We start from the raw sequence: 57,671 nt of genomic DNA on the forward strand, positions 1-57,671 counted from the left end.
CAAATCGTTGCCGCTGTCTCCGGCGAAAACCGTGCCGGCCGGATCGAAGCCCTGATGCTGCATCAAAAACTCGAGAGCATGCAATTTCGTCGCTCGTTCGGGCAACACGTCCAGAAGGCCCACCGAGGCGTTTTCGTCGGTGCTGAAGATCAAATCGGCCGCCACGCCGAGAGCGCGCAGGCGGAGCGTCATTTCGGCTTGAAGAGTCCGGACGGGCATCGGCAGCGGGACATAGTAACTCAGTTTAAAACGGTTTTGTTTGCTTTCTTCCTGCAGGCGCAGATTCGGCAAATCGGTAAACAAAGAGCGCAGTTCCCGACTGGTCAGGCCGCGCCAGGCGGGAGCGATTGCCTCCTCCCACCGGGGCCATGGCCGCCAGCCTTCGGCATCGACCCGGTAAATCGTCGTGCCGACGTCGCCGACCACCCAGTCGGGCATCGGCAGGCCATATTCCAGGATCGCATCCTCCACCAGGGCGCGGCTTCTGCCGCTGACATAAGCCAGGGTGATCTCGGGGCGCGAAATCAGACGGTTAAAATAATTTCGAGCCTTCGGCGATTCCGGCTGGCTGCCGTTGGGCAGCAGCGTGCGGTCGAGGTCGGTGCAGATCAGAATGCGTTTCGTCATCGGCTAGAGATTGAAAAAATCGTAATGTTCGATGGCTTCCAGGAGGCCCCAGGCGTGCGGCCGCTCGGCAAAGTAGATGGAGTTTGACGACTCGTCCAGCATCGACAGTTCTTCCCGGTGGCGGTTGGCGACGACGACGCCTAGGGTATTGCCTCGAACCATGTCTTCATCGGCGCCGGAGCCCCCGGCGACCAGGATCCGTTCCAGCGGAATGTTCCGTTGCCGGGCGAAATAGCGCAAGGCCTGACCTTTGGAGGCTCTGGCCGGAACAACGTCGAAAAATTGCCCGAACGACAGGGTCGGATTGACCGACAACTCCTGCTGCCTGAGCAAGGTCAGAATTTCGGCCAGGGGCGGGGCGGCGGCGCCGTCATACAGATAAGACAGTTTAAAACGGCTCTGCTCGCTTTTATGTTGCAGCCTCAGACCGGGAAGATCGCCGATCAGGCGCCTTAGCACGCGCGGCGTCCACAAATGATCGATGTGGTAGGTCCAGGCGATGTCGGCCAGCAATTGGGGCGTATAATAAATTTCGGTGCCGAGGCTGGTAATCAGGATATCCGGCAGCGGAATGCGGTGTTTTTTCAGTACCGCCAGCGTCGAATCGAGCCGCCGGCCGGTGGCGATGCCGAAGATCAGGCGTTTGCGATTGCCCCGGATGGTGCGGACGAACTCTTCCAGGCCGGCTTCGTCCCCGAGCAGGGTATGGTCGATATCGGTGAACAGCGCATGGTTCCGGTAGCGGCCGGTTTTCGCGATGAGCGGTGTTTTTGGAAGGCGCACCGTATGCAGCGTCAGCGGCTGGACTTTGTCCAGATAGGCCTCTGCGTGCGCGTCCCAGGAATAATGGCGGGCGACGTTGCGCAGGCCGTTTTCGGAAAATTCGCGCCAAAGCTCCGGGTTGTCCAGGATCGTCAACAGCGCTTCGGCAATCGCCGTTTTGTCCAGAGGATCGACCAGCAAACCGTTTCGGCAGTTACCGATGATGTCCACCGGACCGCCGTTCTCGGTGGCCACCAAAGGCAATCCGCTGGCGGCCGCTTCCAGCAGCGTCAAACCGAACGGCTCGGTCAGGGCCGGATTGACGAAAACGCCGTGCGACGCCGCCGCCAGACGGTAAATATCGGCCACTTCTTCCGGAGCATGGCGCTTGGGCAGAGCGATCCGGCCGTAGAGATCGTGATAATCGGCGACCAGCAATAACTCGGTCAGCACCGACTGGGGGCCTTCGCCCATTTCCCGGATGTCCTCGCGGTTGCCGGCGACGATCACCAGATTGGCCAGTTGCCGCAGGCGCGGCGATTCTCCGTAAGCTTCCAGAAGCGTCACGATGTTTTTCCGTTCGTCGGGCCGGCAGAGAGCCAGTATCATCGGTTTTTCCGGCGCGATCAGGAATTTTTCGAGGGTTTGGGCGAAGGCGGCTTCATTGCCGTCCGAGCCCGGAGGATGAAATTTTTCCAGGTCGGTTCCGGGCGGCACGACCGCCATCCGGTCCGACGAATGGCAATCGTAAAGCTCGTACTGGTCTTCGATTTCGTTGCGGGTGCTGGTGATGACCAGATCGGCATTGGTCAGGGTTTCTTCTTCGGCATCGATGCGCCGGGACATGTGGTAGCGCTGCTCGATGTCCGCCATCGTCAAGCCCAGAGCGAGCAGCCTTCGGCATTTGTCCCGGCCCAGGGAATGGCCGGTGTGAACGAGCGGCAAGCCGGTCCAATGCGCAAGGCGGACTCCGACGTAGCCTGCGTCGGCGTAATGGCTGTGCAGAAGATCCGGCCAGCGCGGCTGCCGGTGCAGCCAGCTCAGCAGATTGTCGGCAAAATAATCCAGGTGGTCCCAGAGTTCTTCCTTGCGGATATAGGCTTCGGGGCCGGCGTCGATGCGGACGATTTGCGCGTTTTCCGCCAAAGGCTCGACCGGTTCCGCATAGGAAAAGTCCACGCTGCCGTCGACGATCCGTCTCGTCACCAGATCGACCCGCTCGACCAGAGGCTGTTTAGCCAGCGCTTTGGCCAGTTCGACTACGTATTTGGTCTGACCGCCGGTGTCCGCGTCGCGCCCCAATTCCAGATCGCGGCCGCGAATCAGGCCGTGAATGCTGATCAATACGATATACAGCGAAGCGGTCTTGGTATTTTCAAGCATGACAATCATTCTCTCAAATAAAGATCCTTCCGAAAATGATTAGACCGAGGTTGGCGCAGGAGGTTTACAAAAAGTCGGGAAAGAATGGGACGGGAATGAAGAAAAAAGACCTGCCGGGTTTTTGAAACCTGGCAGATCTGGGGATCCTTGATGACGGGTCAAAGAGTTTTTAGCAATCGGTTATTCCGAGGCTTCGGAAGCCGGGGCTTTCTCTTCCGCTTCCGCTTTCGTTTCTTCGACCGGCTGGTTTTCGGACGGCGGGGCGTCCGCTTGCTTGGGTTCGTTCAGAGTTTCCATGAATTGGAGAAACCAGTCCTGGTCCTTGACGGAAACCAGATCGGGATCGTTGAGAATGTCGGAGGCGTCCGGCAGGCTGCCCTTGTTTTTGGCGTTTTCCAAGGCCTTGAGACAGGCTTCGGAGTTGCCCTGAAGCGCAGCGATACAGGCCAGGTTGTAGGAGGCCGCCCCGGCCTGGATGGCATTGGCTTTTTCAAATTCCTTCCGGGCCAGACTGTAGAGCTCGTCGTCGTAAGCTACCCCCTGAAGGCGAGCCAGATCCATGTAAGCGACGCCGCCGTCGATCGCCGCGGCCAGATAATTGGGTTCGATGGTCATGCAGAAAGAAAATTTGGCGACGGCGTCCCGGTACAGCCTGGCCGCTTCGTCTCCCGCTTTGGTTTTGGCCTGGTGCAGGAGGGCATGTCCCCAGAAATACAGGGCTTCGGCCCGCAAAGGGTCGCCGCTGACGATGTCGGCATAGCCCTGGTAGACCGTTTTGAACAAATGCTCCGCCTTGGCGCCTTCGCTTTTTCTGGCTTGCGCGGTCTGCTTGATGTACGAATTCAATCTGGATTTCTTGGTCAACGAATCCAATAACGACATTTTGAGGATCTCCTTTATTAAAGGTTCATGGAAAAGCCATAGCATATCAGCTCGTATTTCTTGCTACACGAAAAAAATAAAGCTGTGGTAAATTAATCGCTTAGGTTTTTTTGCGGCGAGGACCGCCGGTGCTTTGCCTGTTGTTTCGTCGGGGCGCTTTTTTGGCGTGGCGATAGTCCTTTTTGCCGTTGGGATTAACCGGCGCATTTTTTTTGGGAGCATCCATCACTTTCAAGGAAACCGGTTCGTAGCCGGTATCGGCGACTCGCGGGATTTCTCTTTTCAGCAGTTTTTCGACGGCCTCGAGCAGATAAGCTTCTTCGGGACAAACCAGCGATATCGCCTCGCCCGACATGCCGGCGCGGCCGGTGCGGCCGATGCGGTGAATGTAATCCTCGGCCACCTGCGGCAAGTCGAAATTCACGACATGCGGCAGCTCTTCGATATCGAGGCCGCGCGCTGCGATGTCGGTCGCCACCAGCACCGCGACGTTTCCGTTTTTAAAGGCCTCCAGCGCCCGGCTGCGGGCGCCCTGCGATTTGTCGCCGTGCAGCGCGGCGGTGCGGATGCCGTCCTTGATCAATTGTTTTTCCAGCCGGTCGGCGCCATGCTTGGTGCGTACGAACACCAGCACCTGCTGCCAGCGGCCGTTGCCGATCAGATAGGACAACAGTTCGCGCTTGGCTTCTTTTTTTATTGCGTAAACCCGCTCGCTGATATTGGCCGCGGTCGCGTTTTGCCGCGCTACTTCGACTTCGGCCGGATTTTGCAGCAACTGATTTGCCAGGGCCTTGATTTCGCTCGGAAAAGTGGCTGAAAACAGCAGATTCTGGCGCTTTTTGGGCAGAAACGACAGGATTTTGCGAATGTCCGGCATGAAACCCATGTCCAGCATGCGGTCGGCCTCGTCCAGCACCAGAATGTTCAGCCGCGACAAATCGATGTTTTTTTGGTGCACATGGTCGATCAGCCGGCCCGGCGTGGCGACGATAATGTCGCAGCCCCGGCGGAGGCTGCGGATCTGGCCGTTGATGCCGACGCCGCCGTAAACGGCTTCGGCATGCAGCGGCAGGTGTTTGCCGTAAGTTTTGACGCTCTCAAAAACCTGGATCGCCAGCTCCCGGGTCGGAGTTAAAATGAGCGCCTTCACTTCGCGCGGTTTTTGACGTAAATCCGGATTTTCCATCAGCCGTTGCAGCAGCGGCAGGGTGAAGCTGGCCGTTTTGCCGGTGCCGGTTTGCGCTCCGGCGAGAACGTCCAGGCCTTCGAGAATCAACGGGATGGCCTGCTGCTGGATCGGCGTCGGTTTTTCGTAGCCTTGTTCGGCTACGGCTTTTAAAAGCGGCTCGGATAAACCGAGAGAGTCGAATGACATTAATAACCTCTAATGTGTTGATTTTTTGAGCGCCTACTATAAGGTGCAAACGAGGATTTTTCTATGGAAAATTGGAAAACGGCGCACGTTTTGCTTTAGCTTCGGAAATCGGCAAATTCCGTAGCCGGGACCGATTCCCTGGGCTACACTTATCCGGGGGTGGTTCGAGTTTCGCCTTTAGCGTAACAATACAAGCTAACCTTCTAATAAATAATTGAATTAAGAACTCGCCAAATGGCATCGTTTATGAAACAATGATTCGTTTGATAACCACGGTGTCAGGGCTCTGATCGATCAAGCCGGCTTGATCGGTCGTTGACGAAAGGATAATGGATTCTATGTTTGAACAACTGCTGTCCCAGGTGATGGCCATCGCAATCGATGCGGGCAGGGCCATTATGGAGATTTATGAACAGCCCGCAGGCAATGTCGTATTGAAACCGGACCAATCGCCTTTGACGGAAGCGGATCTGGCGTCTCATCGCATCATTACCGAAGGCTTGTCGAAACTGGAGCCGAAATGGCCAATTCTTTCCGAGGAATCGACTCAGATTCCCCCGGAACGGCGCCAGAGCTGGCCGAGATTCTGGCTGGTCGACCCGCTGGACGGAACCAAGGAGTTCCTGAAGCATAATGGTGAGTTCACGGTCAACATCGCTCTGATCGACAACGGTTCTCCCGTGCTGGGCATTGTTCATGCGCCGGCTCTGAACGTCTGTTATGCCGGAGCGAAAGGACTGGGCGCCTACGTGCAGCGCGGCGATGCCGAAAAGCAGCGTATCGAAGTCGTACCGCACCGGGAAAACGAGCCGCTTCGCATAGTCGCCAGCCGTTCGCACAGCGACCCCAGGACCGCAGCCCTTCTCGAACGACTGGGAGACCATGAATGCGTCGGCATGGGCAGCTCCCTCAAGCTGTGCCTGGTGGCCGAAGGCGTGGCGCATCTTTATCCGCGTTTGGGTCCGACCATGGAATGGGACACCGCCGCGGCGCATGCCGTGGTCAATGAAGCGGGCGGCATGGTTTGCGACATTTCGGGACGCGAGCTCGCATACAATAAGGCCGATTTACATAATCCCGAATTTTTCGTACTGGGAAAAACCGAACAGGCAATGCTGGCAACCCTCAGGCACTGGATATGAACGATACCAACACAAACTTCACCTCAACCAATGTTGTCTGGCATCATGCGACCGTCACCCGCGAGCGTCGGGAACAATTAAACGGCCACCGGGGCGCGATACTCTGGTTTACCGGTTTATCGGGCGCCGGCAAATCGACTCTGGCGCACGCGGTCGAAGAAAAGCTGCATCAAATGGGCTGCCGAACCTTCGTTCTGGATGGGGACAACGTCCGCCACGGCTTGTGCGGCGATCTGGGTTTTACCACCGAAGCGCGCATCGAAAACATCCGCCGGGTCGGCGAAGTCGCCAAACTGTTCATGGAAGCGGGCGTTATTGTCCTGACCGCTTTCATATCGCCTTATCGGGCCGACCGCGACCGCGTGCGCAGCATGGTGGTTCCCGGCGATTTTCTGGAAATTTATTGCAACAGCCCGATTGAAATTTGCGAGACCCGCGACGTCAAGGGCCTCTACAAAAAAGCGCGCGCCGGGCAAATACAGGAATTCACGGGAATTTCCTCTCCCTACGAAGTTCCGCTTCATCCCGATCTGACGGTCGATACCGGCTCCGTGGATCTGGATGCGTGCGTTCAGCAAACTCTGAAGTTTTTGGCGGGCAATCAGGTCATCAGGCTCTAACAACGGTTCAGACTCTTATCGAATTTGTATTTTCTTCGGTTTAAATGACCGTATCAAAAAAATCAGCGTTCCTCACAACTTCAAATTTATCGGGAAATATTCTTCGTTTGCACAGATCTTTCAACTCGGGCCCATTCCGGTCGCAGGGGAACCGGCTCCGAATATTGGGTGCGGGAAAATGACCGGCGCCTGGGTAAAACTCGAAATAATCGTTGGTCGTTAACCTTCAATTCCCTATTATTTCAGCACGACAGTTATGAAATCTCTTCACTATCGACCGGACATCGATGGCTTGCGAGCGGTTGCCATTGGTTCCGTGGTACTCTATCACCTGGATTTTTCAACATTCAGCGGCGGATATACCGGCGTCGATGTCTTTTTTGTGATATCGGGTTTTCTGATTACTTCCATCCTTTATCGGGAAATCGGCAATCGGAGTTTTTCCTTTATTTCCTTTTACGAGCGGCGAATACGGCGAATTTTCCCGGCTCTGTTCGCAGTATTTCTCGGCACTTCGGCTTGCGCTTATTTTTTGCTGCTGCCTAAAGATCTCGAGTCGTTTTTTCAAAGCATTACCGCAGCGACCTTATTTTCATCAAACATTTTATTCTGGAAGACGGCCGGTTATTTCGACTGGCCTGCCGAGATGAAGCCTTTGCTGCATACCTGGTCTTTATCGATCGAAGAGCAGTTTTATATCGTTTATCCTTTGTTGCTGCTATGGATGGCGCGTTTAGCGCCCGGAAGGACTCCGCTGTGTTTGGCGGGCATCGGATTGGTTTCACTCTTTTCAAGTGAGTTTTTTCTTCATGGCCAATCGCCCTCCGTCTTTTATTTGCTGCATTTTCGTGCCTGGGAACTGCTGTTGGGCGCTCTGCTGGCCCTTGATATTACGTCTTCTCCAGTGCCGCAGTCTGTACGCGAGGCTCTTTCTCTTATCGGCTTGATATTGATTGCCGTCGGTGTCTTTATTTTCGATGATCAGACTCTTTTCCCGGGCGTCAAGGCATTATTTCCGTGTTTGGGGGCGGCTATGATCATTTATGCCGGCAAACAGGGGCACACGGTAATCGGCAAGCTGCTCAGTTTAAAACCTTTGGTGTGGATCGGCCTGATATCGTATTCTTTGTACCTGTGGCATTGGCCATTGATCGTCTTCGCCAAATATTATGTCGTTCATCCGCTAGAGAATCATGAAAAAGCGATTTTGCTGATTTTTTCATTTTTTCTGGCCGCCGTGTCATGGCGTTTCGTCGAGCGGCCTTTCCGCGGCAAAAGCGGTGTTCTTTCGAGAAAAACTCTGATCGGCTCTGCCGTGTTAGGAATGAGCGGCTTTGTTGCAGTCGGTTTACTCGGCCACTTCGCTAAGGGATTTCCGGGCAGACTGCCTGACTCGGTCGTCGCTTTGGCCGATGCTTCGTTTAAAACCCGGCAGTTGGACGGCAACTGCATCGATATTTCTCGTTCGAGGATCGATAACGGGGAAGCCTGCCTGCTGGGAGATAACTCCGGTACTCCTGCCAGTTTTGTCGTCTGGGGCGATTCCCATGCACTTGCGATGGGGGAAGCCATTCATCTTGCGGCGGATAAAATCGGAGTAACCGGATTGTTGTTTGCCCATTCGAGTTGCCCCCCTCTACTGGAAGTGGAGCGTTTCGATGCTTTTGAACGGGGATGCCGTGAATTCAACCAGGCCACCCGGTTGTGGCTGGAAAAAAACAAAAATATCCGAACCGTGTTTCTGGTGGCGCGTTGGGCCATATCCGCCGAAGGCACGCGCTACGGCAGTGAACCGGGGCGCCCCGTGGTGATTTCGTCCGAGGGAATCAAAGGCAATCCTCAGGCTTTAAAAGCCGGCCTGCAACGCACTCTGCATTTTCTGAACGAACGCGGCATCCGGGTGGTTCTGGTGGCTCAAATGCCGGAAATCGGCTGGAACGTGCCGTCGACACTGGCAAGAGCGCAATTATTCGGTCACCATGTTTCCATGGTCATGCCTACTTACGAGGCTTATCGGGAGCGGCAACACACTATGAGCCGAATAATCGACGAACTTTCGGCGCAGTATCCGTTCAAGGTTTTTGAGGTCGCCCGTGTTATGTGCCCGTCGGATGCTTGCCTCATCGAGAAGGGCGGGCGTTCCTTCTATAAAGACGATGATCATATCAGCATCTATGGCGCCGAGTTGCTGGCCGAACCCTTAACAGACATGTTTCAAACCCATCTAGCGGACTACCGGCATGAGAGATAATTCGGCATCAAGGCCTCTAGCGATTCATGGAGCCGCGCCTGCCTTCAAAGAACCGCTGCATGTGGGCCGGCCCAATATAGGCGATCGCGAAGAGTTTCTGAAATATGCCGAAGAAATATTCGACCGACGCTGGCTCAGCAATAACGGCCCGATGGTGCAGGAGCTCGAGCGGCAAATTGCCCGGTATCTCGATGTGAAGCATTGTGTCGCCATGTGTAACGGCACGGTGGCCCTGGAAATTGCGATCCGCGCGTTGGCGCTTGAAGGGGAAGTCATCATTCCTTCCTACACTTTTATTGCGACCGCTCATGCATTGCATTGGCAGGCCATTACGCCGGTATTCGCCGATATCGATCCGGCTACTCATACCCTCGATGCCGAAGCGGTCCGCCGTATGATAACGCCTCGTACGACCGGCATCATCGGTGTTCATCTCTGGGGGCGGGGTGCTGCAGTCGAAGAGCTGCAGTCGATTGCGGACGAGCACGGGCTCCGGTTGATGTTTGATGCGGCGCATGCTTTTGCTTGCTCTCATAAAGGCCGAATGATCGGCAATTTCGGCGCCTGCGAAGTGCTCAGCTTTCATGCGACCAAGTTTTTCAATACTTTCGAAGGCGGCGCCGTAGTCACCAATAATGATCAATTGGCCGAGACCATGCGGCTGATGCGCAACTTCGGCTTTGCCGGGCTGGATAATGTAATCTATCCCGGCACCAACGGCAAAATGATCGAAATCGCGGCCGCCATGGGATTGGTCAATCTGCATGCTCTTGACCGGGTCATCGACGCCAATCTCAGAAACTATCGGATTTATCAGAGGGACCTGGCGGACCTGCCGGGCATTACCCTGCTTTCGTTCGACGAGAGCGAACGCAACAACTATCAGTATGTGGTGATGGAAGTGGGAGCAGAGTGTCCGGTCAGTCGTGACCAAATTATTCAGGCTTTGCATGCGGAAAACATACTGGCCCGGAAATATTTTTGGCCGGGTTGCCATAAAATGCAGCCTTATCGCGAACTGTATCCGCATGCCGGGCTGTTATTGCCGAATACGGAGCAGGTGGCGGACAGGGTGGTGGTGCTGCCGACGGGGACCACAGTCAGCGAGGCCGACGCAGCGACAATTTGCGGCATTCTGCGTTCATTTATAAAAGGTTAGAGGATGGAATATATTAAATTTAATTCCGCTTTGTCATTTGATGAACTCGTCCATCTGTCCGGAATGATCCTGGGACCGAACCGGACTCCGGAAAAAAAAGTTGTCAGGGAGCCCTTGCCGCCGGTTATTGGGGTCTCCAACGGCCGAAATGCCGTTCCCGGCACGGTGTGCTTCATCGACAGGATGCCCGATCCGGACGCGCTGGCGCAGTTGAAAGACGCTTACATAATCACCGATCGGGAAATTGCAGCGCTGCTGGCCGACTGTGCTTTGATCGTGGTCGACGATCCGAGAGCCTTGTTCATCGATTTCATCAATCATATGCTTGCCCGTCGGGATTTTGCCGTGTTCACGTCGTTGATCGCGAGGCCTCCCGCCGTTCATCCGGATACGGATATCCACCCGCGCTCGGTTGTCGAGGAGGGCGTATCGATCGGTCAAGGGTGCCGGATAGCGGCCGGCTGCGTCATCAAGCAGGGCACCTGCATTGGCAATCATGTCATCGTTCGTGAAAATACGGTCATCGGCTCAGACGGCATCGCTTTGTATAAGGCAAAAGACGGGCGAGTGCTCCGTTTTCCCCATCTGGCGGGCGTTCTTATTGAGGACAACGTGGAAATCGGCGTATCCTGCGTCGTGTCGCGGGGGGTCATGAATTCGACCCGGATCGGCAGGGATACGGTCCTCGGCAATCTGTCCAATGTGGGTCACGGCAGCCAAATCGGGGCCAAGGTCTGGATGTCGGTGGGGTGCCTGATCGGCGGGAACTCAACGATCGGTGACAACAGCACCCTGGGTTTGGGGGTCAGTTTCCGCGACAATTTTCATATCGGCAAAAATTGCTCGATCGGAATGGGATCGGTCGTGGTGAACAATTTGCCGGATAACAGCTCGGTCTTCGGCAACCCGGCCAAACGATTGCCCAATGTCAACGCCGGGCCGGAGCGTTAAATTAGGAGTCGGAGGAATCATCGATGAAAGTCAGACAGGTCCGGTTTCAATTCAAGGGGGCTCGGCAGTATATCCAGGGCCCGGATCTTTTCAACAAAATGATCGATGTCGGCTATCCGATCGAGCGTTTGAGCAATATTCGTTTCCATGCACATCATTTTGTTTGTTCTCCTTTAGCACAGATGTATCTGACCTCTAACCGGGAAGATCTGAATGGGCTGGAGGATATCAGTGCGCGCTGCCAGTTTGATGTCGACCGCACTACCTGCTGGGTGGCGCTGAAACAGCTGGCCGCCGACGAGGCCGGAGAACGGTGCGATTTCGACGAGGATCGGATCATTTCCTTATGCCGGCTGCGGGGAGAGACGATTACGCTGACCGAACCGAGTCCTTTCTCTTTTATTGAAACCATCGTATCGATGAACAAGCATTTGCATCAGAATCTGTTTCCCGAGGCCGGCGGTAAATGGATTTTCACCCGGGTGGATCTGGACGCAGGCTGCGAGAAAAGGGAAAAGCTGGAACTGCACTTCAAGCATAATATGCAGTATCGCTTGACTAAGAGCGACATATGGGTGGAAGGTCAAAAAATTGGGGATCTCTTTTTTTCATTGGTAAAATCATGATTGGCATACAGTCGATAGGAACTTATATTCCCGAAGACCGGATCGATAACCGGCAAAGAACCGAGCAATTCGAAGTCGATGAGACTTTTTTATCGGAAAAAACCGGAGCGCTTCGCCTAGCCGTTAAAGCGGACGATGAGGAGACCTCCGATCTGTGCTGCAAAGCTTTTTACAACTTGCAAAGCAAGACCGGACTGCGGGCCGAGGAGGTCGAATGCGCGGTGGTATGCACCCAAAATCCCGACCATCATGGTTTGCCTCATACCTCCGCCATTGTTCATGCCAAGCTGGGGCTGCCCGAGAGTTGTCCTGTTTTCGATATTTCTCTCGGCTGCTCAGGCTTTGTGTACGGGCTGTCGATCATTCAGGGATTCATGCAAGCCAATGGATTCCGCAAGGGCGTATTATTTACTGCCGATCCTTATTCCAAAATAATCGATGAACAAGACAAAAATACCAGCCTGTTGTTCGGAGACGGGGCAACCGCAACGCTCATCGGCGATACGCCGGTATGGAGAAGCGGAAAATTTCTGTTTGGTTCTCAGGGCAAGGAAAGTTCCTCCATCCGGGTGGGAAAAGACAGCGGAAAACTGTCGATGAACGGCCGGGCCGTTTTTTCGTTTTCAGCCACTGTGGTGCCGAAAAACATTACCGCCATGTTGGCCGCCAATCAATTAACCGTGCAGGATGTCGATCTTTTTGCCCTGCATCAGGGCAGCCGGTATATTATCGATACTCTTAGGAAAAAACTGGATATCGAAGAACGGAAGGCGCCTTTTGTCGCATTCGATTACGGCAATACCGTTTCTTCTTCGATTCCGCTGATTTTAAGCGACCTCGACCCCGACGCCCGCAAAGTGATTGTCATCGCCGGGTTTGGCGTCGGCCTGTCCTGGGCAAGCACCGTATTATTTAAAGTTGATCAAGGAAAATAAAAGATGAAAGCGACTCTAGAAGATATTCTTTCAATCATGGAAAATGCGGGTGTTTCGGCCGACATTTCCGCATTAAAAGGGGATACCAAACTGGATAAGACTGCCGGCATCGATTCTCTGGAAATGATGAGCGTATTTCTGGGAATTGAAGAAAAATTCGGAATCCATATTCCCGATGATGATCTCGACAGTCTCGATACCATCGATGCGATCGTCGGTTATCTGCAGCGTTTGTGATGGATGGTTTTAAGCTTGTGCAGGACCCTCTGAATCTGTATTTACGGCATCATTTCCCTGCCTCATCCGCTGCCGTCCGGGACGGCAGGCCATGGATTTGTCCTATTTTGATCGTCGCAACCGAAGCGCCCGGATTATCCAAAGACATTCCTGACCTTCATGGGTTAGATCATGGATGCTTTTAAAGCAGCTTGACGAATCCGATTATTTTGATGGAACTCATTTGTCTTAAGCCTTCTTTCGCATTTGCCTTAAATTCGAGATGACCTCGTTTCAAAACAAAATAGTAAACAGCGTCATCTGGAGCGCCGTCGATGTCGTTTTGCGTCAAGGCATGCAATTTCTCATTCTGATCGTTTTGGCCAGGATTTTAGCGCCTGAAGATTTCGGGGTCATTGCCTTGCTGGCATTGTTTGTGGGAATAGCCGGCATTTTTGTCGACGGCGGATTCAGTTCGGCGCTCATCCAGAGGCAGAATGTTACCCGCATCGACGAGTCGACGGTCTTTTATTTTAATTTGGCGATGGGCGTCGCGGCTTCTTTGACGCTGTGTTTTGCGGCACCCTCTATTGCCGGTTTGTTCGAAAAGCCGGTAATTGAGCCTCTGATTTACGCGATGGCCCTCAATGTATTCATCAACGCTTTCGGCTCCATCCATACGACGCTTCTGACCAAGGAAATGAATTTCAAATTGATCGCCAAAGTCAGCGGAGCGGCTTCCTTTCTGTCCGGAATGCTGGCGATCGTGTTGGCGGTCAAGGGCTTTGGAGTATGGAGCCTGGCGCTGCAGACACTGGCGGCAAGCCTCGTATCGACGGTTTTGTTATGGAGTTGGCACGCGTGGCGGCCCGTTCTGTCTTTCAGTTGCCATTCGTTGCGGTCTTTTTTTCGGTTCGGCGGCTATTTGATGATCGTAGGAATCATCGACACGCTCCATACCAATCTGTATTCGGTTCTTATCGGCAAGTTCTACCCCATTCAGGAAGTCGGCTACTATGACCGTGCGCAAAAAACGCAGCTACTGCCGGTCAATCTGATTATGCTGGTAATCAACCGGGTGGCTTTTTCCGCTTTCTCTTCGGTCGCGGAAGAGCGGGAAAGATTGGCCCAGGCGTTTCGTAAAGCGCAGCGGCTGGTCATGTTTGTGAACATCCCCCTTTCGGTGATTATCATCGTGCTTGCGGAACCCGTTATTCTGACCTTATTTGGGGAAAAATGGCTGGCTAGCGTCCCCATCCTGCAAGTCCTGGGGATTGTGGGACTGATGTGGCCCATGCATATTCTTAATATCAACGTGCTCAAGGCTCAGGGACGCTCTGATTTGTTTTTCAATATCATGCTGATAAAGAAAATCGTGGCAATCGGTTTGACCGTGGCCGGCAGTTTTTACGGAATCATGGCGATTGCCTGGGCACAGGTGATCGCTTCGATTTTTTCAATCGGGGTGAATGCCTATTACAGCAAGGTTTTTTTAAATTACGGAGCAGCCCGGCAATTGATGGATCTGCTTCCCAGCCTGTTTATCGCGACTCTTATGGGAGCATTGATGTGGCTGGCGGCGTATGGCTGGGATTTCTCCTATTATGTCGAGCTGGCGCTGGCCTCATCGGCAGGGGGAGCATACTACCTAATGATGGCTTATTTATTGCGGATCAAGGCGCTTCCGGAAATTGGCCGATTATTGTTGAGCAGAAACAAACCCGTTTTGGCAAAGGATCAGATAGCGAGATGACCGGCTTTTTATACAGGCAGTTAAACAAACTATTTTTTTTTAAAAGACCCAAGATATTTTGTATCGGCGCCAACAAGACAGGCACCACCTCGGTGGAACTGGTGTTTCGTTCTCTCGGGCTGAAGGTCGGCAATCAGGCCAGGGCTGAGCGGTTGTTACACGACTGGGCGCGGCGGGATTTCCGGAAAATAATCGGTTACTGCCGCCGGGCCGAAGCTTTTCAGGATATTCCCTTTAGTTATCCCGATACCTTTCGTTACATGGATGAAGCCTTTCCCGGTTCCAAATTCATTTTGACGGTGCGCAATAACTCCGATGAATGGTTTGACTCGCTCGTGCGGTTCCATACCAAACTGGTGGGTAAAAACCGGATACCCACCGCCGAGGATTTGCGCCGGTTTCATTATCTTTATTCCGGGTTTCTCTGGGACACTCAGCGGTTTCGTTACGGCGCCGATGAGTCCACTTTGTATGACCGTCAGTTATACACTCGCTGCTATGAAGAGCATAATCGGGCGGTGCTGTCCTATTTCAAGAACAGGCCGGATGACCTGCTGGTTTTAAACGTCGCCGAGCCCGAGGCAATGAAGAAGCTGTTAACCTTTTTGGGTTATGCCTATTCCGGTCAAAAAATGCCGCATGTGAATGCATCCAAATGAAATCTGTAAGCCCTCCCGATCCGTTTTTAATCGAGAAGGCGTTTTCATTCTTCATTGCCTGCCGGAAAAATGAGAAAATGAACGATTGTGGATTAAAAGCCGCCCCTTTGCATTTGGGCCGCTATTTTAAAGGACCGTTTTGTGGATAAATTCAGTATTTCCAGTTTCAGACAAGCCCGGCTGCCTGGAGAAAACGAAATCATGTCGTCCTGGACCGGCTCCAAGCCCCTGGTTAGCGTGATTTGCACCGTGTTCAACCATGAACGATATATCGAAGACGCCATTCGTGGATTTTTATTGCAGAAAACCGGTTTTCCCTTCGAAATCATCATCCATGACGATGCCTCGACCGATAAGACAAGAAGCTTGATCAGCCGTTATGCGGAGGCCTATCCGACGATAATCCGACCGATACTTCAGGATGAAAATCAGTATTCCAAAGGCGTGATGATGCTTCTGCACGCGGCCGGTTATGCCAAAGGCGACTATATCGCCTTTTGCGAAGGCGACGATTACTGGAGTTCCGAGGATAAGCTCCGGATTCAATTGGAGGCTTTAAGAGCCCAGCCCGACTGTGAAATTTGTTTTCATCCGGCGGTTAAAACGATAAAAGAAGTTCCGGGCGATCTGCTTTTTTGTCGTCGAGCAAAAGGCGACGCGATTCTGGACGTCGGAGCGATTATCCGGTGCGGCGGTTCCTTCATGCCGACGGCCGCCATGCTCATACGGAGATCTTTTTTCGACCGTATTGCGCTGGATGACACCGGATTTTATAAGAGAAATCTGGATGCCTATTTTTTTCAGATATTTTGCTCTCTTGCGGGCGGCGCTTTGTATATCGATCGCCCGATGTCGGTCTATCGAAGTTTTGCCGAAGGTTCATGGACCGAAAGGATATTGCAGGACCAGTCGTTTTATATCGGCTGGCTGTCGAAGCATCTGCTCAGGCTACGGGAAGCCGATGCCATGACGAACCATCGCTATACCGAGGATTTCTCAGTTGCGATCAAGCGTTCTTATTTGAGCGCATTGAATAATATCAGTTTGGATATCGGATTCAGGCGGGATTTTTATAGTAAACACCGGCAGGAGCTCGGTTTTTTAGGCGCTGTATTATGGTATGGTGTTTTCCAGCTTCCCCAGGTTCATGTCCTCTTTCTGCGCTTGCGATCCGTGATTAACGAGAAGCTTAAACAAGGGCTAATTTGATTGAACTGATTATGATTGTCGCCATTACCGGAGGAACGGGTTTTATCGGAAGACATTTGGTTCGGAGGCATTTGGCCTTGGGCAACGAAGTGCGTTATCTAACCCGTCAAGAGCCTCGATCGGAGCTAAATGGAGCAGTGCCGTTTGCCGGTCATTTGAACTCCTCCGCCGCAAGTTTACGAGAATTTTTATCGGGAGCCGAGGTGGTATACCATTGCGCGGCGGAATTGCGGGAGGAGGGGCTTATGCATTCCACCAATGTTGAGGGTACGGCCAATTTGCTCGAGGCCGCCAGGGGGGAAGTCAAGCGCTGGGTCCAGTTGAGCAGTACCGGCGTGTACGGCAATCCTAGACACAAGGACATTCGTGAGGATTCGGCAATCGGTCCCGTCAATGCCTATGAAAAATCGAAAACCGCCGCAGATGAGCTGATATCGGCCGAAGCCGCAAAATCGAAAATGGAATTCGTCATTCTCAGACCTTCCAATGTTTACGGAACCGATATGCCTAATCAGTCCCTTTTTCAAATGATCCGTATGATCGATAAAGGCCTGTTTTTTTATATCGGCAAAATCGGCGCAATCGCCAATTATATCCATGTGGAAAATGTTGTGGATGCCCTGCTGCTGTGCGCCAGGGCTTCCTTGCCGGCCAACGGTCGGATTTATATTGTATCGGACCATTGCCGGCTGGAAGAGTTTGTCGCGACCGTGGCGGCGGCTTTGCATCAGCCGGCTGCTCGGGTTCGACTGCCGGAAGGCCTGATTCGCCGGTTGGCGGCGATTGGCTCCAGCCTGGGAAAAAATCCCTTGACGCAATCCAGAATTGACGCGTTAACCAATACCACCGTATATAGGAGCGACAGAATTCGCTCGGAACTGGGTTACAGCCATCGCATACCGATGCAGGACGGCATCGCGGAATTGGCTCGCTTTTGGAAAAACGGCGTTTATTCATCTGCTGAAAGCACGGAACGATGACGGCGAAACATAATAAATCGATGAAAAAAATTTGTTATGTAGCTACCGTACCTGCAGCAGTGAATTCTTTTATGAGGGGACATATCGATGCGGCTGCGGAAAAATGGACGGTTAAAATCAGCAGTCATCCGAAAGGGTCCGAGCTGTTAGACGGCTTGGCCGCTCCATTTCTACCCTTGCCGTTTGAACGCAAAATAGCCCTCCGGCGGGATTTATGCGCTTTATGGCAATTGGTGACATTGTTTCGCCGCGAACGGTTTGATCTGGTGCATTCGATCATGCCTAAAACCGGGCTGTTAAGCATGTTCGCGGCCTGGGCCTGCGGCGTTCCCCACCGGGTCCACACCTTTACCGGACAAGTATGGGCGACGAGGCGGGGCTGGAAACGCACGGCATTGAAACTGTTCGATCGGCTCATCGTCCTGTTCGCTACCGATATTCTGGTCGACAGTCCGTCGCAACGCGATTTTCTCATTGCCGAAGGGATTCTTTCCGAACACAAAGGCAGCGTCATCGGCAGGGGCTCGATCTGCGGCGTCGACGGGCAAAAATTCCGACCCGATGCTTCCGCCAGGCAGTCCATTCGTAAACAACTGGCGATCGGCGACGACCGGACAGTGATTCTTTTCCTGGGCAGATTGAACCGGGATAAAGGCATTTTCGATCTGGCCTCCGCTTTCGCCTTGCTCGCGGCGCATCGGCCCGATGTCGTGCTGGTGCTGGTGGGGGCCGAAGAAGATGCGCCGTTCGAGCGCGTTCGGGAAATTTGCCGGGCTTCGGTCGATCAACTGAGAAAAGTCGATTTTACGCCTGAACCGGAAAGCTACATGGCCATGGCCGATATTTTTTGCCTGCCCAGTTACCGGGAAGGCTTCGGTCAGGTTATCATAGAGGCGGCCGCCGCCGGCATTCCCACCGTGGCTTCTAGGATTTACGGAATTACGGATGCGGTCGAAGACGGCGAGACCGGGCTGTTGATTCCGGCCGGCGACGTTCCGGCATTGACGGCTGCCTTGTCGTTATTGGTTAACGATGAAGCCTGCCGGCGGCAAATGGGGAATGCAGCCAGGATCCGAGCTCTGGCGCTGTTTTCCAGTCGGCAAATTACTGCGGATTTAATGAAATTCTACGACAAGGTGTTCGCACAAGCTTAATCATCCGACATTTACATGAATGTTCCATTGAAACCTATTTCTTCCGGTGGAGCCGTCCTGATTACCGGCGCCAACGGATTCATCGGCCGCGAATTGTGCGGCCAACTCTCCGGTCAGGGATGGCGGGTCAGGGCGGCGGTTCGCTCAGGCCGGCCGATGCTTCGGGCTATCGATACGGTGACGGTCGATGCGATCGATGAAAGGACCGATTGGGGCTCGGCCCTGGACAGCATCGATGCGGTCATCCATCTGGCCGGACGCGCGCACGTGGTCAACGATAGCGCGTCGGATCCTTTGGCCGATTTCCGGCGCATCAATGTCGAGGGCACCCGGAATCTGGCCCGGCAGGCGGCCGATGCCGGCGTCCGGCGATTTGTGTTTATCAGTTCGATCAAGGTGAACGGCGAAAACACGTCGGCGGATTGTCCTTATACCGCGGCGGATCGGCCCGCGCCGGCCGATCCCTACGGCATTTCCAAGCACGAAGCGGAAGAAGCCTTGCGCGGTCTGGCCTCGGAGTCGGGCATGGAAATGGTCATCATCCGTCCGCCTCTGGTTTACGGGCCGGGCGTACAGGGTAATTTTCTGACGATGATGCGCTGGCTCGATAAAGGGATCCCGTTGCCGTTGGGTTGGATAGCCAATAAACGGACGCTGGTGGCGTTGAATAATCTGGTCGATTTGATCATCACCTGTATCCATCATCCGGCAGCCGCCAACCAGACCTTTCTTGCCGGAGACGGCGAGGATTTGTCCACGACGGAGCTCTTGAAAAGATTGGGGGATGCCCTGGGAAAAAAAGCCCGGCTTTTGCCGGTGCCGGTAGCGCTTTTGTCCCTGTTTCTGGGATTGTTGGGCAAACGGGCGGAAACGCAGAAGCTGTGCGGATCGCTTCGGGTCGACATCGGCAAGACGCGGAATTTGCTGGGCTGGACGCCGCCGATGAGCGTCGATGAAGCGTTGCGGCAGACGGCCGAGGATTATTTAAGGACAGCCCGATGACGGAATTGTTGCGGGTGCTGCTGCCGGCTCTGATTGCCGCAGCGGTACTGACCGAAGTTTTTCGCCGCTATGCGCTGGCGGCGAATCTAATGGATGCCCCCAATCGGCGCAGTTCTCATGTGCTGCCGACTCCCCGCGGCGGCGGCCTGGCCATCGTCAGCGTCTTTTTGCCGGGTCTTGCGGTCCTGAACCGCATGGGCTTTTTGCCCGATAACGCGTTATGGGCATTATGCGGTGCCGGCGGCGTGGTGGCATTGATCGGATTTTGGGACGATCATCGGCATGTTCCGGCGCGCTGGCGGCTGTTGGCGCATTTTCTCGGAGCCGGTTGGGGATTGTATTGGCTGGGAGGCATGCCGCCCTTGAGTTTCCTGGGGCATACGCTGGACCTCGGCTGGCTCGGCCATTTTCTGGGATTGATCTATCTGGTGTGGCTGCTCAATCTCTACAACTTCATGGACGGCATCGACGGCTTGGCCGGCATGGAGACGGTCACCGCGTGCCTGGGCGGCATACTGTTATTATCTATAACAGCTCAAGACCATTCCCTGGCTTTGCCTCCGGCGCTGTTGGCGTCTGCGGCCGGCGGTTTTTTAGTATGGAATTTTCCACCGGCCAAAATTTTCATGGGCGACGTGGGCAGCGGTTTTCTGGGTATGGTTCTGGGTTTGTTTTCGCTCCAGGCCGCCGCCGTTTCGCCGCAGTTCTTCTGGAGCTGGGTTATTTTACTCGGCCTGTTTATCGTGGATGCCACGTGGACGTTATGCCGCCGGTTTTTTCGCGGCGAGCCCGTGCACGAAGCGCATCGCAGCCACGCCTATCAGAAGGCCTCCCGCCGGTTCGGCGCGCATCAGCCGGTCACGCTCGCGGCCGCGGCGATCAATCTGGGCTGGCTGATGCCGCTGGCGTTGGCGGTAGGTTTGGGCAAGCTGGACGGTGTTCTTGGCGTGGCGCTGGCTTATTTGCCTCTGGTGTTTCTGGCGATCCGGTTCAAAGCGGGCGAGCGGGAGGCCGATCGATGATGTCAAGCCTGGCCAGATGGTTTATCGGCCGCTCCCGTCCGGTCAAAGCAGCGATCTTGATCAGTGCCGACGTCTGCTTTGCCGTATTGGCTTTGTGGCTGGCTTTTTCCTTGCGTCTGGGCGTGCTCTACAAGCCCGGCGCCGTGGATTGGTATCTTTTTATCATTGCGCCGATGCTCGCGGTGCCGATTTTTATCCGGTTGGGTCTGTACCGGGCCATCATTCGCTATATCGAAGTCAGGGCGTTGTGGACGATCATTCAGGCAATCACGATTTATGCGTTTGTTTTCGCGGGCATTTATTTTTTGCCGTTCATCATTTATGAAAGTGGCATTCGTAATCTGCCGCGGACCGTACCTCCATTGAATTGGCTCATCATGCTGCTTCTGGTAGGGAGCAGCCGATTCTTCGCGCGCTGGTGGCTCGGCGATATTTATCTGCAGCGGGCCGGAGAACGGCATCTTCCTCATAAGCGAAGACGGAACGTGATCATTTACGGGGCCGGCAATGCCGGCGTGCAGTTAGCTTCTGCTCTGGAGCACGGGCGCGAGTTCAGGCCGGTCGCGTTCATAGACGACGATGCCTTGCTGCATAAACGGAAAATCAACGGCCTGCGGATTTATCCGTTCAGTTCGCTCAGCTATTTGATCGATCGGCATCAGGTATCGGACGTGCTGCTGGCGATGCCGTCCGAGAAACGGGCGCGCAAAAGCGAGCTTATCCGGTTGCTGGAACCTTTCGCCGTCCACGTCATGTCGATGCCGGGCCTAGCCGATATTGCCCAGGGGAAGGTGACTTTCGATGCCCTGCAGGAAGTGGACATCGGCGATCTTCTGGGGCGCGATCCGGTGGCGCCCGATCCCTCCCTGCTGCATGCCGACATCACCGGCAAGGTGGTCATGGTCACCGGCGCCGGCGGCTCCATCGGTTCGGAGCTGTGCCGGCAGATCGTCCAGTTGCAGCCGGTCTCTCTGATTCTGTACGAGTTGAGCGAATATGCTCTTTATCAGATCGAGAAGGAACTGTCTCGCTTGTTGGACAAATTGTCCGAAAAATCCGAATTGATCGCCATTCTGGGTTCGGTGGCCGACTCCGAGCGCCTGCAGAAAGTCTGCAAGACTTATCGGGTAGAGACCATTTATCATGCGGCCGCCTACAAGCACGTACCCATCGTGGAAAAAAATCCGGGCGAGGCGATCCGGAACAATGTGTTCGGCACCCTGCACGCGGCCCGGGCGGCGCTGTCGGCCGAGGTCGAAACGTTCGTGCTGATTTCGACCGACAAGGCGGTCCGGCCGACGAACACGATGGGCGCTACCAAACGTTTTGCGGAACTGATCCTGCAGGCCATGAGCCTGGATTACGGGAAGCGGCACCGCACGCGCTTTACGATGGTGAGGTTCGGCAACGTCCTGGGCTCGTCCGGATCGGTGGTGCCTTTGTTCCGGGAGCAGATTGCCCGGGGCGGTCCGGTGACGGTGACCGATGCGCGCATCATTCGCTATTTCATGACGATACCGGAGGCCGCGCAACTGGTGATTCAGGCCGGCGCGATGGGCAACGGCGGCGACGTGTTCGTGCTGGATATGGGCGATCCGATCCGCATTCTGGATCTGGCGAAAAGAATGATTCATTTGAGTGGGCTGGAAATAAAGGATGAAACCCACCCGAACGGCGAAATAGAGATCGTGTTTACCGGTTTGAGGCCCGGAGAAAAACTGTACGAGGAATTATTGATTGGAGACCAGGTCTCCCGGACCAGTCATCCCAGGATCATGCGAGCCGAAGAGCACGTGATCGCCTGGGCCGCTCTGGAGCCGTTATTGTTCTCTCTGGAAGAGGCTGCGGAACAGGACGACTTCGAGCAGGTACGTGAACTGTTGGGAAAGGCCGTGACCGGTTTTGTGCCGCAATGCGAAATTGAAGACTTGTTGTGGAAGAAAATCAGGTTGAATGCCGGGCATTCCACTGTGGTTTCATAGGCCCGGAAATAAAAAAGCCTCCTTCGCTCTTGCAAGCTAAGGAGGCAAAAAATCAAGCAGGAGTACTATTGAGGAGGATCTGCTTGTCAGTTAAACACTAGAGGGAAGTGATAGTCGTTAATGATGGGACCGAGCGCGCATCGCAATGTTGCTGTAGATCGCCGCAACGGCGAACGATACGGTGGAAATAATGAACTGACCGTAAATAAAGGATCCGACGCCGGTAATCAACAACAAGCCTATTAAAATGTCGTTTTTGAAATTGTTCATGATCAATCTCCGGGAATGACGTTTTAGATAACTGTAACGATTGAAGCTGTGCAAAAGAATTTGTTTATAGACTGATTTAGTAATACTATACATTGATAATAACAGGATACAATATAGTAATTATTAAATGGATTGTTTCCTAATATGAAACAACTAAAAATGTCAACTTATTTTGCTATTCGGCTTCGCTTCGCATTGGAAAAGATTGAAGCGCCGGGTCATGGAAAGAGGCAATTCCTGCCGGTCTATCGTTAGGGTTTGGATGTAAATTATTTCCCCGTTTAAGGCATAGGATGCTGCCGACGATAGGAGGCGCACTTGTGCCCCAGAGGGTATCGTTCGCGATGGATACCCTAAAGGGCACAAGTGCGCTTCACTTCGTTCAGCACATCCTGTTCTATGATTCCGGTTAAAGAAGTCATTTTTGACCGTGTCTTTAATAGGAATCGACAATCCCTGTGACTACTATTTAGAGGAAACCTCGGTGGATAAACTGACCAGTATGAATGTTTTCGTGCGGGTGGCGAAAGCGGGAAGTTTCGCTGGCGGCGCTCGGGATCTGGATATCTCCAGGGCCATGGCGACCAAACACATCATTCATCTTGAAGGGTGCCTCGGCACTCGCCTGTTTAACCGGACGACGCGCAGCCTGAGCCTGACCGAAGTCGGCGCGGCCTATCTTGATCGATGTCAGCAGGTTTTGCTCGACGTCGAGGAAATGGAAGCGGCGATTACCCATCTTCAGACCGAACTTCGGGGCGTATTGAAAATCAGCGCTCCGCCCGTGATCGGAGCGACTCACATCTCCCAGGCAGTCTCCGAATTCCTCAAGCTGCATCAGGACTTGAACGTGGAACTGATTCTGCAAAGCAGTCCCGGTGATCTGATCGATGACGGCATCGACCTGGCGATTTATCTGGGACCGCTCGATGATACCAGCATGTTCGCCCGAAAACTGGCCAGTTCGAGCCTGATGGTTTGCGGTTCTCCCGATTATTTCGCCAAACAGGGCACTCCCGAGACGCCCGAAGATCTCGTCCGACACAGTTGCCTGGTCAATTGGGCAATTCCTCCCAAAAACAAATGGCCTTTCAAAACCGAAACGGGCTATAAGACCATTCCCGTCACCGGCCGAATGCAGGCCAACGTGGCCGATGCCATTCGCATTGCCGCCATTAACGGCCTGGGCCTGATCATGCTGCCCATTTACATCGTCGGCCGCGATATCGAAAAAGGCCGGCTGGTTCCGGTTCTGGAGCAATACTCGCCGCCGCCGCTGGAAGTTCATGCGGTCTATCCGCATAGAAAATATCTGTCGGCCAAGGTGCGGCAGTTTATGGATTTTCTGCAAGCCTGGCTGGAACCTCGGGTCAGCAAGCCCGGACCGGAATGATGGAAGCGCCGGACGAAAAATGGGATCGTATCTACCGTGAGTCCGAGCCGGACCTTGCCCCGCCCGCTCAGGTTCTGGAAGACAACGAGTATTTATTACCGGAGACCGGAACCGCTCTCGATCTGGCGTGCGGCCTGGGCGCCAACGCCATTTTTCTTGCGCGGCGGGGATTGAACGTAACCGCCCTTGATCGGTCTCGAGTCGCCATCGACAAACTCGGCCGATACGCCGGGGCCTACCGGCTTCCGATCGAAGCCCGGAGGCAAAACGTCGATTCATTGTCTTTACCGGAAGCGATCTACGACGTCGTCGTAATCAGCCGTTTTCTTGACCGGACGTTAAGCGATGCGATAATAGCCGCCTTGAAACCGGAAGGTTTGCTGTTTTATCAAACCTACACACGGGAAAAACAAATGGGCCAGGGACCCGATCGTCCGGAGTTCCTGCTCGGAGTCAATGAATTGCTGGCGATGTTTTCATCGCTGAGAGTCGTTTATTACCGGGAAAACGGCTTTATCGGCGATTGCCGGCTCGGATTGAGAAACGAGGCCCGGTTTATCGGTCAAAAAATCAGGTGAGGTTATCATGATCGAACAGTTAAATCCAAAACAGGCCTGGGAATTGATGCGGCAAAACAGCAAGGCTGTCATCGTCGACGTCAGGACGAAAATAGAACACGGCTTCGTGGGCCATCCGCCCGGCGCTGTCCTGATTCCCTGGAAGGAAGGGCCCGACTGGCAGTTGAATCCGAATTTTATCGGCGAGGTCAAACAAGCGGTGCCGGATATCGAGGCGCCGGTCTTACTGCTGTGCCGGAGCGGGCAGCGTTCGCAGGACGCCGCCGTGGCGCTCGAACAGGCAGGTTACCGACATCTGGTCAATATCGTCGAAGGTTTCGAAGGCCCTCTGGATGAAAACAGGCACCGGGGCAATCTCGGCGGCTGGCGATTCCACGGCTTGCCCTGGGAGCAAAGTTAGGCATTCCGGTTTATGCAGCCGGCCGAGCGAAGACGCCGACGCTCTTCCTCGCCCGGCTCTGCGGGCTGAAGAGGCCCCGGCCGGGCAGGATGTCCTTACCGCCGTTGAAAAAGGCCGGTCCAGCCGGGTCCCGTCGGTTTTTCGCGCCCGATAAGGGCCGAAACCGCAATGAAAGTCCCCTCTGCCAGCCAACAGTCGATCCATGTTTTCCACCATGATTCCGGATTTTTCTTTTTATCAAATGGCGTGCATCGCCCTCGTGTTCGTCTGGACCGGATTCGTCCGGTCGGGCCTCGGGTTCGGCGGCGCGGCCCTGGGCTTGCCGCTGATTTTGTTCGTTCAGGACACCCCTCTTTTATGGCTGCCCATCATCGGCATGCACTTGTTGTTTTTTTCCGGCCTGACGCTGCTCAATCGGCTGCATAACGTCGACTGGCGTTATTTGCGCCGCACCTCGATCTATATTTTTCCTGCGGCCATCGTCGGCGTCTTCGGCCTGTTGAATCTTCCGGCCTTGTGGCTGAACAGCTTCATTTATTCGGTTACCTTGTTTTACGGTTTTATCTGGCTGCTCAACCGGGGCATTGAAAGCCGCCATGTCTGGGCGGACAGAGGACTGCTGGTGCTGGGCGGCTACGTGGCCGGCATTTCCCTGTCCGGGGCGCCGTTGATGGTGGCCGTTTACATGCGCAACGTCAGCAAACATCAATTGCGCGACACTCTGTTCGTGTTGTGGTTTATCCTGGTGACCCTCAAGATGACAACGTTCGTCGCTTTATCGGTCGATCTGCATTTTCCGATGGCGCTGGCGCTGCTGCCGGTTGCCGCGATAGGGCATCTGCTCGGCCTGAAGGCGCACAACGCCATCCTGCGTCATGATGTGCTGTTCAAACGCTGGACCGGTGGCGGTCTGGTCGTGGTCAGCGCTTTGGGATTATGGAACTTGTACGGCGCTTCGCTTAAAGATTTTTACGAGTGCATCGCGATTAACACGTGCTTTCTTCCTTGAATTCTTCATATTCTCCACGACAGGCTTTTTCCATGCCTGTTCCGAGGCCCTACGGCACCGATTGGCATGCGCTATTTATTAATTCAGGATCATCGGGTTATAATTGAAAGTTTTTATCCGCTGGGTATCTTGGTCGAAGCGTTTTACAGTGCAGGCACAAACCATTAGAGTCGGGCCGAACAAGCGCCGGCCTGGACATAAAAACCGGATAACTTTCGGATAGGGACGGCCTGGCCTCTCTATTTTCAATCAAGCTCTTTTATTTTAAAAACTTATGACTATCAGCAAGTTAAGAAACGTTGCCATTATTGCTCACGTTGACCACGGTAAAACCACTCTGGTCGACAAGCTGCTGCAACAATCGGGAACGTTCGCCGCGCATACCAAGATGGGTGAGCGGGTCATGGATTCCAACGATCTGGAGAAGGAACGGGGCATTACCATTCTGGCCAAGAATACGGCGCTGGATTGGAACGGCTATCACATCAACATAGTCGATACGCCCGGCCATGCCGATTTCGGCGGCGAAGTCGAGCGGGTCCTGTCCATGGTCGATTCGGTCTTGCTGCTGGTGGATGCGGTCGACGGGCCGATGCCGCAGACCCGGTTCGTTACCCAGAAGGCGTTTGCCCTGGGATTAAATCCGATCGTGGTCATCAATAAAATCGACCGGCCCGGTGCGCGGCCGGATTGGGTGGTCGATCAGACCTTCGACCTGTTCGACCGCCTGGGCGCCACCGACGAACAACTGGATTTTCCGATCGTGTATGCGTCGGCGATCAACGGTTATGCAGGGCTTGATGCGAACGTGACCGGCGGCGACATGACGCCTTTGTTCGAAACGATCGTCGAGAAAGTCAGCCCGCCCAAGGTCGACTTGGACGGACCTTTCCAGATGCAGGTTTCCAGCCTGGATTACAATACTTACGTCGGCGTGATCGGCATCGGCCGCATCCAGCGCGGCACGGTCAAGCCCGGCATGAACCTGTCGATCGTCAGCAGGGAAGGGGTCGAGAGAAAGGGACGCATGCTGCAATTGTTCGGATTCCACGGACTGGAACGGATCGAAGTGCCCGAAGCCCGGGCCGGCGACATCATCGCGTTCACCGGCATCGAAAAACTGGAAATTTCCGACACCCTGTGCCATCCCGACGCGGTCGAAGCCCTGCCGCCGTTGACCGTCGACGAACCCACGGTGACCATGACCTTTCAGGTCAACAATTCGCCGTTTGCCGGCAAGGAAGGCAAATTCCTGACCTCCCGACAGATACGCGACCGGCTGGAGAAGGAATTGCAGCATAACGTGGCGCTTCGGGTCGAGGATACCGGCGATCCGGACAAATTTAAAGTCTCGGGCCGGGGCGAGCTGCATTTGTCGGTGCTGATCGAAAACATGCGCCGCGAAGGCTTCGAGCTGGGCGTTTCCCGGCCCGAAGTCATCATCAAGGAGATCGACGGCGAAAAATGCGAACCGTTTGAAATGGTGACGATCGAACTGGAAGAAATTCACCAGGGTGCGATCATGGAGAAACTGGGCGAACGCAAGGGCGATCTGCTGAACATGGTTCCGGACGGCAAGGGCCGGGTGCGCCTGGAATACATGATGCCGTCGCGCGGGTTGATCGGTTTTCAGACCGAATTCATGACGGCGACATCGGGATCCGGCTTGTTTTACCATGTTTTCGACCATTACGGGCCGATGAAAAAAGGCGAGCTGGGAGCGCGCAAACGCGGCGTGCTGGTGTCCATGGTGCAAGGCAAGGCCCTGGCGTATGCGTTGTTTGCCCTGCAGGAGCGCGGCGAATTGTTCGTCGTGCACGCCGATGAAGTTTACGAGGGGATGATCGTGGGCATTCATTCCCGGTCGAACGATCTCGTGGTCAATCCGACCAAGGCCAAACAACTGACCAATATCCGCGCCGCCGGTTCCGACGAAAACCTGATTCTGACGCCGGTGCAAAAAATGACCCTGGAACAGGCGCTGGAGTTTATCGACGAAGACGAACTGGTCGAGGTGACGCCGAAGTCGATCCGGTTGCGCAAAAAGCTGTTGCTCGAGCATGAGCGCAAACGAGCGGCCAAGGACCGGGCCGACTAGAGCCTCCGCAAGGGGAGCGGATCATTTATTCCGTTCCCCGGCCGAATGCCGGGGTTGGATCGAGTACGGCGGCCGGATTTCTCCCGCAGGAACCTCGATAAAGAAGCCGCGTGTGAATTCAATCTTGATCCGGCCCGATGCCTGGGTAGCCCTGTCCTGTGCTTCAATCTTTTTTTATTACGCTGATCGTGCCGTTCGCTTCGATATAGCTTTGCTTGACTTCTTCCAGGCGCTCTATCCCTTCTTCCCGCAGCTTTCCCATTAATTCTTCTTCGCTGACCATTTCCAGCCTCAGGTTCCGCCGCTGGAGCCGCCCATCCTTGATCAGAAGCCGGGGAGGCGGACGCAGCAGGCGCTGCACCGCCGGAAAGTGATAACCCAGCCAGTCGAGAAAATAATCCCAGAACGCCAGCGTGGAGACGAGAACAAGCCCTTCCGTGATCGACTTGTAGTCATGGGCCATGGCGTTTTGCGCGGCGTCGGCGATCAGTACGACGACGAGGAGGTCGGAAATGCCCAGCGCTCCCGCTTCACGCCTGAGCAGCCGCAGCACGATGAAGAGAAAGAAATACACGATCGTGCCGCGCAGGAAGATTTCTCCGATAGGCAGGGAAGGAATGAAAAAGGCTTGCCAATCGATTGAATGAAACGTGCTCACTGCGTTTGCTCCCGGGTACGATGCCGCGCAGCCGGAACTCCGGATGCCAGAGCCGGGCTTTTCTTTCGCTGTGCGGCGGAAGGATGTTTATCAGATTAGAGCTGGCGAAAGATGAAATAAATCCCTTGTTTTGGAGGCTGCCCGCGTGACCTGGCGTTTGTTTTGTCGTCTCGCCGAGGTTGGGTTAGAGTATTTTCGATTGACATGCAAAGGACTGCCGGAGCAGGAGCGAATTCCTTCGATTTTCCGGGTTTCGCTGCGGAGAATGATGAACAGAGGGACGCAAGGCAGTCCGTCGTAGAAGAAAACGCCGATCGAGCCTTTGGCGGAGCCGTCTATCCGGGTCATGACATCTTCCAGTGAAACTTTGAACAATTTGGAATAATCATTGAATTCGTGCTCATTGAATCCGGTCGTTTCCGTGGCGCGTAACTTGTCGATACGGCTGTCCGGTTTGCTTTGCGCCAGGAAGATCGCGTGACATTCCGGATGAAAATAAAATGGTGCGGCTTAACTGTTGGCCACCCAGATGGAATCGAGTTGCAATGGTTTTTTTATTTTTTCGGCGTAAGCCGCGGCTTGTTCCTGCCGGGTAAAACCGCCCACGCGCAGCCGATACCATTTGGACTGATCAACTTCGACTTCGACGATTTCGGTGCGAACGCCTTTTTTGATCAATTGCAGGGCCTGCTGTTCGGCATCGCTTCGCTGTCTGAAGGAGACTAAATTAACGAACCAGCCCGGTTTGGCATTCGTCGTTTCCGGCATGGTAAAGGCTTTGCCGGACGATGAAGAATGACTGCCGGCATCGAAGGATTTTTCAAACGAGGTCTGCCGGATTGTTCCGCCGTTTGGCATCGCAACGGGCAACAGGGTTTCGGAAGGCGTTTCGTGTTCGGCCGTTTTTCCGATTCCGTTGTTTTGAGCAGGCCCCGAGGTTTCTTGCCGAGGCAGCCCGGTCTGAGCGGATAATCCCGGTGCTTGCCGTGACGGCTCAGTTGCAGTCAGCGCGAAAACCGCGACGGCGGCCGATCCGACGCTGATCCCTAAAGCAATGCAACTGAAAACGAAAGCTTTTTTTGTTTGGGCTGCCATCGCGTTCCGGAACTCTTTTTCTTCCGCGCTGATGACGCGTCGTTCGGAAGTCCCGTACTCCAAAACGGGGAGAGGTTCTTCATCAATCGAAGAGGATTGGCTTTGGCCGAAAGGTACCGGCGTTTCGGCCGGATCGTCCTCGATCGGTTCGATCCGGCTGGGAATCGTCCCCAGCTCGACCAGATCTTCAATCCGAAGCTTTTCTTCACGAATGGCCCCCGGCAGAGCAAGCGCCGAGTGCTCGTCCAGGCGCCAGGATTCGGATTCGACGGCAAAATCGATGGTTTCGGCGGCTGCGGAATTGTCGGCAAACGGCGGTTCCGGCCGGTTCTGAACCGGATCGATTGAGGACAAGGAAACGGCGGGGGCTTCTTCGTCAAGCGTTATGAGAGGCTCGATTTTATTGGCCGCAGGCCGTTCTTCGACAAGGGTTGCAAAATCGACCGGTCCTTCCCGTTCCTCAATCCAGGGGTTCCACGGAGCAGGGGGCTCGTGGTCGTTTTCTGCATCGAATCCGGTGTTCATGAGTAAACGATCGATGGCATCTTCATCCTCCAGATCTTCGGTCAACGGCGCATAAAGATTCGCGTCCGAGGGTGCAAATACGTCGCGGTATCGTTTTTCTTTAGATTTTTTGTGCAGAGAAACTGTCATTTTTGTACTCATTAATAGTAAGATAGGAATAAATTTCGGCCTTGGTATTCAATGTTAGTCGCTATCGAAATAAATGTCTTTCGTTTAAGGGTAATCAAACTTAAAGCTAGTACAGCGCAGTGATTAATAACAGGATAAACCTACAGAATCATAAGAACAAAATAATGAAACTGGCTCTCACCGTTCTAGGTCATAACCCGTCCACTCTCATTTCGGATATATTACCGGCCATTCGCGATAGCCGATGCAGTATCCTTGAATTAAGATCGTCGCGCCTGGTTCAGGCCTACGGCGCTTACCTGCTGATCCAGGGAAACTGGAACCAGATCGCCAAATTCGAAAGCGCCCTGGAAGCCATCCAGAAAAGAACGGAAATAAAAATTCATGCCATCCGGCCGGAACAAAAAGAAAAGGGGAGGGACTACGTGCCTTATTCCCTGGAAACCATCTCCCTGGACCGCGACAACATCATCGAATCCCTCACGGCCTTTCTCTGCGAACGGGAAATCGAAATCGAAGAAATAACCGGCAGCGCCTATCAAGCGCCTTATATTCAGACTTCGGTGTTTTCCACCCGCTTTATCATTTTAATACCTCCGCAACTGCGATTGCTGGCCTTACGCGAAGAATTTCTGGACTTTTGCGACCAATTGAATATCGACGCCATTCTTGAACCCATTAAACGCTAGGTTATTGATGACTCCCCTGACTCTCGGCAGTTCCGCCCCGGATGTGGAAATCCCGGCCACCGGCGGCCAATCGATTAATTTAACAAATTTTAAAGGCCGCTTCATCGTTTTATATTTTTATCCCAAAGACAGCACTCCCGGCTGTACGCTGGAAGGGCGCGATTTCGGCGCTCATATCGATCGCTTCCAGGCAATGAATGCCGTGGTTTTCGGTGTGTCCAGAGATTCGTTGCGATCTCATGAAAATTTCAAATGCAAACAGGCCTTTCCTTTCGACCTCTTGTCGGATCCGGACGAGACGTTGTGCCGTCTGTTCGACGTCGTCAAGATGAAAAACATGTACGGCAAACAGGTCAGAGGCATCGAGCGCAGCACTTTTTTATTCGACCCTCAGGGCATTCTGGTACGCGAATGGCGCAAGGTGACGGTTAAAACCCACGTCGCCGAGGTGTTGCGGGCGCTCTCGGAACTTGCCGCCCCGCAATAAGGCGGTTTTTCGCACGGTTGCGCCCGTTCCCGTCATTCATGTACCGAATCGCCATGCGCCGCCTTCTTTGTTCTTGAATGGTTCCGAATGTCCGACCTTTTCCGTGAACGACCGCCGCGGCAGGACGTCGAGCGCCGGCCGATCGATGGAATTTAAGCTAATCTATAAATTGATCCCACTTATCCCCGAGTTCCGTATTGTCGATGAATATTAAAACCACCCCGGATAAAAAACTGTTTGTTTTGGATACCAACGTTCTCATTCACGATCCGTCGTCGATATTCCGCTTTCAGGAGCATGACATCTTTATTCCGATGATCGTTCTGGAAGAACTGGACCATTTCAAGAAAGGCCTGACCGAAATGGCCCGTAACGTCCGCCAGGTCAGCCGCTTTCTCGACGAGCTGATACGGGACGCCAACCAGCAAACCATCGAAGACGGCTTGCCCTTGTCGCTGATCGAACGCGGCGTGATTCCTGCCGAAGCCGACAGAATGGGGCGGCTGTATTTTCAAACCCGGGCCATGACCGGACTGCTCCCGGAAAGCATGCCCGGTCGTACGCCCGACAACTCGATCCTCGGCGTCGTTCTTGCCCTCAAGAAGCAATTGCCGAACGTCAATGTGATTCTGGTCTCCAAAGACATCAACATGCGCATCAAGGCGGCGACGCTTGATTTGCCGGCCGAAGATTACCACAACGATCAGGTGCTCGAAGACATCGATCTATTGTACAGCGGCGCCGACGCACTGCCTGAGGATTTTTGGGAATTGCACGGCAGCAAGATGGAGTCCTGGCAGGAAAAAGGAAGAACGTTTTATCGGCTCGAAGCGCCTCTGGTGGCCGAATGGTATCCCAATCAATATCTTTACATCGAAAAGGACTCCAATTTCGAAGCCATCGTCAGGGAATGCAATCAGCGTCAGGCGATTCTGGAACTGGCCAGGGATTACCGCAGCAAACACAACAACGTCTGGGGAATCACCGCCAAAAACCGCGAACAGAACTACGCATTCAATGTTTTGCTGGATCCTGAAATCGATTTCGTTACGCTCCTCGGCACCGCCGGAACCGGCAAGACTTTGCTGGCGCTGGCGGCGGGTTTGACGATGACGATGGAGCAGAAGCTTTATAACGAAATCATCATGACCCGGGAAACGGTGCCGATCGGAGAGGACATCGGTTTTCTACCCGGAACCGAGGAAGAAAAGATGGCGCCGTGGATGGGGGCGCTGATGGACAATCTGGAACTGCTGGGCAACCGCAGCGGCCGCAATGAATGGGAACAGAGCGCGACCAACAATCTGTTGATGAACCGGGTGAAAATCCGCTCGCTCAACTTCATGCGGGGACGCACCCTGCTCAACCGCTACCTGATCATTGACGAGGCCCAGAACCTGACGGCGAAGCAGTTGAAAACCCTGATCACCCGCGCCGGTCCCGGAACCAAAATCATCTGCATCGGCAATCTTTCGCAAATCGATACGCCCTATTTGACGGCCACCACCTCCGGGTTGACGTATATCGTGGATCGCTTCAAACGATGGCCGCACAGCGCGCACATCACCTTGCGCCGCGGCGAGCGCTCGCGTCTGGCCGATTACGCCTCGGAGACGCTGTAACGGCGCTCATCCGTTCGTTCCCCGGCGCACAGGAAGAGAATCGGAGCGGGCGATTTCCGGTTCAAATCGTGGTCAGAATGGTTTGTCCCCGTGCGCTGGAGCATTTTCACGTCGCGTGGCCGAATGAATTCGCCTCTGCAAGTGATAGGAAACGCTCTAATAATAGTCGTGCTTCTGATCTCCGATTCGAGGCCAGGCCGTCAGCACCGCCTGGACGACGGTCGCTAAAGGAATGGCGAAAAATACGCCCCAGAAGCCCCATAGGCCGCCGAAAAACAGGATGGCGACAATGATCGCGATGGCGTGCAGGTTGACGGCTTCGGAGAACAACAGGGGCACCAGAATGACGCCGTCCAGCATCTGAATGATCGAGTAGGCCATGAGCACATACATGAAGTCGTCTCCGCCCAGGCCCCACTGGAAATAAGCGATGCCCAGCACCGGAAAGGTCACCAGGGTGGCCCCGATATAAGGAATGATCACCTGAAGGCCCATCAGGACCGCGAGCAACAAGGCGTAATTCAGCCCCATCGCCGCAAAGGTGGCATAGCTTACCACCAAGAGGATAAATACCTCGACAATTTTTCCGCGCACGTAATTGCCGATCTGCGTGTTCACTTCATTCCAGACCCGTACCGACAAATAGCGGTCCCGCGGCAGAAACTGCACGAACCAGGCGATCAGCTTGTGTTTGTCCTTGAGAAAGAAAAAAACCATCATCGGCACGAGAAACAGATAAACCAACACGCTGACCAGGCCAACCACCGAGGCGGCCGAAGCCGACAGCATGTTTTGTCCGTAAATGATCAATTCCCTTTGCAGGGTATACAGCATTTCCAGGATTTTTCTTTCCGAAAAGAATTTAGGATACATTTTCGGCAGCCGCATGATCCCGGTTTGAGCTCTTTCGATGATCATCGGTATGTTTTGAATGAGTTCCATCGCCTGCTGGGAAATGATCGGAATGAGATAAAACAGTAAAAAGATCAGGCCGGCCATAAACACCGAAAACACCAGACAGACCGCCGGCAAGCGCGGTATTTTGTAACTTTCGGCCTTGGCCACCAGGCCTTCCAATAAATAGGCGATGACGATTGAAGTAAATGCCGGCATCAGAATGTCTGACAAAGAGTAGATCAGAACGAAGCTGACTACCAAAATGATGGCTAATGATACCGCCTGAGGATTGGGCAGAATCCGCCTGAAATATTCCCGAAATAACTGTATGTTTACAAACTGGTTTTGAGGAGTCATCAATGATAAATAATGGATAGGAATGGCTGATTTTCTATTCTATCTCGACACGCTGCTCTAAACTCTTCTTTATTGGAAAGAAGGAATTGGACTTTGGCTGGTCGCGTGCCCGCCAAGGCAGGCGTCGAAACACATTGGAATCGGAATGAGGAAATTATACGGAAAAATACCGGAAAATTTATGAAAATGCTTTACCCCTTGTTAATCAGTATCATCTTATGCATCGGCGTGTTGTTGGGTTGTATGCCGATGATCTACCCCCCCGGAGAAAAAAACTACACGGCGCAATTGCTTGGAAACACCATCGTAACGGAAGACGGCGCCCGTTTGCCGTTAAGATTTTGGCTGCCGGAAACCGAGCCTAAGGCGGTTATCATTGCCTTGCACGGGTTCAACGACTACAGCCGGTTTTTCGATCAGCCGGGCCGCTTTTTCAGCAAGCAGGGGATTGCCAGTTTTGCCTACGATCAACGCGGTTTCGGGGCCGCTCCGAAACGCGGCCTGTGGGCCGGAAGCAAGGCCTATGCCGACGATTTGAAAACCGCAGTGAGGCTGATCGCCCGGCGTTATCCGCAACTCCCCATTTATCTTTTGGGCGAAAGCATGGGGGGAGCCGTCATTATCACGGCGATGAGCGGGAAGGACAGGCCCGAAGTGGCGGGAATCATTCTGGCCGCCCCGGCGTTATGGGCCAGAGAGACGATGCCCTGGTACCAGACCGGCTTGTTGTGGACGCTGGCGCACAGCTTGCCCTGGCTTACCCTGACCGGCGAGGGCGTTAAAGTGACGCCTTCCGACAATGTAGAGATGCTCCACGCTCTGGGCCGGGATCCCTGGGTGATCAAAAGTACCCGAGTGGAAACCTTGTACGGCCTGACCAATCTGATGGACAAAGCGTTCGACAGCGCCGGCTTGTTGCACGCCAATACACTGCTGCTTTACGGAGAGAAAGACGAAATCATTCCGAAAGAGCCGACTTATGCCTTTCTTCAACAGTTTTTGAGCGCCAGGCCTGCTACGGTGAAAACCGTTGCTTTTTATCAGAACGGCTATCATATGCTGCTTCGGGATCTGCAGGGAGAGACGATCTGGCAGGACATAACGGCATGGATCGAAGCCGGCTCCGGAAGATTGCCGTCGGGAGCCGATCAACGCGCCCAGATTCTGCTGGCGCCGTCCGCAGGCGACAAGCTGGAAAATTAAAAATCGGCCTCGACTCATCGCTTCGGCCGTTCTCGGCCGGTCTTTTCGGTTAAGTTCCGTCGGCAGGGCTGCCGGGCATAGCGGATGACAAAGAGCCGGGCAGGGCACCGCTTTAACGCCGGTGCCGGCGGTCCAGTTGCTTTAAATACTTGAGTTTTTCACCGATTTTAATCTCCAGCCCCCGGTCGACGGGCTGATAGTAACTTCTGTCCTGCAACGGTTCGGGAAAATAGTTTTCGCCCGCGGCATAGGCTTCGGCTTCGTCATGCGCATAGCGGTATTCCTTGCCGTAATCCAGCGCCTGCATCAAGGCGGTCGGAGCATTCCGCAAATGCACCGGCACTTCCAGACTGCCGTGCTGCCTGGCGTCCTGCATGGCCGCGTTATAGGCCTTGTAGACGGCGTTGCTTTTCGGCGCACAAGCCAGATAAACGACCGCTTGCGCCAGGCTGAGTTCGCCTTCGGGACTGCCCAGACGTTCCTGCGCTTCCCAGGCATTGAGGGCGATTTGCAAGGCTCTCGGATCGGCATTGCCGATGTCTTCGGACGCGATCCGGACGATGCGGCGGGCCAGATAGGCCAGGTCGCAGCCGCCGTCGATCATCCGGCACAGCCAGTACAGGGCGGCATCCGGGGAGCTGCCGCGTACCGATTTGTGCAGCGCCGAAATCTGATTGTAAAATTCGTCGCCCTGCTGATCGAAGCGCCGGACGCTGCCGCTCAGCACCTCGCGGGCGCAGGCTTCGTCGATGTTCCGGCTGTCGTGCGCGGCCGCGAGTTCTGCGGCCAGTTCCAGCAGATTCAACAATTTTCTGGCGTCGCCGTCGGCCGCCTGGGCAAATTGCCGCTTGACGTCCTCGCTCACGGCCAGACCCAGGCCGCCCAGACCTTTGCCGGAATCGGCAAGCGCCGCGTTCAGGACCGTCAGCAGATCCTCGGCCGTCAATGACTTGAGCACGTACACCCGCGCTCTTGAGAGCAAGGCGTTGTTGAGGGCGAAAGAAGGATTTTCGGTGGTCGCTCCGACAAAATACACGGTGCCGTCTTCGACGTGCGGCAGAAAGGCATCCTGTTGGGATTTATTGAAACGATGCACTTCGTCGACGAACAACACCGTGCGCCGGTGTTGCGTCTGCTGAATCGATTTGGCTTCGGCGACGGCCGCCCTAATTTCCTTGACGCCGGCCAAAACCGCCGAAACCGGCATGAACTCGGCATCCGAATGTCGGGCGATCAGACGGGCCAGCGTGGTCTTTCCGGTGCCGGGCGGCCCCCAGAATATCATCGAATGCAGCCGGCCCGAGCGGATCGCTTCATACAGCGGCTTGCCGGCCGTCAGTATATGCTGCTGGCCGACGTATTCTTCCAATGAGTGGGGGCGCATCCGGTCGGCCAGCGGCTTGGTCAGGTCCTCAAACATCATAAAGGCAAACGAGCATCCTTCGGCAAGCGGTCGAGGCCGTCCTCCGACGGCGGATCAGGCCTCCAATCCGGTTTATTTATCGGAAAAAACGTCCACTCCTTTCGGAGGCGTGAATTGGAAGAGCGTCTGTTTCAGCGGAGGATTGACGATGACATCGGAAAAATAAATGCGGGTCAACTGGCCGAAATTGTCGCTTAATTCCATGCCGCCGAGGATCCCTTTGGTCAAGCCGATGAGGATGTATTTGAAAGTGCTTTCCTCGCTTTTCGGCGACAGCTTGATCCATTGCATGTCGCCGTCGATGCCCTGATCTTCCATGATAAAGTTATCTTCCAGCGAAATCTGTCCGCTTAACAGCAAGGCCGGGGTGGAGCCCAGCGACTCGTCCAGTTTTTTGATGGTCACCTGTTCCAGATCGGTATCGTAAAACCAGACTTTGCCGGCATCGGCGACGATTTCCTGGGTAAAAGGCTTCTCGTAATTCCAGCGGAATTTTCCCGGCCTTTGCAGATAAAAAACGCCGTAGCTGGTCCTCACGGGATTGCCCGCTTCATTGAGCAGCACTTGTTTAAAATTCGCGCTGAGCGATTTTGAGGTCGCCAGAAAAGTTTTCAACTGCTGAATCGGCTTGTCTGCCGCCAAAGCCTGGCCGGTGCACGTCAGCCAGGCGATTAAGATCAGGTTGTAAAAATTGATTCTAGACATGGCAATCCCGTCGATCATTATTGCGTAAATAAATCATTAAACCAGTTGCTATCCTGTTGGGTTCCCGGCGTCGGGCTGCACGAAGAATAAGCCGTCGGTTCGGAGCCGGAAATGTAAGGATAATTCCTGGCGCCTGGGCAGGTCTCGCCGGCCAGCAAGCCGTTGTAGGGATCCACCCAGACCATCTTGATGTTGTCGGGCGGAATCAGATCGACCGGTTGCGTCGAAATTTGCCGCATCAGAGCCGTCCAGACCTGCAGCGCGCCGGTGGCGCCGGTGAGCCCTGCCGGTTTGTTGTCGTCGCGTCCCACCCAGACCACCGATAGATAATCCCCGCTGTAACCGGCAAACCAACTGTCCTTGGCATCGTTGGTGGTGCCCGTTTTGCCGACCAAGCCATACCCCGGAGGAAAGGCGGAATAAGCCGATTGGCCGGTGCCGCTCTGCATGACTTCCTGCAAAATGGTGTTGACGATGTAGGTCGCCGAAGGGTCGACGGCCTGCCGGACGGTGAAAGGATAACTTTGAAGACGCTCGCCGCTGGACGAAAGGACTCCTCTGATCGCTTTCAAAGGCGGCGAAAAACCGTCTCCGGCCAACGTTTGATACATTTGGGTCACTTCCATCGGGGTCAATTGCATGGCGCCCAACAGGAATGACGGATACAATTCCACCTTGCGGGTCACGCCCATGTTTCTCAAGGTTTTGGCCGTTCGCGCAATGCCGACGTCCATGCCGATGCGGACCGTGGCGAGATTGTAGGATTTGGCTAGAGCGGTATGCAGGGGGACGGTGCCATGCTCCCTATTGTCGTAATTTTTAGGGCTCCAGTCGTTGCCGTTCGGACCCTTGACGAAAACGGCCGAATCGCTCACCGGCGAGGTGATGGTGTACCGGTTCGGATACTCGAGCGCGCTGAGATAGACGACCGGCTTGATCAACGAGCCGATCGGCCTGACGGCGTCGAGGGCGCGGTTGAATCCCGATGCCGAATTTTTCCGGCCGCTGGCCAGAGCGGCAATTTCACCGCTGTCCCGATGGGTTACGACGACCGCGGTTTCAAGATTTTTGGTCTTGGGCAGTTTTTCGAGCTGACTCAATTTGCTGGCGACCGTCTGTTCCAGCGTATCCTGAATCCGGGTATCCAGGGTAGTGAAAATGACCAGCCCTTCGGAGGTCAGGTCTTCCTCCCGGTAATCGCGTCTGAGCTGGCGCTTGACCAGATCCAGAAATCCCGGATAGCGGTTGGCCGAGCGATGGGTATTGGCGATCACGTTCAAGGGTTTGGCTTTGGCTTCTTCGGCTTGCTCGGTGCTCAGGTAGCCTTCCGCCGCCATCTCGTCCAGCACCAGATTGCGCCGTTGCAAAGACCGTTCGGGAAAGCGCCTCGGATCGTATTCGGAGGGCCCCCGAACCAGCGCCACCAGGGTCGCCAGTTGTTCCATCGGAAGATTCTTCAAGGAACCGCCGAAATAAAATTCGCTGGCCAGACCGAAGCCGTGGACGGCGCTGGCGCCGTCCTGGCCGAGATAGATTTCGTTTAAATAGGCTTCCAGAATTTCATTCTTGCTGTAGCGGTATTCCAGAATCAACGCCATCAAGGCTTCTTTTACCTTTCGGGACAAACTGCGCTCGGACGTGAGGTAAAAGTTTTTAACCAGTTGTTGAGTGATGGTGCTGCCGCCCTGAACCATGCCGCCGGCCCGCATGTTGTTCCACATCGCCCGGGCGATGCCGCGCAGGGAAATGCCGAAATGCTGGTAAAAATCCCGGTCCTCGGAAGCCAGGAGGCCCTTGATCAGCATGTCCGGAGCTTCTTCGAGCTTGATCAGAACCCGGTCTTCCTTGATGGTAGGGTAAAAGCTGCCGATCAGCACCGGATCCATACGGATAATGGCAATGTCTTTTTTTTGCGTTAAATCGGTAACAGCGCTGATGCCCGATTGGTTAAAGTCGACGCGCAGGGTGGTACTCGGCTGCTTTTGGTCCAGAAAAGTAAAATCACGGGTTTTTACGATGATTCCTTGATCTTTTTTAAAAAAGGTGCCGTCCGCCGATAGAAGAGGATCGGTCCGATAGTGCAGTTGCCCCAGCAATTCCTCGAATTTGGCCTCCGTCAGGTTATAGCCGGCATAAAGTTCGACCGGATTCGCGTACACTCTGGCAGGAATCGCCCAGCGCTTGCCTTCGAACTGTTTCCGGACGTTGTAATCGAGATAGCCGAGATAGCTGGTTAAAACAAACGCAAACCCGACAAGACCTATTAATAGAAGGGTTCCAAACCAGTGCGAGGCCCGACGGCCTCGGGGCTTTTTCGGATTGTATCGGGATCCACGCTTTTTAGCTCTTTCTGTCATAGCCTCTCGATCTATTGGGAATGCCGGAATGCATCACGGCAGTTAAACCGGATATTATACATCATCAGGACTGGAAACCTCATGACGGATGAATGTATCAATTTCAGGATGAATGAAAAGTGAATAGAAGAAAAAGTTCTGCCGCTGCTTGATAAAAAGGAAAAATTTTCAATGGTTGGAGTCGTGTCTGTTTTGCCCCGAGAAGGCCTGGATTGTAAATTATTGGAACAATCCGACTTTGAACTTTAAATTCGAAGATTAAATTCGAAGATTGACAAAGAACGGCTTCCGTTTCCTATTCCATTCTCAAAAAAATCCAAAAAACCGGCGGGGAGCATTATTCGCCGGCCAGAGCCAACGCCAATTCGGCAGCTTCTCTAATTTGCTCGTTTTTATCTTTGCTCAAGCTGCTCAATCGCTCGATCAACTGGGGATCATCCACCTCGGATATCGATTCCAGAGTTAGGACGACGATATCGGAATTATTGTTTTCCAAGGCGGCAATCAATAGTCGTTGCCGCTCTTTTGCGTCTCCCCATTCGCTGATCTGAATGACCGCCTGCTCTCTGACATTCATGTCGGGATCGCCCAAAGCAAACAAAATACCTTCCTTTGCGTTATCGGTCGCGTATTCGCCTAGAGTCATGACGGCTAATTCCCGGTCTTCCGCCTCCTGATCGTTATGCAAAGAGTGCAAGGCTTCTTCGACCATTTGAAGGCTGTCGGGATCGTTTGCCGACTGTTTTGTAAAGGCCTGTTGTTCCGTTGCCGCCAGATATCGTTGCCGCAAAACTTGATTGAATGAGTTCGATCGGGAAGTTATTGAAGCGGGCTTTGAAGGCTGTTCCGGATGGCGGGTTCTAGCCGAATTACTGAAGGTTGAATAGACGGCTTTAATTTTCGCCGTTATGGGAGGGAAAAAATACGCTGCAAACGGGATGGCAACGATCAATAGTATGAAGCGAGAAATAGCTTTCTTATTATTAACGCTCACCATTTTACATTAACTTGATGAAATTTATTAAAATTATTGATTTTTATATAGAAGTTGATAGAGGAAATCATACTAAATATAATGATACCGGTTTGCGGCCGATTTCTGCGGGACCGAGAAATCGCAAACCGAAAGCTTAATTTAACCGATTCGGATTGACAATAGGATAAGTTGAATTGGGCTATTTAAATAAAACTTATTAGAGAGGATGTGATAGAACTATGAAAAAAATGATACTAAAAGGTTCAATCCTGGCGCTGATTTCTACAGGCGTATTCGCCGCTCCGCCCAAGGACTGTCCGGTGACTTACGACCAGTTGAAAGCGGCATTGGATGCGGCAGTCACTCAGGATAACGGGGGCTTGGGTTTTGACATGTGGGGTACCGTTGTCAATGCCGACGGCAGAGTTTGCGCCGTTGCCAGAACGGGCGAAAAATTAAACGATCAATGGTTGGCCAGCCGCATTATTTCGGCTCAGAAAGCCTATACGGCGGCGACCTTGAATAACAACCAAGGATCGAGCGCCAATTCCACGGGCGGTTTTGCTTTTTCTACTGCCAGTCTCTATGGTGCCGTGCTCGAAGGCGGTCCGCTTTATGGTCTTCAGCACAGTAATCCGGTCGATACAAAATGGGCTTATGCGGGTAACAGCGAAAAATTCGGTACCAATAAAGATCCACTGGTAGGACGAAGGATCGGCGGCATCAACGTATTTGGCGGCGGGTTGTCCTTGTTTGACGCAAACGATCAGGTGGTGGGCGCCGTCGGAGTCAGTGGCGACACTTCCTGCGCGGATCATAATATTGCCAGACGGGTTAGAAACTATTTCGCGACCAACGGTATCGCCCAGGCTCCGGCAACCGAAGCCGATATCGATTATGCGGGAGGGTATCCTGACTGTTCCGGAAGTTCGGCGACTTTTTATACCGAGAACATCGTCGGTTTGAGTCAGCGCTTTCCTTAAAAAAATCTCTGATTTAACGTGGGGAACCGGATGACTTGTCCGGTTCCCTCAAACTTTTTTAATATTGAACTTGCCGCTCCTTCCGGACTCTTTCTGCTTCTCCAGGCTAACTCAAATGCATGTCTTCCACAATTTTTAATGACTGAAAAAAGATGATAAAAAAGCGAGTGACAATGGTCGTGCTGGCATTGACCCTGTGCGCGTGCAACGATACCGGCAAGGAAGGCGAGGGCGGTAACGACACCCGGACGCTTTTCCAAAAAGCCCTTCAGCAGGATTCCCGCAAGATCGATAAAACCCCGGATTCAAACACTCCGTCAAAGAAAACGGAATCCGCCGGTAACCGGCCTTCGTTTACGCCAACGGACGGGGCCGAGGCTGATGAAACCGTCGACGCCGAAGAGCTGGAAGAATTCCGGCAGGACTATGAAGGAGCGGCCGATGTCGAGGAAAAATCCGAGGCGCTCATTGCTTTGGTGCAGGCCGACGAAAAAAACGCAGTGGCCTTGTTAAAGGAAGCCTATACCAGTCCGGAGCCCGAATTGCGGAGAGAAGCCATCTTGCAATTGCAGGATTTCAGCGACGATGAGCAGGCGGTGGATTTGATGTTGAGAGCTTTGGACGATCCGGACTCGGAAGTGGTTATGAATGCGGTGGAAGGCCTGTCCGGACAAGAAAGCGCCCGTGTCGCGGAAAAATTAAAAAAAGTGGCGCAGTCCCATCCCGACGAGGCGGTCAGAGAACTGGCCCAGGATTATCTGGATCAAGCGAATGAATACAGTCAATAAATATTAATCGATTCGACAAAAAGAGCCGATTAACGGCGTATCAAGCCGGAAGATTCCAGGATGAACGTTGTTTTCGATGAAGTCCGGCTGTCGGTCAGGACTGTTTCGCTAACCGGCCATAACGGCCCTTTAAAACCAAAGATTTCCATGTTACGGCCGGACCGAAATTTTCCAGGATAGTTGCCGTATATTTATGCCGCTTCTTTTCTAATGGCTTCATTTGATACGGCCATATTTTCCGTTTTACCGAAAATTTCTCACCGGCTTGATAAACAAGTTCTTAATTCACCGTTTCTATGCATTTTTCGGAATCGTACATTGGGTTGTTGACTTTCCTGCTCACCGGCCAGGCCGCCATCTCTTCGCTAGGATAGGGTTTCAGCAGGTTTTGAAGGCGATGAGTGTCTCTCGCTCTTAATTCAAGCCAGTCATTCCAATGAGCGGGAGCCAGAACGACCGGCATACGATTATAAATCGACCGCAAAAGGGCGTTCGCTTCCGTTACAATGATGACGCAGCTTTCCAAATTCTCTCCTGCCGGACTCCGCCATTCTTCCCATAGTCCAGCCAGTGCCATGGGAAGTTGATTACGCAGTACGATAAACCACGGTTGTTTGGCCTTCGAGCCGGCCACCGCTTGCCATTGGTAATAGCCATCCGCCGGTATCAGGCAGCGCCGTCGCTTGAAAGCCTCCCGGTATCCCGGTTTTTGGGCCACTGTTTCCGCCCGGGCGTTATAACTGGTATAGCCGACTTCTATCGTCTTCGCCCAATGCGGAACCAGACCCCATCTGGCCAAAGTAAATTGCCTTTTATTGCTTTCTTCCCGGATGATTAGAATGCTTTGTGTCGGCGCAATATTAAATCGAGGCGGCAAATCCAAAGGCGCCTCTGTACTGAAGCGGTGAGATAAAGCATAAGGATCGCTGTAAAGAGCGAATCGGCCGCACATAGGATCAATCGTTGTTTTGAATTGAGCTTTAAATACCGTTATTGCCTTTATCGTCGTCATTAATTTTATTTTCTTCGGTGCTCGCCTTCATCATCCATAGTCCGATGACTACCGCCAGTACCATGACGACTTCGAATACCATCCTCAACATGGTCATCCCCCTTTGTCAATTATATGGTTAGGGCCGGCAGCATAGGAGCGCTCGCCATTTGAAGAATCCGTCAATTGTTTAGTATGAATCTAAATAAAAGATTCCAAAATGGAAAGTTTGTTCCAAAGAGTGGCAGGAAACTCTTGAAAGAACATTCTCGCAGACGAGCCTTTCTGACCTCTCCGTTTGCAAACGTTCCAGGTAATTCATTGCAGGCTGAAGACGGCAGTCATTAGATTTATTGCAGAGATTGAAGCCAAAGCAGGCATATCGCTTTGGCGGGTTTGAAAAAGGATGTAAATGCGATAGTCAGAAATCCTGAGCGGCACAGGGCTTATTTTTCCATGCCGCTCGGGGTGACTTATTGAACCGTAAATCCGTTTTTCCGAATTGCTCTTTGGCCGTCGGGATTGATCAGCGTCAAAATTTTAGTTCCTTTCGGTGCCGTGCTGGTAACGTTCACTGTCACTTGACAACTGGTCGAGCTGAGATATGTTATCTGCTGCACCACCACGCCGCTCCCTACAGGACCGACTGTCGCGCTAATCCCGGAGACAAAACCGGTGCCGGTCAGGGTCAAGGTGGCCGTTGTGCCCCGTGCTACGGAAGACGGGCTCACACTGCTGATGGTCGGTGCAGGGGGCGGCGCGTCGCAGGCATCGCCGATGCCGTTGCCGTTGCTGTCAATCTGATCGGGATTGGCTACCGACGGGCAGTTGTCGCTGCTGTCGGGGATGCCGTCGCCGTCGCCGTCCGCCGGAATGCCGGGGGTGAGATCGGTAGCTAACACGGTCCAGGGATTAAGACCGGTCGTGATTGTATTGGTCACGGTCAGACTGGCGGTATCGATGACCGAAACGGTGCCGGCCGGCGGGCTGGTAACGTACAGTTTGCTGCCGTCAGGGCTCAACTCTGCCCAGTAGGGGCCGGTGCCAACCGGTATGGTGGCCAGGACTGTCCGGCTGGCCGTATCGATGGCTACGGCGGCATTGCCGTTGGCGACCTCGGTAAATGCCCGCTTGCCGTCGGGCGAGATGGTTATATTCCAGGGCGTCGGGCCGACCGAGATGGTATTTTCCAGGGCTTGTGTCGTGGTATTGATGACCGAAACGGTGCCGGAAGTGGTGTTGGTGACATAAATGTAAGCATTGTCCGGCGTTACGGCCATATAGGAAGGATTGGTGCCGGCGGCGGCCGTCCAGGCTACGGTCTTGGTGGCGGTATCGATGGCCGTGACCGTATTGGAACCGAAGTTGGCCACATAGACCCGGCTGCCATCCGGCGAGGCGGCAATGCCTCGAGGCGCTTGGCCGACAAGCAGGTTTTGTACCACGGTATCGGTGGCCGTATCGATGATTGAAACGGAGCTGGCTCCGGTGTTGCCGACGTAGATATAGCCTCCGGTATAGACCATGAACCGCGGCTGGGTCCTTACCGTGATGGTATTAATCACGGTAAAGCTGGTCGTATCGATCACCGAAACAGTGCCGTCATCCTTGTTATCGACGTAAAGCTTGTTGTCGGTTGGATGGTGCACCATAAACTCCGGTTTGTTGCCCACCGTGATCGTGGCGATAATATTGTTCGTCGCCGTGTCGAGTACCGACACGCTGCCCGAGGTCTGGTTGGATATAAAGACTTTCGATCGGTCGGGAGAAATCACTGCTCGAACCGCAGTATTTCCTCCGGTTGTCTTGTGGGAAAGAGCGGCCGAGGTGACGCCGTCAACAACGTCTACCGATCCGGGTGACCAGTTATTGACGATATAGGTACGGTATGTTGCCGCCTGGGCGCCAATGGCGAAGCTCAAGGTAAAGAGGAAACAAAATAGTTTTCGAGCAAGTTGGTACATTAATGATACTCCGGTTTATTTTTTGATTTATGGGTTTTTTTGCTCTGGCCGAAACAGAATATTAATAAATTTGCAATTATCCATGAGTCAGATTTTTAAACTTATTCATTAACATCTGTCCTTTAAGGCTGTTTTCTGAATATCGTCAACAAATAGATTTAATACATCGGTTACATGATAATCTGGCTACCCGAATTAAACATCAAGCAGATATCCCGATTTTTCAGGGATATTTGCCCTCGACAAGCCGGACTGAATCGGGATATTTGATACAGGAGGATAAGAGAAGCGATTTTTTAAAGTTTTATAACGGAAACAGTGATTCCGCCGCGAATCACTTGATGTCGTCATTTAAGAAGAACGGTTTGACGCCGGCTGAAGGATTTATTTTGGCTAGCCGTGCGGACACGGTCCTTGGAAAATACTCAATGCTTATCGTGAGCTGCTGCTATGTAAATACTCGAGATTCCTTACAGATTTTGGCTTTTCGATGGATAATTAATTTATCCATTCTCTATGTTTAAAATATCATCGATTGAATATTTAAACTTTTAACTGACAATTATAAACTTTGTTTTATTGAAGAACATTATTTGACTAATCGTGTCATAAAAAATAGGAAAAAGAAAAGTCGACATTAAACTTGTAAATCGAAGAGATCGAAAATGAAATTAGTAGCGATTGTCCAACCCAGTTATCAAGGTTTAACAAAACGTTTTTCAGCTTATAGCCCGGACATTCCAGGATGCATAGCCAATGGATCGACCGAAAAAAAAGCCATAGAAGCACTGAGAGTAATGATCACTCATCAAATAAACAGGCTGGAAGAAGTAGGGATGGAGCCTCCTCAAAGTTCTTGTAAAATAGAAATTCTCAATATTGAAACTAAAAAAAGCCAGGAAAATGGCGACGAGTTTGTTCCATTAAGCCGATTACAATAGACATAAGTAAACCGGTCCAGGGAAAACGGGAGAATACCTGCCCGCATCTTTGACATTTTCTTAGCCGATTCTGCAGTTCTTCTGTAGATGCCGATCTCCAGTTATAAAAATCTTGCCTACCTCAAAGCCAGATGGTATTTTGTATTCGATCCTGATTTAGAGAGGAGAATCGAAAGCCGTCACATGCATCCAACCGTCCGGTCCCCTGCCTTTAGATTACGCGCTTCTTGACGCAAGCTGATACAGGTTCTTCGCAATTCCTGATTATTTCCCGTCATTATCATTCTAACTATTGCAAAGCTTTGATAGTTATAAAGAGACTTTGAAGCTCACTTTTTTCCTGCTGTTAAAATGACAACTTTCAGGCGTCGAATAAGCCTGTCGACCGGTCGAGAATTTATATCCTTTTGATCGGTCTGATTCCGACCGCTGCAAGGCGTCATCTTAAAGCGAGCTGCATGGCTGCGTTATTACAGACGGAGAAGAACGGTCTGACGAATGGTTCAATATCAATTTTACGATTGAGAACGGAATTTGGATCGTATTGATACGCTTAAGCAAAAATTGGCCGGAGTCGGCTAAAACACAATAATGATCCGGAGGAAAAAATAAAAAACTGAAGTAAAAATTTTGGGGGAATTGTTGGTTAGGAGGCCAACTGGAAAAAGAGCTTGATCGGCAAGCTCGCTTCATTATCCTAAACAGAGAATCCCTTATGAACACACGAATAAATTATGTTTTGTTTTTCATCGTTTTGTATCTCGTCAACGTACCGGCCTTTTCGATCACTTTCGATCGCACCAGACCGACCACTCCCACCAGCCTCACGGCGGCGCCGATATCCACTTCGGAAATTGACTTATCCTGGGTTAAATCCAGCGATGCCGGTACCGGCGTCAAAGGCTACCGTATCTATAAAAATGGCAAATATTCTTCTTCGACAAACACTACTTCGTTTAAGTCAACCGGATTGACTGCCGGAACTTCCTATAGCTTTGCCGTATCGGCTTATGATGGCGCCGGAAACGTCTCGTCCTTGTCCAAAACCGTTCAAGCGACCACGTTAACCTCGGGTGGCGGAGGTGGCGATACGGTTGCGGAAGTTGGTTATATCGGTTGTTCGATGACGATGGGAGCAGTCGACGGGGCACTGGATTTAGGTTCAACAATCTTTTGGAGCACAAAGCCCGATTATGGCGGCGGCGGGGTTTGGCAGTGGGCGCAAAGCTTTAGCAATAAATTCTGGACCGCTTTCCAGACGGCTTACAATGCCCAGCCGGTGAACGTTATCTGGTGGCAATTATGTTCGCTCGATGCTTATAAGAATAACGAAACGTATGACAATGCACTTTTGGTGATTGACGAACTCAAGAGCCGTATTCCGGGAGTCACCGTCTATGTTTCCGCTCAACCCGTTTACGATCCTGTAGACCATGTTTGCACGCTGGCCGGTGAATCGGGTCCCACCCGGATGGCGACTTTGGCGGCGCAATTGACCACGAACGGCGAGGCTCTGGCAGGACCGGTGACCGGCCCATTAAATTATCCGGAACAGACCAAAGACAGTTGTCACCCGAATGCCTCCGGCGAACAATTGATGGGGCAACAAGTCATCGATTTTTTTGACTAGGGGAGTCCCGGAATACGGCGAGCGGGTCTGTTCGAAATAAGTAAAGTTGTCTCTTGAAAAACGAAGAAATAATCTTCCTAATTTTTTTAAATGCTTGAAAATAAAATGTGATTAATGTCGCATTTTTGCAATAAAGTGCTAGGCTTAGATAGGATTTTGTTAGTTTTTGACCTATCCAGCCAATCACGCCTATTCGAACGCAGACTTATTCGGAGACCTTAACTTGGAAGAAGACTTAGCCACTGATTTATTGGTACTGCAAAGCCATTTGGACGGAATGATCGACCTGGTTGCGAAAAATAACGCGAGCTTGAGGCAGTATCGCGATTTTGAAATGCGTTTGCTAAATCTTGATTCCATGTCCGAAATCATTGAGCACATATTGGATGATGCGAAAAAATATTTTGATTTTGAAGTGATCAGCCTGTGTCTGGTGGACGAAACCTTCGAAATGGAAAAAATCTTGAACGATCAGGGACTCGATATAAAATCGAGAAAAGAAGTGATTTTTCTAAAAGACAAAGAGCTTTTACAATCGACTTTCGGCTTTGCGGTTCGTCCTTACATCGGAGCCTTTCAGAAAACCTTTCTGTCTTCATTTTTCAGCGAAAACAAACAACCCGTCAGCGTGGCCATCACTCCCTTGATTCGCCGCCGGAAATACCTGGGGACGTTGAATTTAGGAAGCTACAAAGCCGACCGTTTTGCCGGTCCCGCAATGATGGAATATCTCGTTCATTTAAGTTCGGTGATCAGCATTTGCCTGGAAAACAGCCTCAACTTCGAAACCATAAAAAGAACCAGCTACATCGACACCCTGACGGGAGTAAATAACAGGCGTTTTTTCGAGCAGCGCATCAACGAAGAATTGGATCGCTGCCAACGCAACGCCGATCCTATCTCCTGTCTGTTTCTGGACATCGATCGCTTTAAGGCGATCAATGATAAATACGGGCATCAAGGCGGCGACCAGGTGCTGGCTCTGGCAGCGAAGACCATAAAAACCCAATTACGGAATAACGATGTGCTGGCGCGTTATGGCGGTGAAGAATTCGTCGCCCTTCTGACCAATATTGACGGGGATAAAGCGTTCGAGATCGCGGAACGCATACGCAAGACAGTGGAAAACTTGGTGATTAAATATCACGACACTTCAATTTCCATTACCGTATCGATCGGACTGGCCACACACGTTCCTGACCGAATGTCGTTAACCAAATCCGACGATGCCGTCATCCGCTTGATCAAGGCGGCGGATGCCGCTTTGTACAAAGCCAAACGCAACGGCAGAAACCGGGTGGAAACCAATAAAACCAGTCTTTCTGTGGAATTGATGAATATGATCAGTTTAATTTAAGCTACGCCAGGCCATCAAATCTTTCCGAAGCTTTTCTAAATGACTCGATAAAGCCGCTTTTCTCTTTCGGTCGCCTTATTCAAGCCGCGGCCGTATCGCCTCTTTGGGATTGAATCTCGCCCATGCGCGCCGTCCAAACTTTTTACCCCTTCGTTTTCGGCGACCGAGGCTTCTTTGCCGACAACTGTCTCGTCGAATCAGCTTGAATGCAGTAATCAACTGTTGCTAAATCGGCAAATATATAGTAAACATATCGGTTAGCACCAATGTTGTATTTGTACATTGTTGCCGCTCTTTGATTTTATTGCGCCTCCTCATCAGAGAGCGAGAAACAGAATGAGGTACGGCGAGCCTGATGTTGTTAACCAGGAAATCTCAGTCGGATTAACCCGAAAATTACAGGAACTGAGGATTTCTTGATAATGCCCCATTGACTGTAAAACGAATTCATTCCGTTGAGTCGGTCAATTTCCAGACTGGAAAATAACCGATCTTCCGGTTGAATCCGTTGAAATAACTAAACCATAACAGTCTTTACTTTAACTTTAAAAGATGGAGGGTATAGAGATGTCACTACGAATAAATGATGAAGCGCCCAATTTTACTGCGGTCACAACGCAGGGCACTATTAACTTTCATGACTGGATTGGCGACGGTTGGGCCATTCTATTTTCTCATCCCAAAGATTTCACTCCGGTATGCACCACGGAACTGGGCTATATGGCCAGGCTGGAGCCGGAATTTGCCAAGCGAAACTGCAAACTTATCGGCTTGAGTGTGGATCCCGTAGAGGATCATAAGAAATGGGCCAAAGATATCGAAGAAACCCAGGGATGCGCGGTCAGCTATCCGTTGATCGGCGACAGCGACCTGAAAGTGGCCAAACTGTACAACATGTTGCCGGCCGACGAGCCGGGGACTTCGGAAGGCCGTACGGCTGCGACCAATGCGACCGTGCGTTCCGTGTTTATTATCGGGCCCGACAAAAAAATCAAGCTGATGCTGACTTATCCGATGACCACGGGCCGAAATTTCGATGAAATCCTGCGTGTGCTGGATTCGATGCAACTCACCGCAAAACATAAAGTAGCAACGCCGGTGAATTGGAAAAGCGGAGAAGATGTCATCATCGTACCGGCGGTCTCGGACGAGGAAGCGAAAAAGATGTTTCCCGGAGGCTGGAAGACCCTTAAGCCTTATTTACGGATAACCAAACAACCGCAGTGATCGTTGCGGCCCGGTCATATCCTTACCGCAAACCTGTCAGGTTTAAAAAGCCTGACAGGTTTGCGTTCTTATCGGGCAGACTCAAGACCTATCGATCGGATTCCGGAATAGAGGATTTTACCGGGGCAGGTCCGAGGTACCCATCAGATATTCATCCACGGCCCGCGCAGCTTGCCTGCCTTCCCGAATCGCCCAGACCACCAGCGACTGCCCGCGGCGTCCGTCGCCAGCGGCAAAAACTTTACCTATGGAAGTTTGGTATTGCCGGTCATTGGCTTTAATCTGGCCGCGCCCGTCGATCTCCACGCCAAGTTCATGCAGCAGTCCTTCGTGAACCGGATGAACGAATCCCATGGCCAACAGCACCAGGTCCGCTTCGAGAGTGAATGCGCTGTCTTGGACTTCGCTCATTTTCCATTGTCCGCCTTCCTGCTTCCATTCCACCCGCACCGCGTTGAGATGGGTAATCAGGCCGTCCTTGCCGGTAATGCTCTTGGTGTTGACGCTCCAGTAGCGCTGGCAACCTTCTTCCTGGGAAGAAGACGTGCGGAGTTTGTTGGGCCAGTTCGGCCAGGTGAGCAGTTTGTTTTCTTTTTCCGGCGGTTTCGGCAGAATTTCGAGCTGGGTTACCGAGGCTGCGCCTTGACGAATCGACGTGCCGATGCAGTCGGAACCGGTATCGCCGCCGCCGATGACGATGACGCGTTTGCCTTTGGCGGTAATGGCCTGATCTTCCGGAATGACATCGCCGGCGTTGCGTTTGTTTTGTTGGCGCAAGAAGTCCATGGCAAAATGGACTCCCTGATGCTCGTTGCGTCCGGCGACTTCCAAATCGCGGGGCTTTTCCGAACCTACGGCCAGGACAACGGCATCGAAATCGTCGAGTAGTTTCCGGGCGGAAATATTCTTGCCGATGTGACTGTTGGGCCGGAAGCGGACGCCTTCCGCCTGCATTTGCGCAATACGGCGATCGATCCAGTGCTTTTCCATTTTGAAATCGGGAATGCCATAGCGCAACAAACCGCCGATACGGTCATTTTTTTCGTACAGAACGACCTCATGCCCGGCGCGAGCCAGTTGCTGCGCGCAGGCCAGGCCGGCAGGTCCGGAACCGATCACGGCCACGCGTTTGCCGGTGCGCTTTACCGGAATGAGCGGTTTTATCCAGCCCATCTGCCAGCCTTTGTCGATAATGGCGCATTCGATCGATTTGATGGTGACCGGCTGATCGGTCAAATTGAGCGTACAAGCGGCCTCGCACGGCGCGGGGCAAATACGCCCGGTAAACTCGGGAAAGTTGTTGGTGCTGTGCAAAACGTCCAGTGCTTGTTGCCAGTTTCCCCGATGAACCAACTCGTTCCAGTCCGGAATGATGTTATTGATCGGACAACCTTGATGACAAAAGGGAATACCGCAATCCATGCAACGGGCTCCCTGCTGGGACATCTCGGCATCGCTTGGAGTCAGCGTAAATTCTCGAAAATTTTTGATACGCTCGGCAGCGGGCAAAGAACGCCGATCAGAGCGGGGAATTTCCATAAACCCGGTTGGTTTACCCATCTTCAATACCTTCTATAGTGTTAACGCCTCATTGCCTGCACGGAATAGGCATCGGCTTCAACAAGAAGCCGATGCGGTTGCATGCCGTCAATGGTGGGTTGAATATGCTTAAAAATCAATCAGACCGTAGCGGAAGCCTGCAATGCCTGAATTTGCTTGAGCGCTTCACGGTAATCGACCGGCATGACTTTAACAAAACGCGGCAAATATTCGTGCCAGTTTTCCAGGATGTGCCGGGCTCTCGGGCTGCCGGTATAATGCTTGTGGTTTTGAATCAAGTGTTTCAACCGTTGGGCATCATAACGGGTCATGTCGGACATGAGGTTGACGCGGCCATGCGTTTCCATGTCGCCGCCCTGATGAGCCACCAACTCCAGAGTGTCATCTTCCGCCGGGATGGGCTCCAGTTCCACCATGGCCAGATTGCAACGAATGTTGAAACGGCCGTCTTCGTCCAGCACATAAGCCACACCGCCCGACATGCCCGCCGCGAAATTGCGTCCGGTCGGGCCGAGCACAACGACGACGCCGCCGGTCATGTATTCGCAGCCGTGATCTCCGACGCCCTCCACGACGGCGATGGCGCCCGAGTTGCGCACGGCGAAGCGCTCGCCCGCCACTCCGTTGAAGTAGCATTCGCCGCTGATCGCGCCATAGAGCACGGTATTGCCGACAATAATATTTTCGGCCGGGTCGATGGCGCACTCTTTGGGCGGGAAGATCGCTATGCGGCCGCCGCTCATGCCCTTACCGACGTAATCGTTGCCGTCGCCTTCGAGCTGAATGCTGATGCCTTGCGCCAGGAAGGCGCCGAAACTTTGTCCGGCGGTGCCTTTGACGTTAATGGCGATCGTATCTTCGGGCAGGCCTTTATGACCGTAGCGCTTCGCGACTTCACCGGAGAGCATGGCGCCGAAGGTGCGGTTAATGTTGCGTATGGGCGTATTGATCAGCACCGGTTCGGCATTTTCCAGGGACGGCTTGGCTTTTTCGATCAGGAAATGATCCAGGGCTTTATCCAGACCGTGATCCTGCTGCTCCGACTGATAAACGGCGGTTGAATGGTCAACCTCGGGTTTATAGAAAATACGGCTGAAGTCGAGTCCTTCGGTCTTCCAATGATTGATGGCACGCTGCATGTCCAGTCTGTCGGACCGGCCGATCATGTCGTTGAGCCGGCGGAAACCGAGTTTCGCCATCCATCTGCGAACGTCTTCGGCGACCAGGAAGAAATAGTTCACCACGTGCTCGGGCTGGCCGGTAAAACGTTTGCGCAGCTCGGGATCCTGTGTGGCCACGCCGACCGGACAGGTATTCAAGTGGCATTTGCGCATCATCAAACAGCCCGAGACAATCAGCGGCGCCGTCGCGAAGCCGAATTCATCGGCTCCCAGCAGGGCGCCGATGACGACGTCCCGTCCGGTGCGCAAGCCGCCGTCGACCTGGACGGCGATACGCCCGCGCAGTTTGTTGATGATCAGGGTCTGGTGCGTTTCCGCCAGCCCGATTTCCCAGGGCAGGCCCGCGTGTTTGATGGACGTCATCGGACTGGCGCCGGTGCCGCCGTCGTAACCGGCAATGGTCACGTGATCGGCATGGGCTTTGGAAACCCCGGCCGCGACCGTGCCGACGCCGACTTCGGACACCAGCTTGACGCTGATGCGGGCCGTCGGGTTGACGTTCTTCAAGTCGTGGATCAACTGCGCCAAATCTTCGATCGAATAGATGTCATGGTGCGGCGGCGGCGAAATCAAGCCCACGCCTTGCGTGGAGTGCCGGACTTTCGCGATGATTGCGTCGACCTTGTGGCCGGGCAATTGTCCGCCTTCGCCGGGTTTCGCGCCCTGGCTGATCTTGATCTGGATGTCGTCGGCGTTGACCAGATATTCGGTGGTTACGCCGAAACGGCCCGAAGCGACCTGCTTGATCGCCGAACGCATCGAATCGCCGTTGGGCAGCGGAATAAAGCGTTCCGCCAGCTCGCCGCCTTCACCGGTGTTCGACTTGCCGCCGATGCGGTTCATCGCAATCGCGAGCGTCGTGTGGGCTTCGTAGGAAATGGAACCGAACGACATCGCTCCGGTGGCGAAGCGCTTGACGATTTCGGAAGCCGGCTCCACTTCGTCCAGAGGCACAGGCTCCGCATTTTCCTTGAAGGTCATCAGTCCGCGCAAGGTCAACAGATTCTCGTTTTGTTCGTCGATCAGGCGACAGAACTCTTCATACATCTCGCGGCTGTTGCTGCGAGTGGCATGTTGCAGTTTGCTGATGGTCGCCGGAGTCCAGATGTGTGCTTCGCCGCGAATGCGAAAAGCGTATTCGCCGCCGACGTCGAGCGCTCCCCGATAGAGGGGCGCATCGCCGAAGGCCAGACGGTGCCGGCGCAGCGTTTCTTCGCTGATTTCTTTCAAGCCCACGCCTTCGGTGGTGCTGGTCGTCCCGGTAAAATATTTATCCAGGAAAGCTTCCGACAAGCCGATGGCGTTGAAAATCTGCGCGCCGCAATACGACTGGTAGGTCGAAATGCCCATTTTAGACATGACTTTGAGCAGGCCTTTGGCGATCGCCTTGGTATAGCGTTTATGGGCTTCGTATTCGGTCAGTCCGGCCAGATTCTTGCACAGGGAGGTCAGCGTGTCGAAGGCCAGGTAAGGATTGATCGCTTCCGCGCCGTAAGCGGCCAGCAGAGCGAAATGATGCACTTCCCGCGCTTCGCCGGTCTCAATGACCAGACCGACTTTGGTGCGGAGGCCTTCCCGGGTCAGGAAATGATGCACGGCGGACGTCGCCAGCAGGGCAGGGATGGCCACATGAGCGGCATCCACGTCCCGGTCGGAGAGGACCAGAATGTTGTTGCCGTCCAATACGGCCTGCTTGGCGCCGACGCACAGCTTTTCCAGCGCGCTCTCCATGCCGCTCGCGCCGAGATCCGACGAATAGCAGAGCGACAGAGTCTTGGTCCTGAACAGGCCGTCGGTGCGCGGTTCGATTTTCCGAATCGTTTCCAGGTCCTGATTGGTCAGGATGGGCTGTTCGACTTCAAGGCGCGTGTGGGTTCCGCCTTCGTCGAGGCCCAACAGATTAGGCCTGGGCCCGATAAACGAGACCAGCGACATGACCAATTCTTCGCGGATGGGGTCAATGGCCGGGTTGGTCACCTGTGCGAAAGCCTGTTTGAAATAATCGTACAACAGGCGGGGACGTTGCGACAGCACCGCCAGGGCGGCATCGATGCCCATCGAGCTGACCGCTTCCTGGCCGGTCAGGGCCATGGGCTTCAGAATGGCTTCAATGTCTTCCTGGGTGTAACCGTAGGCCTGCTGGCGATCCAGCAGCGTCTGTTCATCCGGCGCCATCGCGGCGATTTCCGGCGGCAGTTTGGACAACAGGATCTGCGACTTGTCCAGCCATTCGGCGTAAGGATGACGGTTGGCCAGTTCGGTCTTCAGTTCGGAATCGTCAATGATGCGGCCCTGAACGGTATCGATCAGCAGCATTTTGCCGGGCTGCAGGCGCCATTTCTTGATGATTTTATGCTCGGGTACTTCCAGTACGCCCATTTCCGATGCCATGATCACGATGTCGTCGTCGGTGACCAGATAGCGGGCAGGGCGCAATCCGTTCCGATCGAGAGTCGCTCCGATCTGGCGTCCGTCGGTAAAAGCTACGGCGGCAGGGCCGTCCCACGGTTCCATGAGAGCCGCATTGTATTCGTAGAAGGCTTTCTGTTTGTCGTTCATCAACACGTTGCCCGCCCAAGCTTCCGGAATGAGCAGCATCATCGCATGGGCAAGGGAATAGCCGCCGGCCACCAGTAATTCAAGAGCATTGTCGAAACAGGCCGAATCGGATTGACCTTCGGCAATTAACGGCCAAAGTTTATGCACGTCGTCGCCCAGGATTTTGGACGAGATGGAATGGCGCCGCGCCGCCATGCCGTTGATGTTGCCGCGCAGAGTATTGATTTCGCCGTTATGGGCGATCATGCGGAAAGGATGCGCCAGATCCCAGGTCGGAAAGGTATTGGTGGAAAAACGCTGATGCACCAGGGCCAGAGCGCTGACCATGCGTTCGTCGGTCAGGTCGGGGTAAAAGGTGCCCACTTGGTCCGCCAGCAACATGCCTTTGTAGACAATCGTTCGGGACGACAAGGACGGGATGTAGAAAAAGTGGCCGTTTTCCAGTTGCAGTTCACGGACTTTGTTTTCCACTTGTTTGCGGATAACGAACAGTTTGCGCTCGAAGGCGTCCTGATCGGCGCAGTCGGCGCCGCGTCCGATGAAAATCTGACGGATGAAAGGTTCCACCGGTTTTACCGATTCGCCCAATTCGTGATTGTCGGTCGGAACATCGCGCCAACCCAACAGAACCGCCTTTTCTTTTGCTATAATATCGGTCAATACCGCTTCGCAGGCGGCACGGCTGGCCTCTTCGCGGGGCATGAACAGCATGCCGACCGCATAGTCGCCTTCCGGCGGAAGCGACAGCCCCAATTTGCCGCATTCGGCGCGTAAAAAGGCATCGGGCATTTGAATTAAAATGCCCGCCCCGTCGCCGGCATAGGGATCGGCCCCCACGGCGCCGCGATGGGTTAAATTTTTGAGCAGGTCGAGCCCTTGACGGACGATGCCGTGACTTTTTTGTCCTTTAATATGAACGATGAAACCTA

The 57,671-nt window shown here is 53.4% G+C and carries 48 protein-coding genes (2 of these 48 running past the window's edge); 31 read left to right on the plus strand and 17 right to left on the minus strand.

Annotated features, from left to right (window positions below; genetic code table 11):
• From A3OW_RS0103990 to A3OW_RS0104005, 4 genes are all read right to left on the minus strand, one after another.
• Positions 1 to 627, minus strand: partial view of an HAD-IIB family hydrolase gene (locus tag A3OW_RS0103990; protein WP_020562133.1) — the 5' portion only. Its footprint begins 228 nt before the window's first position; the window shows 627 of its 855 coding nt (coding positions 1-627); its start codon is at positions 625 to 627; its stop codon lies off the left edge, out of view.
• Between the two features lie 3 nt (positions 628 to 630).
• On the minus strand, positions 631 to 2,772 hold the full coding sequence (locus tag A3OW_RS0103995) for an HAD-IIB family hydrolase (protein WP_026223313.1): 2,142 nt from the start codon (positions 2,770 to 2,772) through the stop codon (positions 631 to 633).
• Between the two features lie 180 nt (positions 2,773 to 2,952).
• Complete coding sequence (locus A3OW_RS0104000) at positions 2,953 to 3,654, minus strand: TPR end-of-group domain-containing protein (protein WP_020562135.1); 702 nt, start codon at positions 3,652 to 3,654, stop codon at positions 2,953 to 2,955.
• A gap of 100 nt (positions 3,655 to 3,754) precedes the next feature.
• Positions 3,755 to 5,029, minus strand: a complete 1,275-nt coding sequence (locus tag A3OW_RS0104005) for a DEAD/DEAH box helicase (RefSeq protein WP_020562136.1) — start codon at positions 5,027 to 5,029, stop codon at positions 3,755 to 3,757.
• 329 nt (positions 5,030 to 5,358) lie between these two features.
• Here A3OW_RS0104005 and cysQ point away from each other — a divergent pair, with 329 nt between their 5' ends.
• The 16 genes from cysQ to A3OW_RS0104085 all read left to right on the plus strand — a co-directional run bounded on the left by cysQ (position 5,359) and on the right by A3OW_RS0104085 (position 22,690).
• Positions 5,359 to 6,171, plus strand: a complete 813-nt coding sequence (cysQ, locus tag A3OW_RS0104010; RefSeq protein ID WP_026223314.1) for a 3'(2'),5'-bisphosphate nucleotidase CysQ — start codon at positions 5,359 to 5,361, stop codon at positions 6,169 to 6,171.
• Positions 6,168 to 6,791 (plus strand): adenylyl-sulfate kinase, encoded by a 624-nt coding sequence (gene cysC / locus A3OW_RS0104015; protein WP_020562138.1) that lies wholly within the window; start codon positions 6,168 to 6,170, stop codon positions 6,789 to 6,791. The genes cysQ and cysC overlap by 4 nt, the downstream gene beginning before the upstream one ends.
• Positions 6,792 to 7,047: 256 nt before the next feature.
• The gene (locus tag A3OW_RS0104020; RefSeq protein ID WP_020562139.1) at positions 7,048 to 9,042 is read left to right on the plus strand and encodes an acyltransferase family protein; all 1,995 of its coding nucleotides are present in this window, start codon (positions 7,048 to 7,050) and stop codon (positions 9,040 to 9,042) included.
• Positions 9,032 to 10,201 carry a DegT/DnrJ/EryC1/StrS family aminotransferase gene (locus A3OW_RS0104025; RefSeq protein ID WP_020562140.1) on the plus strand — a complete coding sequence of 390 codons (1,170 nt, stop codon included), beginning with the start codon at positions 9,032 to 9,034 and terminating at the stop codon, positions 10,199 to 10,201. The genes A3OW_RS0104020 and A3OW_RS0104025 overlap by 11 nt, the downstream gene beginning before the upstream one ends.
• Before the next feature lie 3 nt (positions 10,202 to 10,204).
• Entirely contained in the window at positions 10,205 to 11,152 is a 948-nt protein-coding gene (locus tag A3OW_RS0104030) for a DapH/DapD/GlmU-related protein (RefSeq protein ID WP_020562141.1), read from the plus strand.
• Between the two features lie 23 nt (positions 11,153 to 11,175).
• Entirely contained in the window at positions 11,176 to 11,778 is a 603-nt protein-coding gene (locus A3OW_RS0104035) for a hypothetical protein (protein WP_020562142.1), read from the plus strand.
• Positions 11,775 to 12,713: a ketoacyl-ACP synthase III gene (locus A3OW_RS0104040; protein ID WP_020562143.1), complete on the plus strand. Its 939-nt coding sequence runs from the start codon at positions 11,775 to 11,777 to the stop codon at positions 12,711 to 12,713. The genes A3OW_RS0104035 and A3OW_RS0104040 overlap by 4 nt, the downstream gene beginning before the upstream one ends.
• A 3-nt stretch (positions 12,714 to 12,716) precedes the next feature.
• Positions 12,717 to 12,950 carry an acyl carrier protein gene (locus A3OW_RS0104045; RefSeq protein ID WP_020562144.1) on the plus strand — a complete coding sequence of 78 codons (234 nt, stop codon included), beginning with the start codon at positions 12,717 to 12,719 and terminating at the stop codon, positions 12,948 to 12,950.
• 262 nt (positions 12,951 to 13,212) lie between these two features.
• Entirely contained in the window at positions 13,213 to 14,682 is a 1,470-nt protein-coding gene (locus A3OW_RS23995; RefSeq protein ID WP_083918133.1) for a lipopolysaccharide biosynthesis protein, read from the plus strand.
• Positions 14,679 to 15,341, plus strand: coding sequence for a sulfotransferase (locus tag A3OW_RS0104055; RefSeq protein WP_020562147.1), 663 nt, complete (start codon positions 14,679 to 14,681; stop codon positions 15,339 to 15,341). Before A3OW_RS23995 ends, A3OW_RS0104055 begins: the two co-directional genes overlap by 4 nt.
• A 141-nt stretch (positions 15,342 to 15,482) precedes the next feature.
• Complete coding sequence (locus A3OW_RS24000; protein ID WP_020562148.1) at positions 15,483 to 16,550, plus strand: glycosyltransferase family 2 protein; 1,068 nt, start codon at positions 15,483 to 15,485, stop codon at positions 16,548 to 16,550.
• Between the two features lie 11 nt (positions 16,551 to 16,561).
• On the plus strand, positions 16,562 to 17,530 hold the full coding sequence (locus tag A3OW_RS24005; protein ID WP_232422435.1) for an NAD-dependent epimerase/dehydratase family protein: 969 nt from the start codon (positions 16,562 to 16,564) through the stop codon (positions 17,528 to 17,530).
• Between the two features lie 71 nt (positions 17,531 to 17,601).
• Positions 17,602 to 18,684, plus strand: a complete 1,083-nt coding sequence (locus tag A3OW_RS0104070) for a glycosyltransferase (protein ID WP_198291284.1) — start codon at positions 17,602 to 17,604, stop codon at positions 18,682 to 18,684.
• 15 nt (positions 18,685 to 18,699) lie between these two features.
• The gene (locus A3OW_RS0104075; RefSeq protein ID WP_020562151.1) at positions 18,700 to 19,686 is read left to right on the plus strand and encodes a UDP-glucose 4-epimerase family protein; all 987 of its coding nucleotides are present in this window, start codon (positions 18,700 to 18,702) and stop codon (positions 19,684 to 19,686) included.
• The gene (locus A3OW_RS0104080) at positions 19,683 to 20,708 is read left to right on the plus strand and encodes an MraY family glycosyltransferase (RefSeq protein WP_020562152.1); all 1,026 of its coding nucleotides are present in this window, start codon (positions 19,683 to 19,685) and stop codon (positions 20,706 to 20,708) included. Before A3OW_RS0104075 ends, A3OW_RS0104080 begins: the two co-directional genes overlap by 4 nt.
• Entirely contained in the window at positions 20,705 to 22,690 is a 1,986-nt protein-coding gene (locus tag A3OW_RS0104085; RefSeq protein ID WP_020562153.1) for a nucleoside-diphosphate sugar epimerase/dehydratase, read from the plus strand. The genes A3OW_RS0104080 and A3OW_RS0104085 overlap by 4 nt, the downstream gene beginning before the upstream one ends.
• Before the next feature lie 117 nt (positions 22,691 to 22,807).
• Here the strand turns inward: A3OW_RS0104085 and A3OW_RS28175 are convergent, their stop codons facing one another.
• Positions 22,808 to 22,960 (minus strand): hypothetical protein, encoded by a 153-nt coding sequence (locus tag A3OW_RS28175; protein ID WP_020562154.1) that lies wholly within the window; start codon positions 22,958 to 22,960, stop codon positions 22,808 to 22,810.
• A gap of 484 nt (positions 22,961 to 23,444) precedes the next feature.
• On the opposite strand from A3OW_RS28175, the gene A3OW_RS0104095 reads away from it, so the two are divergent.
• The 5 genes from A3OW_RS0104095 to typA all read left to right on the plus strand — a co-directional run bounded on the left by A3OW_RS0104095 (position 23,445) and on the right by typA (position 28,438).
• Positions 23,445 to 24,353, plus strand: coding sequence for a LysR family transcriptional regulator (locus A3OW_RS0104095; RefSeq protein WP_026223316.1), 909 nt, complete (start codon positions 23,445 to 23,447; stop codon positions 24,351 to 24,353).
• The gene (locus A3OW_RS0104100) at positions 24,350 to 24,931 is read left to right on the plus strand and encodes a class I SAM-dependent methyltransferase (protein WP_026223317.1); all 582 of its coding nucleotides are present in this window, start codon (positions 24,350 to 24,352) and stop codon (positions 24,929 to 24,931) included. Before A3OW_RS0104095 ends, A3OW_RS0104100 begins: the two co-directional genes overlap by 4 nt.
• A 7-nt stretch (positions 24,932 to 24,938) precedes the next feature.
• Positions 24,939 to 25,331: a rhodanese-like domain-containing protein gene (locus A3OW_RS0104105; protein WP_020562157.1), complete on the plus strand. Its 393-nt coding sequence runs from the start codon at positions 24,939 to 24,941 to the stop codon at positions 25,329 to 25,331.
• 202 nt (positions 25,332 to 25,533) lie between these two features.
• Positions 25,534 to 26,340, plus strand: a complete 807-nt coding sequence (locus A3OW_RS24010) for a sulfite exporter TauE/SafE family protein (RefSeq protein ID WP_020562158.1) — start codon at positions 25,534 to 25,536, stop codon at positions 26,338 to 26,340.
• Positions 26,341 to 26,614: 274 nt separating this feature from the next.
• Entirely contained in the window at positions 26,615 to 28,438 is a 1,824-nt protein-coding gene (gene typA, locus A3OW_RS0104115; protein WP_020562159.1) for a translational GTPase TypA, read from the plus strand.
• A 163-nt stretch (positions 28,439 to 28,601) separates the two neighbouring features.
• Here typA and A3OW_RS0104120 read toward each other — a convergent pair whose 3' ends face one another.
• Together A3OW_RS0104120 and A3OW_RS0104130 are read right to left on the minus strand one after the other, a co-directional pair.
• A complete protein-coding gene (locus tag A3OW_RS0104120; RefSeq protein WP_020562160.1) occupies positions 28,602 to 29,096 on the minus strand; it encodes a DUF421 domain-containing protein in 495 nt (164 codons plus the stop codon).
• Between the two features lie 510 nt (positions 29,097 to 29,606).
• Positions 29,607 to 30,845 carry an SPOR domain-containing protein gene (locus A3OW_RS0104130; protein WP_020562162.1) on the minus strand — a complete coding sequence of 413 codons (1,239 nt, stop codon included), beginning with the start codon at positions 30,843 to 30,845 and terminating at the stop codon, positions 29,607 to 29,609.
• A gap of 164 nt (positions 30,846 to 31,009) precedes the next feature.
• Here A3OW_RS0104130 and A3OW_RS0104135 point away from each other — a divergent pair, with 164 nt between their 5' ends.
• The 3 genes from A3OW_RS0104135 to A3OW_RS0104150 all read left to right on the plus strand — a co-directional run bounded on the left by A3OW_RS0104135 (position 31,010) and on the right by A3OW_RS0104150 (position 33,643).
• Positions 31,010 to 31,534, plus strand: a complete 525-nt coding sequence (locus A3OW_RS0104135; RefSeq protein WP_020562163.1) for a glycine cleavage system protein R — start codon at positions 31,010 to 31,012, stop codon at positions 31,532 to 31,534.
• A gap of 7 nt (positions 31,535 to 31,541) precedes the next feature.
• Positions 31,542 to 32,021, plus strand: a complete 480-nt coding sequence (locus tag A3OW_RS0104140) for a peroxiredoxin (RefSeq protein WP_020562164.1) — start codon at positions 31,542 to 31,544, stop codon at positions 32,019 to 32,021.
• 203 nt (positions 32,022 to 32,224) lie between these two features.
• Positions 32,225 to 33,643: a PhoH family protein gene (locus A3OW_RS0104150; RefSeq protein WP_020562166.1), complete on the plus strand. Its 1,419-nt coding sequence runs from the start codon at positions 32,225 to 32,227 to the stop codon at positions 33,641 to 33,643.
• Positions 33,644 to 33,799: 156 nt separating this feature from the next.
• Here A3OW_RS0104150 and A3OW_RS0104155 read toward each other — a convergent pair whose 3' ends face one another.
• Positions 33,800 to 34,897, minus strand: a complete 1,098-nt coding sequence (locus A3OW_RS0104155; RefSeq protein ID WP_020562167.1) for an AI-2E family transporter — start codon at positions 34,895 to 34,897, stop codon at positions 33,800 to 33,802.
• A gap of 180 nt (positions 34,898 to 35,077) precedes the next feature.
• On the opposite strand from A3OW_RS0104155, the gene A3OW_RS0104160 reads away from it, so the two are divergent.
• Positions 35,078 to 36,100, plus strand: coding sequence for an alpha/beta hydrolase (locus A3OW_RS0104160; protein ID WP_020562168.1), 1,023 nt, complete (start codon positions 35,078 to 35,080; stop codon positions 36,098 to 36,100).
• 112 nt (positions 36,101 to 36,212) lie between these two features.
• Here A3OW_RS0104160 and A3OW_RS0104165 read toward each other — a convergent pair whose 3' ends face one another.
• The 4 genes from A3OW_RS0104165 to A3OW_RS0104180 form a co-directional block, all read right to left on the minus strand.
• Positions 36,213 to 37,523 carry a replication-associated recombination protein A gene (locus tag A3OW_RS0104165; protein ID WP_020562169.1) on the minus strand — a complete coding sequence of 437 codons (1,311 nt, stop codon included), beginning with the start codon at positions 37,521 to 37,523 and terminating at the stop codon, positions 36,213 to 36,215.
• Between the two features lie 72 nt (positions 37,524 to 37,595).
• On the minus strand, positions 37,596 to 38,228 hold the full coding sequence (gene lolA, locus A3OW_RS0104170; RefSeq protein WP_026223319.1) for an outer membrane lipoprotein chaperone LolA: 633 nt from the start codon (positions 38,226 to 38,228) through the stop codon (positions 37,596 to 37,598).
• 17 nt (positions 38,229 to 38,245) lie between these two features.
• The gene (mrcB, locus tag A3OW_RS0104175; RefSeq protein WP_020562171.1) at positions 38,246 to 40,585 is read right to left on the minus strand and encodes a penicillin-binding protein 1B; all 2,340 of its coding nucleotides are present in this window, start codon (positions 40,583 to 40,585) and stop codon (positions 38,246 to 38,248) included.
• 337 nt (positions 40,586 to 40,922) lie between these two features.
• Positions 40,923 to 41,375, minus strand: coding sequence for a HEAT repeat domain-containing protein (locus tag A3OW_RS0104180; RefSeq protein WP_026223320.1), 453 nt, complete (start codon positions 41,373 to 41,375; stop codon positions 40,923 to 40,925).
• Positions 41,376 to 41,800: 425 nt separating this feature from the next.
• On the opposite strand from A3OW_RS0104180, the gene A3OW_RS0104185 reads away from it, so the two are divergent.
• Complete coding sequence (locus A3OW_RS0104185; RefSeq protein ID WP_020562173.1) at positions 41,801 to 42,544, plus strand: GlcG/HbpS family heme-binding protein; 744 nt, start codon at positions 41,801 to 41,803, stop codon at positions 42,542 to 42,544.
• Between the two features lie 152 nt (positions 42,545 to 42,696).
• Positions 42,697 to 43,332, plus strand: coding sequence for a HEAT repeat domain-containing protein (locus tag A3OW_RS0104190; RefSeq protein ID WP_083918136.1), 636 nt, complete (start codon positions 42,697 to 42,699; stop codon positions 43,330 to 43,332).
• 280 nt (positions 43,333 to 43,612) lie between these two features.
• Here A3OW_RS0104190 and A3OW_RS0104195 read toward each other — a convergent pair whose 3' ends face one another.
• The 3 genes from A3OW_RS0104195 to A3OW_RS26240 form a co-directional block, all read right to left on the minus strand.
• Positions 43,613 to 44,284: an SOS response-associated peptidase gene (locus tag A3OW_RS0104195; protein ID WP_020562175.1), complete on the minus strand. Its 672-nt coding sequence runs from the start codon at positions 44,282 to 44,284 to the stop codon at positions 43,613 to 43,615.
• Positions 44,285 to 44,312: 28 nt separating this feature from the next.
• Entirely contained in the window at positions 44,313 to 44,435 is a 123-nt protein-coding gene (locus A3OW_RS28805; RefSeq protein ID WP_269746759.1) for a hypothetical protein, read from the minus strand.
• 361 nt (positions 44,436 to 44,796) lie between these two features.
• Entirely contained in the window at positions 44,797 to 46,287 is a 1,491-nt protein-coding gene (locus A3OW_RS26240) for a YVTN family beta-propeller repeat protein (RefSeq protein WP_083918137.1), read from the minus strand.
• Between the two features lie 665 nt (positions 46,288 to 46,952).
• Between A3OW_RS26240 and A3OW_RS26880 the strand changes: the two genes are divergently transcribed.
• The 4 genes from A3OW_RS26880 to A3OW_RS0104220 all read left to right on the plus strand — a co-directional run bounded on the left by A3OW_RS26880 (position 46,953) and on the right by A3OW_RS0104220 (position 51,442).
• Positions 46,953 to 47,228, plus strand: a complete 276-nt coding sequence (locus tag A3OW_RS26880; protein WP_083918138.1) for a type II toxin-antitoxin system HicB family antitoxin — start codon at positions 46,953 to 46,955, stop codon at positions 47,226 to 47,228.
• Between the two features lie 715 nt (positions 47,229 to 47,943).
• Positions 47,944 to 48,858: a fibronectin type III domain-containing protein gene (locus A3OW_RS0104210; RefSeq protein ID WP_020562178.1), complete on the plus strand. Its 915-nt coding sequence runs from the start codon at positions 47,944 to 47,946 to the stop codon at positions 48,856 to 48,858.
• A 223-nt stretch (positions 48,859 to 49,081) separates the two neighbouring features.
• Positions 49,082 to 50,215: a sensor domain-containing diguanylate cyclase gene (locus A3OW_RS24020; RefSeq protein WP_020562179.1), complete on the plus strand. Its 1,134-nt coding sequence runs from the start codon at positions 49,082 to 49,084 to the stop codon at positions 50,213 to 50,215.
• Between the two features lie 567 nt (positions 50,216 to 50,782).
• Positions 50,783 to 51,442: a peroxiredoxin gene (locus A3OW_RS0104220; protein ID WP_026223321.1), complete on the plus strand. Its 660-nt coding sequence runs from the start codon at positions 50,783 to 50,785 to the stop codon at positions 51,440 to 51,442.
• A gap of 117 nt (positions 51,443 to 51,559) precedes the next feature.
• Here A3OW_RS0104220 and A3OW_RS0104225 read toward each other — a convergent pair whose 3' ends face one another.
• Both A3OW_RS0104225 and gltB read right to left on the minus strand, forming a co-directional pair.
• Positions 51,560 to 53,002: a glutamate synthase subunit beta gene (locus A3OW_RS0104225; protein WP_026223322.1), complete on the minus strand. Its 1,443-nt coding sequence runs from the start codon at positions 53,000 to 53,002 to the stop codon at positions 51,560 to 51,562.
• Positions 53,003 to 53,121: 119 nt separating this feature from the next.
• A protein-coding gene (gene gltB, locus A3OW_RS0104230; RefSeq protein WP_020562182.1) for a glutamate synthase large subunit crosses the window boundary here: on the minus strand, positions 53,122 to 57,671 show its 3' portion. The gene runs 70 nt beyond the window's last position; the window shows 4,550 of its 4,620 coding nt (coding positions 71-4,620); the start codon falls outside the window, past its right edge; the stop codon is at positions 53,122 to 53,124.

It is taken from the genome of Methylosarcina fibrata AML-C10, from assembly GCF_000372865.1.
In the GTDB taxonomy this organism is placed as follows: Bacteria; Pseudomonadota; Gammaproteobacteria; order Methylococcales; family Methylomonadaceae; genus Methylosarcina; species Methylosarcina fibrata.

Bases quoted from the DNA above. Each gene is read 5' to 3' on its own strand.
- A3OW_RS24005 (WP_232422435.1), top strand. From the start codon at position 16,562: ATGATTGTCGCCATTACCGGAGGAACGGGTTTTATCGGAAGACATTTG.
- A3OW_RS0104005 (WP_020562136.1), bottom strand. From the start codon at position 5,029: ATGTCATTCGACTCTCTCGGTTTATCCGAGCCGCTTTTAAAAGCCGTA.
- A3OW_RS0104040 (WP_020562143.1), top strand. From the start codon at position 11,775: ATGATTGGCATACAGTCGATAGGAACTTATATTCCCGAAGACCGGATC.
- A3OW_RS0104055 (WP_020562147.1), top strand. From the start codon at position 14,679: ATGACCGGCTTTTTATACAGGCAGTTAAACAAACTATTTTTTTTTAAA.
- A3OW_RS0104135 (WP_020562163.1), top strand. From the start codon at position 31,010: ATGAAACTGGCTCTCACCGTTCTAGGTCATAACCCGTCCACTCTCATT.
- A3OW_RS0104045 (WP_020562144.1), top strand. From the start codon at position 12,717: ATGAAAGCGACTCTAGAAGATATTCTTTCAATCATGGAAAATGCGGGT.
- A3OW_RS0104020 (WP_020562139.1), top strand. From the start codon at position 7,048: ATGAAATCTCTTCACTATCGACCGGACATCGATGGCTTGCGAGCGGTT.
- cysQ (WP_026223314.1), top strand. From the start codon at position 5,359: ATGGATTCTATGTTTGAACAACTGCTGTCCCAGGTGATGGCCATCGCA.
- A3OW_RS0104035 (WP_020562142.1), top strand. From the start codon at position 11,176: ATGAAAGTCAGACAGGTCCGGTTTCAATTCAAGGGGGCTCGGCAGTAT.
- A3OW_RS0104165 (WP_020562169.1), bottom strand. From the start codon at position 37,523: ATGATGTTTGAGGACCTGACCAAGCCGCTGGCCGACCGGATGCGCCCC.
- A3OW_RS0104085 (WP_020562153.1), top strand. From the start codon at position 20,705: ATGATGTCAAGCCTGGCCAGATGGTTTATCGGCCGCTCCCGTCCGGTC.
- A3OW_RS0104025 (WP_020562140.1), top strand. From the start codon at position 9,032: ATGAGAGATAATTCGGCATCAAGGCCTCTAGCGATTCATGGAGCCGCG.
- A3OW_RS0104210 (WP_020562178.1), top strand. From the start codon at position 47,944: ATGAACACACGAATAAATTATGTTTTGTTTTTCATCGTTTTGTATCTC.
- A3OW_RS0104220 (WP_026223321.1), top strand. From the start codon at position 50,783: ATGTCACTACGAATAAATGATGAAGCGCCCAATTTTACTGCGGTCACA.
- A3OW_RS0104105 (WP_020562157.1), top strand. From the start codon at position 24,939: ATGATCGAACAGTTAAATCCAAAACAGGCCTGGGAATTGATGCGGCAA.
- A3OW_RS26880 (WP_083918138.1), top strand. From the start codon at position 46,953: ATGAAATTAGTAGCGATTGTCCAACCCAGTTATCAAGGTTTAACAAAA.
- A3OW_RS0104190 (WP_083918136.1), top strand. From the start codon at position 42,697: ATGATAAAAAAGCGAGTGACAATGGTCGTGCTGGCATTGACCCTGTGC.
- lolA (WP_026223319.1), bottom strand. From the start codon at position 38,228: ATGTCTAGAATCAATTTTTACAACCTGATCTTAATCGCCTGGCTGACG.
- A3OW_RS0104225 (WP_026223322.1), bottom strand. From the start codon at position 53,002: ATGGGTAAACCAACCGGGTTTATGGAAATTCCCCGCTCTGATCGGCGT.
- A3OW_RS0104140 (WP_020562164.1), top strand. From the start codon at position 31,542: ATGACTCCCCTGACTCTCGGCAGTTCCGCCCCGGATGTGGAAATCCCG.
- mrcB (WP_020562171.1), bottom strand. From the start codon at position 40,585: ATGACAGAAAGAGCTAAAAAGCGTGGATCCCGATACAATCCGAAAAAG.
- A3OW_RS0104070 (WP_198291284.1), top strand. From the start codon at position 17,602: ATGAGGGGACATATCGATGCGGCTGCGGAAAAATGGACGGTTAAAATC.
- A3OW_RS0104185 (WP_020562173.1), top strand. From the start codon at position 41,801: ATGAAAAAAATGATACTAAAAGGTTCAATCCTGGCGCTGATTTCTACA.
- A3OW_RS0104130 (WP_020562162.1), bottom strand. From the start codon at position 30,845: ATGACAGTTTCTCTGCACAAAAAATCTAAAGAAAAACGATACCGCGAC.
- A3OW_RS0104155 (WP_020562167.1), bottom strand. From the start codon at position 34,897: ATGACTCCTCAAAACCAGTTTGTAAACATACAGTTATTTCGGGAATAT.
- A3OW_RS23995 (WP_083918133.1), top strand. From the start codon at position 13,213: ATGACCTCGTTTCAAAACAAAATAGTAAACAGCGTCATCTGGAGCGCC.
- A3OW_RS0104075 (WP_020562151.1), top strand. From the start codon at position 18,700: ATGAATGTTCCATTGAAACCTATTTCTTCCGGTGGAGCCGTCCTGATT.
- A3OW_RS0104000 (WP_020562135.1), bottom strand. From the start codon at position 3,654: ATGTCGTTATTGGATTCGTTGACCAAGAAATCCAGATTGAATTCGTAC.
- A3OW_RS0104100 (WP_026223317.1), top strand. From the start codon at position 24,350: ATGATGGAAGCGCCGGACGAAAAATGGGATCGTATCTACCGTGAGTCC.
- A3OW_RS28175 (WP_020562154.1), bottom strand. From the start codon at position 22,960: ATGAACAATTTCAAAAACGACATTTTAATAGGCTTGTTGTTGATTACC.
- A3OW_RS26240 (WP_083918137.1), bottom strand. From the start codon at position 46,287: ATGTACCAACTTGCTCGAAAACTATTTTGTTTCCTCTTTACCTTGAGC.
- A3OW_RS0104080 (WP_020562152.1), top strand. From the start codon at position 19,683: ATGACGGAATTGTTGCGGGTGCTGCTGCCGGCTCTGATTGCCGCAGCG.
- A3OW_RS0103995 (WP_026223313.1), bottom strand. From the start codon at position 2,772: ATGCTTGAAAATACCAAGACCGCTTCGCTGTATATCGTATTGATCAGC.
- cysC (WP_020562138.1), top strand. From the start codon at position 6,168: ATGAACGATACCAACACAAACTTCACCTCAACCAATGTTGTCTGGCAT.
- A3OW_RS0104030 (WP_020562141.1), top strand. From the start codon at position 10,205: ATGGAATATATTAAATTTAATTCCGCTTTGTCATTTGATGAACTCGTC.
- A3OW_RS24010 (WP_020562158.1), top strand. From the start codon at position 25,534: ATGTTTTCCACCATGATTCCGGATTTTTCTTTTTATCAAATGGCGTGC.
- A3OW_RS0104160 (WP_020562168.1), top strand. From the start codon at position 35,078: ATGAAAATGCTTTACCCCTTGTTAATCAGTATCATCTTATGCATCGGC.
- A3OW_RS0104150 (WP_020562166.1), top strand. From the start codon at position 32,225: ATGAATATTAAAACCACCCCGGATAAAAAACTGTTTGTTTTGGATACC.
- typA (WP_020562159.1), top strand. From the start codon at position 26,615: ATGACTATCAGCAAGTTAAGAAACGTTGCCATTATTGCTCACGTTGAC.
- A3OW_RS28805 (WP_269746759.1), bottom strand. From the start codon at position 44,435: ATGTTGAGGATGGTATTCGAAGTCGTCATGGTACTGGCGGTAGTCATC.
- A3OW_RS0104195 (WP_020562175.1), bottom strand. From the start codon at position 44,284: ATGTGCGGCCGATTCGCTCTTTACAGCGATCCTTATGCTTTATCTCAC.